This is a genomic window from Stenotrophomonas sp. INTA L402-1, from assembly GCF_059295135.1.
The window spans coordinates 57,672-114,538 of sequence record NZ_JCAFWP010000004.1 but is presented as its reverse complement, the minus strand read 5'-3'; the positions used below and the strand labels follow the sequence as shown (position 1 = coordinate 114,538).

The window sequence follows — 56,867 nt, the reverse complement described above, 5'->3', positions numbered from 1 at the left end:
GGTGAAGCCGTGTTCGGGGCCCTCGATCACGTACATCAGCGCACCGGCGATGATGGTGATGGTGATCACCGTGAACAGGAACACCAGCACCTTGCGCCGGCTGCGCCACAGTGACGTCATCAGGATGCCGCTTTCCTCGATGTAGCGGGTCAGCTTGAGGATGCGGAACACGCGCAGGATGCGCAGCGCGCGCACCACCAGCAGGCTCTGCGCGCCGGGGATGAACATCGACAGGTAGGCGGGCAGGATCGACAGCAGGTCGATGATGCCCCAGATGCTCACCGCGTAGCGCAGCGGGCGCTTGACCACCGCCAGCCGCAGCAGGTACTCGGCGGTGAAGATGATCGTGAAGCCCCATTCCAGGATGTACAGGCCGGTGGACCATTCGGCATGCAGGTGCTGCACGCTGTCGATCATCACCACCAGGATGCTGGCGATGATCGCCACCACCAGGATCAGGTCGAAATTGCGCGAAGGCCGGGTGTCGTGGCGGTAGATGATGTCGAACCACCGACGGCGCCAGCCGGTCTCGGTGGCGGGGTTCAGCTGGGGGGCGGAAAACGGTCGCATGGGCGCATTGTGCCGCAGGGGTTCCGGCGCGAGAATGGGGATTCCTGAACCCTGCCGACTGCCATGACCGCCGCTACCGATCCGCTGATCTCCCTTTCGCACTATTACCTGCCGGTCTACAAGCCCCGCCAGGTGGTACTGGAACGAGGCCAGGGCGCCCGCGTGTGGGACAGCCAGGGCCGCGAGTTCATCGACCTGGCCGCCGGCATCGCCGTGTGTGGCCTGGGCCACAACGACCCGGACCTGGTCGCCGCGCTGGTCGAGCAGGCCGGCAAGCTCTGGCACACCAGCAACGTGTTCTACAGCGCGCCGCCATTGCACCTGGCCGAGGAGCTGGTGAAGGCCAGCCGCTTCGCCGAGCGCGTGTTCCTGTGCAACTCCGGCGCCGAAGCCAACGAAGTGGCGATCAAGATGGTCCGCAAGTGGGCCTCCAGCCAGGGTCGCCCGGCCGACAAGCGGGTGATCATCACCTTCCGTGGCAGCTTCCACGGCCGCACCATGGGCGCGGTGACCGCCACCGCCCAGCCGAAGTACCAGGAAGGCTACGAGCCGCTGCCCGGTGGCTTCCGCTACATCGATTTCAACGATGAGGTGCAGCTGGAAACCGCGATGGCCGCCGGCGACGTGGCTGCAGTGATGCTGGAGCCGATCCAGGGCGAGGGCGGCGTGATGCCGGCCAAGTCCGGCTTCCTCAAGCGCGTGCGCGAACTGTGCGACCAGCACAACGCGCTGCTGGTGCTGGACGAGATCCAGGCCGGCATGGGCCGCACCGGCACGCTGTTCGCGCACTGGCAGGACGATGTGGTGCCGGACATGGTCACCCTGGCCAAAGCGCTGGGTGGTGGCTTCCCGATCGGTGCGATGCTGGCCGGCCCGAAGGTGGCCGAAACCATGCAGTTCGGCGCACACGGCACTACCTTCGGCGGCAACCCGCTGGCTGCTGCGGTGGCCCGCGTGGCACTGCGCAAGCTGGCCTCGGCGGAGATCGCCGCCAACGTCAGCCGCCAGTCGAAGGCGCTGCGCGATGGCTTCGCCCGCATCAACGACGAGTTCGGTGTGTTCAGCGACGTGCGTGGCCGTGGCCTGATGCTGGGCGCGGTGCTGAGCAAGGACTTCGCCGGCCAGGCCGGTGCGATCCTCGACCACGCCGCCGAGCAGGGCCTGCTGACCCTGCAGGCCGGCCCGGACGTGCTGCGCTTCGTGCCGTCGCTGAACATCACCGACGAAGAAGTGGCCGAAGGCCTCAAGCGCCTGCGCGCAGCGATTGCTGCGTTCATCGCCGCGCGCTGACGCCGCGGCGCTGGGGTCGGATCCCTCTCCTGCGGAGAGGGCTCTGACCCCGATCAGCTCACCGCGTAACGCTTCAACACCTTGCCCAATCCCCGGCCATCGCGCACGGTTTCCGCGTGCAGGCCGGCGGCGCGTGCGCCGCGCACGTTGGCGAACAGGTCATCGACGAACAGCGTGCGCGCAGGTGCCACGCCGAGTACCTCAAGCGTGCGCAGGAAGACTTCCGGCGCCGGTTTGCGCAGGCCGAAATCGGCGCTGCAGAACACGCGGTCCTGCAGGGCAGGGAACAGTTCCGGTAGCAGGGTGGGCAAGGCCTGTTGCATCAGCGCGCCGTTGTTGGTCAGCACTGCCATCGGCAACTTCAGGGCCTGCAGCCGCTGCAACACGGCAGCCTGCGGATGGCTGGCTGCCCGCCGCGCCGCGGTCCAAGCAGTCACATCGACCGTCGTGCCTAGAAGCTCTCCCAGCTGCGCCAGATAGGCCGGGCCATCGAGCGTGCCATCGTCATGTGCCGCTTCCAGCCCGCTGTCGTACAGCGCGGCCTGCACGGTTTCCGGCGCGACGTCCAGCGCCTGCGCAAGGTGCAGCACGCGCTGCGCGCGCTGGTACTGCACCAGCACGCCATCCACATCCAGCAGCAACAGGTCGATCCGCATTGGTCGAGCATGCCATTGCAGTGAACACGCGGGAAACCCTGGAGCAGCCATGCGACAGACGGTCGCAGACGCGGCCGCAGGGGCCTGCCTAGAATGGCGCTTGAATCCGCAGGAGATGCAACGATGAAGGCTTGGATGGTGGCAGTGGGACTGGGCGCGCTGATGCTGGCGCCGTCAGCGATGGCGCGGGTGTGTGCGGTGAGCATCGACAGCACCGACCAGATGAGCTTCAGCAGCCGCGAGATCAAGGTGGCCGCTGATTGCACCGCCGTGGATCTGACCCTGCGCCACACCGGCAAGCTGGCCGCTACCGCGATGGGCCACAACTGGGTGCTGACCCGCAGCGCGGATTACCAGCCGGTGGCGATGGCCGGCATGCGCATGACCCTGGCCGACAGCTACCTGCCGAAGGCCGACAAGCGCGTGCTGGCGCACACCAAGGTGATCGGCGGTGGTGAAACCGCGCGCGTGCGCTTCTCTACCCAGGGCCTGCAGAAGGGCGGTGACTACACCTTCTTCTGCTCGTTCCCCGGCCACTTCGCGATGATGAAGGGCAAGTTCGTCTTCGGTTGAGCAGCCACGCATGGCGTGGCTCTACCAGCAAAAAAGGGGACGGAGGGGATTAAGTCGTTTGTGCACAAACGACTTAATCCCCTCCGTCCCCTTTTTCGTGCAGAGCGGGCTCAGCCCTTGGCGGCCTTGAACGCCACGCGTGCGGCGGCCAGCGTGGCCTCGATCACGGCATCGTCGTGCGCGCTGGACAGGAAGCCGGCCTCGTACGCCGACGGTGCCAGGAACACGCCCTGCTCCAGCATCGCGTGGAAGAAGCGGTTGAACGCCGGGATGTCACAGGCAGTGGCCTGCGCATAGGTCTCCACTTTTTCACTGGTGAAGAACAGCCCGAACATCGCGCCCACGCAGGTGGTGGTCACGACCACGCCGGCGTTGGCGGCGGCCGCTTCCAGGCCGGCACACAGGCGCGCGGTGCGCTCGGCCAGGTCGGCGTGGAAGCCCGGCTGCTGGATCAGCTCCAGCATCGCCAGGCCGGCGGCCATCGCCACCGGATTGCCGCTCAGCGTGCCGGCCTGGTAGATCGGGCCGGCCGGGGCGATCTGCTGCATCAGTTCGCGGCGGCCGCCGTAGGCACCCACCGGCATGCCGCCGCCGATGATCTTGCCGAAGGTGGTCAGGTCCGGGGTGATGCCGTAGTGCGCCTGCGCGCCGCCGAGGGCGACGCGGAAGCCGGTCATCACTTCGTCGAAGATCAGCAGCGCGCCGTGCTTCGTGCACAGTTCGCGCAGGTGCTGCAGGTAGCCGTCGCGCGGCGGGATGCAGTTGGCATTGCCAACCACCGGTTCGATGATCAGGCCGGCGATGTCGTCGCCCTGCTGCTCGAACAGTGCAGTGGCCGCTTCGAAATCATTGTAGGGCAGGGTCAGGGTCAGTTCGCTCAGGCCGGCCGGCACGCCGGGCGAGGTCGGCACGCCCAGGGTCAGCATGCCGCTGCCGGCCTTGACCAGGAACGAGTCGCCGTGGCCGTGGTAGCAGCCTTCGAACTTGACGATGCGGTTGCGGCCGGTGGCACCGCGCGCCAGGCGGATGGCCGACAACGTAGCCTCGGTGCCGGAGTTGACCATGCGCACCATCTCGCACGACGGCACCAGGCGGGTGATGGTCTCGGCCATGGTCACTTCGGCAGCGCAGGGCGCACCGAAGGACAGGCCATTGTCGATCGCCTTCTTCACCGCCTGGCGCACCGCCGTGTGGTTGTGGCCAACGATCATCGGGCCCCAGGAGCCGACGTAGTCGATGTAGCGGTTGCCGTCGACGTCGTAAAGGTAGGCACCGTCGGCGCGCTCGACGAAGAACGGCTCGCCGCCGACCGACTTGAACGCGCGCACCGGCGAATTGACGCCGCCCGGCAACAGTTGCTGGGCGCGGGAGAACAGGGCGTGGGACTGGTCGTGGTTCATGCGGATTTCCTGGGCGTTACGCGAACTGGGCGAGGTAGGCGCGCTGGACCGCAACCGGGTCTTCGGCGGCGAACACGCTGCTGACCACGGCGACCAGATCGGCGCCGGCGTCGATGATGGGACCGACATTGTCCGGCGTCAGGCCGCCGATCGCCACCCGCGGCACGCCCAGTGCGGCGCTTTGCCGCAGCAGGTCGGTGTGGGCGCGGCTGTTGGTGACCTTGGTGGTGGTCGGGAAGAACGCACCGAAGGCCACGTAGCTGGCGCCGGCCGCCACGGCCTGCTCGGCATTGGCCAGCTGGTCGTAGCAGGACGCGCCGATGATTGCGTCGGTGCCGAGCAGGGCACGCGCGCTGGGGATGTCGCCATCGGTGCCGCCCAGATGCACGCCGGCGGCGCCGACCGCCTTGGCCAGCGCCGGGTCGTCGTTGACGATCAGCGGCACGCCGTGTTCCTCGCACAGCGCCTGCAGGGCGGTGGCCTGCTCCCGCCGCAGCGCGCCGCTGGCGGTCTTGTTGCGGTACTGCAGCCAGGTGGCGCCGGCGGCCAGCAGCGGCGCGGTGCGGTCCAGCAGGCGCGCGGTATCGGGCTCGTCCGGGGTGATCAGGTAGACGCCGCGGGGCGCCGGGGAAGCAGAAGTCATCGATGGCTACCGGTGAGTGGACCGCGATGGGACAATGGCGGCCCGTGAATCCAGCCTTGATTATCCGATGAGCGATGCCACCCCCACCACCTTGCGTACCTGGATGTGCGTGGTCTGCGGCTTTCTTTACAGCGAAGCGGAAGGCTTGCCGGAGGAGGGCATCGCGCCGGGGACGCGCTGGGAAGACATTCCCGAGACCTGGACCTGCCCGGATTGCGGCGTGACCAAGGCCGATTTCGAGATGGTCGAGGTCGATTGATGGCGGGGCCTGCAGGCCCTTCTGTGGGTGCGGACCGTTGGTCCGCACACCGGACACCCTCAATGCAGCCGCGGCACTGGCCCACCGAGGTCGATCAGCTTCTCGCGCAGCCACTGCGCATCGCTGGCCTCGGGATTGCGCTTCAGATACTGCCCCAGGTCATGGCGGGCACCGGCCAGATACTCCAGCTGCAGGTAGGCCAGGCCACGGTCGCGCAGGGCGTCGTCCTGCTCCGGGGCCAGTTTCAGCAGGCGGTCGGCACTGCGCGCGGCGCGGTCCCATTCGCCGGCCTCGGCATACACGCCGTGCAGGTTGCGCAGCATGCGCATCAGGATCGCACGCGCTGGCGCCGGGTCGAGGATCTGCGCCAGCACCTGGTCGTCGGGCATCTGCCCGCCCAGGTGTGACTTGGCCCGCTCGCGTAGTTCGTCCACGTCCAGCGGGCGGCCGCCATTGAACGGATCCATCACCAGCACGCCGTCGTCCACCGGCAGGCGCACCAGGAAGTGCCCGGGGAAGGATACGCCGTCGAGCGGAATGCCCAGCCGGCGCGCGACTTCCATCTGCACCAGTGCCAGCGAGATCGGGTTGCCAAGGCGGCGCTCGAACACCTGGTTGAGGTAGCTGTTGCGCGGGTCGTAGTACTCGTCGTGGTCGCCGCTGTAGCCCAGCTCGTCGAACAGGTGGCGGTTGATCGCCGCCATCTTCAACGGGCTGTTGTCGATGCTGTCCACTTCCGAACGGAGGTGGTCGACATGGCTCTGGATCAGCGCGTCGTAGGTGGACGGCTGCAGATCGGGGTATTCATCGCGCGCGATCAGCAGCGCGGTCGGCAACAGTGGCAGCGCCTCGTCTTCGAGGTCGGCCAGTGCATCCCAGTCGGGGAGTGTGATCCGGTCCTGCATGGCCACAGACTGGCGTCATTCGCAGGCGGTTTCAAGCGGTGCCGCGTGAAAAATTCAGGGGTCAGATCCCTTTCGCGTGCGAAAGGGATCTGACCCCTGCAGGGTTGCTGGCCAGCGGCCGGCACTACCGCTGGCAGGACCCTTGTTACTCGATGCCCGGGCCGAAGGTCAGCTGGGTGCCGTCCTTCAGCTGCAGCTTCTCGGCCTGGCCGGCGTTGAGCTCCAGCACGTAGCGCGCCGGGCCGCCGCTGGGATAGGGCGGGCACATGTCGCCGGCCGAGCACGGCGGCACATCGCGCTGCTGGCTGACCAGCTTGCGCTGGCTGTCGAAGTACAGGATGTCCAGCGCAAGCTTGGTGTTCTTCATCCAGTACGCCTGCATTTCCTCGCGGTCGTGGATGAACAGCATGCCGTGATCGGCGGCCATCTGGTCGCGGAACATCAACCCGCGCGCGCGGGTTTCATCGTTGGTGGCCAACTCGACCTGGTAGCGGGCGCCATCGAGCTCGACCCAGTGGCGGGCCGCGTCGGTAGCACAGCCGGCCAGGGCCAGCAGCGGAAGCATCAGCAGCGAACGCAACAGCGACATCGTCAGGATCCTTCGAAAGGGTCAGAGCACGACCGGCGGCTCACCACCGACGATCACCACATCGGCGCGGCGGCGTGCGAACAGGCCGACACAGACCACGCCGGGCAGCTGGTTGAGCTCGCGCTCCAGCTTTTCCGGGTCGGTGATCTGCAGGTTGTGGATGTCCAGGATCTGGTTGCCGTTGTCGGTGACCACGCCTTCGCGCCAGGTCGGCTGGCCGCCGGTCATGTCGCGGATCTGGCGGGCGACCAGGCTGCGCGCCATCGGGATCACTTCCACCGGCAGCGGGAACTTGCCCAGCACCGGCACCTGCTTGCTCGGGTCGACGATGCAGATGAAGCGCTCGCTGGCCTCGGCGATGATCTTCTCGCGGGTCAGTGCGGCGCCGCCACCCTTGATCAGGCACTTGTTGGCATCGCACTCATCGGCGCCGTCCACGTACAGCGACAGGTTGCCGCTGTGGTTCAGCTCGATCACCTCGATGCCGTGCTGCTTCAGGCGCGCGGTGCTCTGTTCGGAGCTGGACACGGCGCCCTTGATACGGTGCTGGATGCGGGCCAGGGCATCGATGAAATAGGCCACGGTGGAACCGGTGCCGACACCGACGATCATGCCGTCTTCTACGTACTCGATGGCTTTCTCGGCGGCCAGGCGCTTGGCTTCGGACATGGGAGAACTCTCAGGCAGGGAATCAGGATTTCTTTTCCAGCGACAGCAGCAGCTTCCACTGCGCAGCGGTCACCGGGAACACCGACAGGCGGTTGCCCTTGGCAACCAGCGGGAAGCCCTCGCCGAGTTCTTCGGCGTGCAGCTTGATCTCGTCCAGCGCGATCACCTGCTTGAGCTTGCGGTCGAAGGCCACGTCCACCAGCATCCAGCGCGGGTTCTCGCGCGTGCTCTTGGGGTCGTGATAGTCGGATTTCGGGTCGAACTGGGTGTCGTCCGGGTAGGCCGTGCTGGCCACCGTGGCCAGGCCGACGATGCCCGGCACCTTGGTATTGGAGTGGTAGAACAGGATGCCGTCGCCGACCTGCATGCCATCGCGCATGAAGTTGCGCGCCTGGTAGTTGCGCACCCCGTTCCAGGGTTCGACCTTGACCTTGGCCAGGTCATCGATGGAGAAGGCGTCCGGTTCGGACTTCATCAGCCAGTAGCGCTTGCGGGCGGTCATGGGTTCACGGGGGCAGCGGAGGGGAACAGGGGGCCGTCTTCGGTGCAGATCGCATCCACCGGCACGTCCCACGACGCCACCGGCAAGGACTCGACCTGCTGCACCGCGAATGCAGCGCCGACCAGCCAGGGCGGCGCCGGCCGATCGTGGCGGAAGGCGAAGCTGCGATCATACCAGCCGCCCCCCATGCCCAGCCGCCGGCACTGTGTGTCGAAGCCCACCAGCGGGGTCACCACCAGCGCCATCTGCGCCGGTTCCAGGGTGTCTTCCACGGCCACATCCGGCTCGGGGATCCCGTAACGGTTGCTGGTCAGTGGTTGCCCGGGCCGCCATGGCGCGAAGCGCAGCGTGTCGCCGGCCAGCACTGGCAGGCAGTAGGTGAGTCCTTCGGGCAGCTGCAGCTGCCAGCGGTGCAGGGCGATTTCGCCATCCAGCGCCCAGTAGCCGGCCACGGCGCCTTCGCGCGGGGCGAACGGCAGGGCCAGCAGGGCATCGGCAAGCGATTCGGCGGCGGCGATGCGCTCAGCGGCGGAAAGGTCGCGGCGGCGTTGCCGCAGGTCGTGGCGCAGGGCCTGGCGCGGGTCGGTCATGGCAGCGTGCGGCAAGGATCAGCCGTCATTGTGCCGGAAAGAACAAGGGCGACGCCCGAAGACGCCGCCCTTGCTGGAATATTGCATTCTCCGCAATGTCGATGCATGCGAAACGACCTTGAACCCGGGGGCTCAAGTGGGAACGCTGGAGAACCATCGGGCTTCCCGCTACAAGGCGGACCTGCACTCCCGGCGCTGTCGCGCTCCCGGTGTCGTTCTTAAGGGACAAGGCGAATGTTTGCACATGCCGTCGAGTACCGCAGAGAACGCGTGGCCATTATAGCCAGCACGCAGGATCTGGATAGGCCGTTCGTCGGCAACAGTCCGTGCCAATTCAGATATGAGAAAAGGGGACGGAGGGGATTAAGACGTTTCCAGCACAGAAGGGGCGAATGCGCCTTAATCCCCTCCGTCCCCTTTTTCTACGGGGTGCCGTCGATCGCGCGGTCCAGGCGCCGGTTCAGGTCGGCCAGCGTCTGCTGCAGGGCCACTGCCTGGCGGGCGTTCTCGTCGCGCAGCAGTTGCAGTTCATGGGCCAGGTTCAACGCCGCCAGCACGGCGACGCGGTCGACCGCGGCCATGCGGTTGCTGCCGCGGATTTCGCGCATGCGCGCATCGAGCAGGCGCGCGGCCGCCATCAGGCTGTCGCGTTCATCGCCGCCGACACCCACGGTGTATTCACGATCGAGGATGCGGACACTGACCGGTTCGGCGCTCATGTGTGCTGCTCCAGGGATTTGAGCCGGCTGATCATTGCTTCCACCCGCGAGCGTGCCTGCTCGTTCTTGGCCAGCAGCGTGGAACGCTCGGCCACCAGCTGTTCCTGCTGGTGGCGCAGGCTGCGGTTCTCCTCGGCCAGGCGCTGGTTGCGTTCAAGCAACGCTTCGACGCGGGCAGCGAAGTCCTGCAGCTGGGCAAGGGGATCGGCGGGTTCCATACGGGCACGATAGGCAAGCCGGGTAAGGGCGGTCAAGCGTTGTCGCAGCAAGGCCTGACGGTCGCAGAGAGGATGCCGTCGGGTTGCTACACTACGGGGTCTCACGGGCGCGCGCGTGCGCGCCCCGGGTTTCCTTTCCGAACGAGCCGCACGATGACCGAACTTCCCTCCGTCGACGACGTTACCCGCGCCAGCCAGGAACTGGGCCTGGGCGCCACCGCTGCCGAGCTGCACGGCGCACTGTGCGGCTGGCTGGCCGCCGGTGGTGCCCCCGGCAATGATTGGCCGGCGCGTGTGCTGGCCGACGACAACCTGCCGCCGGTGGCCGCCGACAGCGTGCTGGGGCAGCTGCTGCAGGTCACCATCAAGCAACTGGAAGACCGCGATTTCGCCTTCGAACTGCTGCTGACCGATGGCGACGACGTGTCCGCGCAGGCTGATGCCATGTTCAGCTGGACCCGTTCCTTCCTGGGCGGCTTCGGCCTGGGCAGCGGCGGCCGCCGCCCGACCCTGTCCGAAGAGGGCGAAGAAGCGCTGACCGACATGGCCAGCCTGGCGCGTGCCTCCAGCGAGGATTTCGAGGCCGGCGGCGATGACGATGACGAAGCCCTGTCCGAGATCGAGGAATTCATCCGCGTGGCGGTACTGCTGCTGCACGGTGACGTGGTGCTGGCCTCGCGCCATCGGCAGCGCCTGAACTGATGGACATCAAGCAGCGCACCGGCATCGCGGCCGGCGAATACAAGCGTCGGCGCCGCCAGCTGATGGACATGGCCGGCGAGGATGCGATCCTGGTGCTTCCCGCCGCCGCCGAGAAGGTGCGCAGCCTCGATACCCATTACCCGTTCCGGCAGGATTCGGACTTCCAGTACTTGAGCGGCTTCCCGGAGCCGGAAGCGGTGCTGGTGTTGATCCCGGGCCGCCGCCACGGCGAGGCCATCCTGTTCTGCCGCGAGCGCGATGCCGAGCGCGAGGCCTGGGACGGCAGCCGCGCCGGCCAGGAAGGTGCGGTGGCGCAGTACGGCATGGACGATGCGTACCCGATCGACGATCTGGACGACATCCTGCCGGGCCTGCTGGAAGGGCGTTCGCGCGTCTACTACCACTTCGGCCGCGACGCCGATTTCGACCTGAAGCTGATCGGCTGGGTCAACCGTGTTCGCTCGCAGGTGCGCCACGGCGCGCAGCCGCCGCATGAGTTCCTGGAGCTGGGCCACCTGCTGCACGAGCAGCGCCTGTTCAAGTCCGGTGCCGAAGTGGCGCTGATGCACCACGCCGCGCAGATCAGCGTGCGCGCACATCTGGCGGCGATGAAAGCGGCGAAGGCCGGCATCCACGAATACGAACTGCAGGCCGAACTGGAACGCGTGTTCCGCGCCAACGATGCCGTGCCGGCCTACTGCAGCATCGTCGGTGCGGGCCGCAACGGCTGCATCCTGCATTACCGCGACAACAACGCACGTTCGCGCGATGGTGAGCTGGTGCTGATCGACGCCGGTGCCGAATACCGCGGCTATGCCAGCGACATCACCCGCACGTTCCCGGTGAACGGCCGCTTCAGCGCCGAGCAGCGCGCGCTGCACGACCTGGTCGGTGACGCGCAGGCCGCGGCACTGGCCCAGGCCAAGCCGGGCGTGGCCTACGAGATGGGTCACCTGGCGGCGGTGCAGACCCTGACCGAAGGCCTGCTGCGGCTGGGCCTGCTGAAGGGCACGCTGGAAAAGAACCTGTCCGAGGGCCTGTACCAGCGTTTCTACCGGCACAAGACCGGGCACTGGATCGGCATGGACGTGCACGACGTGGGTGACTATCGCCTGGCCGGCGATTCGCGGCTGCTGGAGCCGGGCATGGCGTTCACCATCGAGCCGGGGCTGTACATCGGTGTGGACGATACGACGGTGGAGCCGCGCTGGCGCGGTATCGGCATCCGTACCGAGGATGACGTGCTGATCACCGATGACGGGCATCGCGTGCTGACCGAAGGCCTGGCGCGCAGCGCCGACGAGATTGAAGCGGTGATGGCGGGGTAAGGGGTTTCGGCAGGGCTTGCAGCCCCGCACCTGCTGCAATCAACGGCAACGTCAAAAGCCGAAGCGGCATTCCGTGGGAGGGCGGGGCACTGTGGGTTTGCGGGGACGCCGCAAGTACGTCCCTGTAGGCTTGGTCGCCGCATCCATGCGGCTCACACCCCGCAAACCCACAGTGCCCCGCCTTTGACAGGTTCAGGCGGCTGTTGGTGGGTGCCGACCGTTGGTCGGCACATCTGTCAGATATCGAATGAATCATCCACGCATGGCGTGGATCTACTGGCCACTGCGGCCGTTGGAACGCGCGGCTGTTGGTAGATGTCGACCTTGGTCGACACAGAGCGAGCGCAGCGAGCGACCCGCTTTTGCTTTTCTTTTTTCTTTTCCGTGGTTGGACGCGGCAGGAAACTGTCAAAGGCCGGGCGGGGTGGGTTTGCAGGACCGTTGGCGCCATGGATGGCGCCATCGAGCCCCCATGGATGGGTTTACGGCGTGTCCTGCAAACCCACCCCGCCCGGCCAAGCGCGGCTTTAGCTCCAAGCGTCAAACCACGAGGGGCTCAGCCGTTGGCCGCCGCAAACACCGGTCGCGTCAGGTTGTCCGCCTCGCCTTCAGTGCACAGCACTTCGTCTTCAATGCGGATGCCGCCATACGGACGGAAGAAATCCACGCGGTCCCAGTTGATCGCATCGCCATGGCCGGCATCCTTCACTTCATTCAACAGCATGTCGATGAAGTACAGGCCCGGTTCGATGGTCACCACCATGCCCGGTTCCAGCACGCGGGTCAGGCGCAGGTACGGATGGCCGGCCGGGCGCTCGATGCGGCCGCCTTCATCGCTGGCCGCGAAGCCGGCCACGTCGTGCACCTGCAGGCCGATCAGGTGACCGATGCCGTGCGGGAAGAACGCGGCGCTGACGCCGGTTTCCACTGCGGTCTGCGGCGAGACCTTGATCACGCCGAAGTCCTTCAGCACGCCCATCAGCGAAAGATGTGCGTCCACGTGCAGCTGCTTGTAGTCGAAGCCCGGGCGCACCGCTGCGCACATCTGCTGCTGGGCAGCGTCGACGGCGGCGATCATCGCCGCGAATTCGTCGTGGCCCTGTGCGGCGTAGGTGCGGGTGATGTCGCTGGCGTAGCCGTGCGCGCTGGCACCAGCATCGATCAGGAAGCTGCGCAGCGGCTGCGGCGCCTTGCGGCCCAGCTCGGTGTAATGCAGCACAGCGGCGTGTTCGTTCAACGCCACGATGTTGCCGTAGGGCAGCTCGTTGGCATCCTGGCCGACGGCCTGGCAGTACGCCATGTGGATGCTGAACTCGTCGGCGCCGTTGCGGAACGCGGCTTCGGCGGCACGGTGGCCGCGCACGCCCAGCACCTGCGCCTGGCGCATCAGCGCGATTTCATACGGCGTCTTGTTGCCGCGGTGCCATTCCAGGTAGTTCACCACCGGCGCCGGGTTGTTCGGCACGTAGTTGCCCAGCGTGCTCTGCGGCTCGCCGAGGATCGCGCAGCGCGACGGGTCGGCCGGCAGCAGGGCCAGTGCCTCTTCGGGTTTGCGGATGATGTGGATGTCGAAGTGCTCCACCCACCAGCCGCTGGGGGCGTCCGGTACCACGTGCCAGTAATCGAACGGCTGGTGGAAGATCACCGCCGGGCGCTTGCCGGGGGTGAACACGATCCAGCTGTTGGGCACGCGGGTCAGCGGCAGCCAGGCCTTGAACTGCGGATTCACCGCATACGGGTAGTCGCGGTCGTCGAACACCTGGTAGTGCAGGGTGCCGCTGGGCACCACCAGATGATCGAAGCCGCCGCGGGCCAGCGCCTGTTCGGCGCGTCGGCACAGCACGGCCAGGTGGTCGGAATACAGGGCGCCGGGGTCTTGCTGGATCATTGCGGTGGCTCGACACGGAAAACGGCCCTAGATTCTGCCGCATACCGCGAAAAACCGCTGTGCCGGAACCGGCACTCAGACCGTCGAAACCGGTCCCTCGTCGCTGTCCTCGCCCACCCACTGGCGCAGCAGCTGCCGATGTTCGCGTGACAGGGTCAGGAAGCGGAAGCCGGTCCAGCTCTGGCCGGGAACGTGTGCGGGCTCGCTCCACAGCAGGTGCACGCCCACGTCGATGGCCTGCTGGCGGCCATCACCCAGCGGCAACGGGAAGCGCAGCTGGTACAGCGCATCCTCGCGCAGCGGCACGCTGGCCAGCATCAGCATGCCGGTTTCGGAGACATTGCCGAGGCGCCCGACCACGCACTCGCGCATCTGGTCGGTGACCGGCACCAGGTCCGAGACCTGGCGGCGCGGCGCGCGGCGGGTGTCCTGCGGCGGTACGGCTTTCATGCGGGGGTCTCCTGTGCGCGGCCCGTGGCCAGTGCGCGCAGCGCACCAAGGCTGGCTTCCCAGGCACGGTCGACCAGCCGGCCCTTGTCTTCGGTGACCAGTTGCGCGCGCCCGGCACTGATCTGCCGTGCCAGCGTATCCAGGTCGGTATCGGTGATCTTCTGCCCGCGTGGATTGACGAACAGGGCGTGGCCGGTCAGCAGGCTGTACCAGGACAGGCGCTGGCGGCGCAGCGTGCCATCACCGGTATCGATGTCGAACCAGCTGCCGAACGGCAGCGTGGACAGCTGCTGGTAGGCGGCTTCTTCGGCACTGCTGCGGGGCGTTGCAGGCGCCGTGCCGGTGGGCGCGCCGGCGTGTTCGCCCAGGCGCGCACGTGCCTTCAGGCGGGCACTGAGTTCGGTACGCGAGGTGCTTTCATCCTCGCCGCCGGGCGTGGCCAGCCTGCGCGCGACGGCGGCGGCTTCCTCGGCGTGGTAGCCGACCTGCAGCAGTGCGGCCTCCACGTCCGCTGCCAACGCGGTATCGGTGCCGCCGGGGGCGTCGATGGCCTGTGCGGTGATGGCAGCGATACGCTCGGTCTGTTGCAGTCGTTCCTGCCACTGTGGCGAATCATCGCCATGGCGCAGGCGGGTGAGGGTCAGTGCATCGGCCCAGGCCTGGCGCAACAGGGTCTGCACGAAGCGCGGTGGCGACTGCGTGTCGCAGCACTGGTCGATCTGTGCGGTGGCCTGGCGACGGGCCAGTTCCAATCGTTCCTTGCCGCGCGCGGCTTCCACGTGGCGGCGCTCGGCCAGTTCGGCACGATGGGCCGCCGCGCGCTGGTGCTGCTGCACGTCTTCGTTGGCGGCGGCAAAGGCCTCCGGTGCGCGCGCATCCTGCCCCAGCAGGCCCTGCACGCTCTGCGCCATGCGCTGCAGCAGCTGCGGGTCGACATCGTCGTCGCCCAGCCAGTTGGCGCCGACTTCGGCGATCTGGTTGAGCAGCTCACGCGCGGGATGTTCGTCGCGTACGAAGAAGCCCGGGTCGGCCATGGCCGCGCGTGCCAGGGGCACCTGCAGGCGGGCCAGCAGGGCGGCCGGCACCGGATCGGGACGTTGCTGCTGTTGCACCTGCTGCATCAGCATGCGCAGCAGGTCCAGGTTGTCCCGGTCGTGACTGCCCAGCTGGGCCTGCGCACCATGCTCGCTGCGCAGCTGCGCGACCACGGCCGCCTGCAGGTCGGCCACGCCGGTTGCCGCGCTGGACTGAGCCTGCAGACGCGCGAGTACCGCGTCGACTGCCGCACTGGGCACTGCGCCGCTGTCCGCCGGGGCAGGGCTGGCGTGCCGGGCCTGCTGCAGCAGCTCATGCAAAGCACTGCCGGTGGATGTGGTCACGCCCGGCGTGGCGGGGCCGGCTGCACCACCCTCGTGGAAGGCGTCCTGTACCAGGCTGGACCAGGAGCCGGCCGGTGCCGAACCGTTCCAGCCGGTCAGTGGGGCCGCGCTGCGCTTGGCCGGCTGCGTGGTGCGGCCGCCACCCACCGACTGGGTGATGATCCGACGCGTGCTCGACGAGCGTGCCAGGTAGGGGGTGTAGACCAGCCCCGGCAGTACGCCGGACTGGGCCAGCAGCGCATTGGCACGGTCAAGGATATCGCCCAGCCGTTCCAGCACCTGTCGTTCGAAACTGCGATACAGCGCCAGCTGTACCTCGACGCTCAGCGCGTCCTGTTCGGCAATCCGGCGCACCATCGCGCACAGTGCCTGCGGCGCCAGCGGCAGGGTGTCGGCCTCGAAGGCCGGCGCCGCCGCCAGTACCCCCAGGCGTTGGCCCAGCAGGTTCAGTGTGTTGGTTGAACGCAGGGTCTCGCGCCGCACCATCTCGGTCAGCAGCAGGTCGCGATCCACTTCGTGCTCATCAACCAGCGACAGCCCGAGCATGCCCGGCAGCGCTGGCGGCGTAGCACTGGTGCTGACACCGTTGGCCGGTTCGCGCAACCGTGCGAGGGCGTCGGCAACGGCATCGAGCATGCGGTCGGCGAAGTGGCCAGCGAAGGCGTGCAGCTGTCCACGCTGGGCCATCAGTTCGGCCTGCTGCTGCGGATTGCGTGCGCGATCGGCGTCGTGCAGCAGGGTCTGCTCCAGCGCTTCGACAGTCAGGATCAGGGGCGCGACCAGCGTCTGCCGGCACAGGCCGATCAGCGCGCCCAGCAGCTCACGTACCCGCGGTGGCAGGTCGCTGGCGGCCAGGCGGTTCTTGTCGGCAGGAGTGATGGAAAAGACAGCTGACATCGGCAGGCGGTATCCGGATTCCCGCGGATCGATCTGGTGAATCTACCGTGTCGGCCGCTGTCGGCGCTACTTTAGGGCGAATGTGCATCCCATTCGCCAGGCATGGCCCGACCGATGAACGGTAGTGCCGGCCGCTGGCCGGCAATCCGCGCCGATCGAGCTGTCGGCCAGCGGCCGGCACTACCCCCGTCAGGCGAGGATCACTCCTCCAGGAACAGGCTCACCACATCGTTGGTGAAACGGCGGCCCAGTTCGGTCGGCTGCACATGGCCATCGGTCACGTCCAGCCAGCCGCGCTGCACGGCCTCGGCCAGCGGTGCATCCAGCACGCTGCGCGACAGCCCGGTACGCGACTCGAAATCGCGCAGGCCGAAGCCTTCGTGCAGGCGCAGCAGATTCAGCATGTACTCGAAGGGCAGGCGCTCAGGCGCGATCACATCGTCACCCCCGAACGAGGCCGGGGTGCCCGCGCTGTCCAGATAAGCCTGCGGATGCTTCAGCTTCCAGCGTCGCAGTACGTGCTCTTCAGCCCCGGAGCTGATCTTCCCGTGCGCACCGGCGCCGATGCCGAGGTAATCGCCGAAGCGCCAGTAGTTCAGGTTGTGCGCGCTCTGCCGACCGGGGCGCGCGTAGGCGCTCACCTCGTACTGGGCGAAACCGGCCTGCGCCAGCAGCGCCTGGCAGTGTTCCTGCATGTCCCAGGCGTTGTCTTCATCGGGAATGCCCTGCGGCGGCCGCGCGAAGAACACCGTGTTCGGTTCCAGGGTCAGCTGGTAGTGCGAGATATGCGCCGGCTGCAGCGCGAACGCACGTTCCAGATCGGCCTCGGCACCGGCCAGGGTCTGTTCCGGCAGCGCGTACATCAGGTCGATGTTGAAGTTGTCGTAACCCGCGTCCTGCGCCATCTTCACCGCGCGCTCGGCTTCGCCACTGTCGTGGATGCGGCCCAGGCGCTTGAGCATCGCATCGTCGAAACTCTGGATACCGAAGCTGAGGCGATTGACGCCGGCCGCGCGATAGCGGTCGAAGCGGCCATGCTCGGCGGTGCCCGGGTTGGTTTCCAGGGTGATTTCGGCATTGGGCGCGAAACGCAGGCGTGCGCTGGCCTGTTGCAGGAAACGGTCGATTGCTTCCGGCGGGAACAGGCTGGGCGTGCCGCCACCGAAGAACACGCTGTGCACCACCCGGCCCCAGACCAGCGGCAGGTCCTGGTCGAGGTCGCGCAGCAGCGCATCGATGTAGGCATCGAACGGCAGCTCACCCTTGGCCTGGTGCGAATTGAAATCGCAGTACGGGCACTTGCGCACGCACCACGGCAGGTGCACGTACAGCGACAGCGGCGGCGGCACCAGTCGTACCGAAGTGTCGTGGTCCGCCGAACAGGCTTCGCCGGGCAGGTGGTTGCAGTGGTCGTGGGCGTGCGGCATGGGCTTCTTCGGTAGTGCCGGCCGCTGGCCGGCTTCCCTGGTTCGATCGGGTGGCGTCAGTACAGCGTCGCCAGCTGCTGCTTGAGCTGCTGCAGGGCAATGGCACGGTGGCTGATGGCGTTCTTCAGGGCCGGCTCCATCTCCGCGGCGGTCAGGCCGTGGGTGGTGTCCAGGAACACCGGGTTGTAGCCGAAACCATTCGTGCCGCGCAGTTCACGGATGATCTGGCCCTCCCAGCGACCTTCGCAGATCAGCGGCTGCGGATCGGTGGCGTGACGCAGCAGCACGATCACCGCATAGAAGCGGGCGCCGCGCTGGCCATCGGGAACGTCGGCCATCGCCTCCAGCAGCTTGGCGTTGTTGGCCGCGGCATTGGTCGGGTGGCCGGCATAGCGCGCGCTGTAAAGGCCCGGCGCACCGCCGAGGGCATCGACGATCAGGCCCGAATCATCGGCCAGCGCCGGCAGGCCGGTCGCTTCGCAGGCCGCGCGCGCCTTCAGCAGCGCGTTCTCTACGAAGGTCAGGCCGGTTTCTTCCACGTCGCCCAGGCCCAGCTCGGCGGCCGAGGTGATCTGCAGCGGCAGGTCGGCGAGGATCTCCTGCATCTCCACCAGCTTGCCGGCGTTGTGGCTGGCCAGTACCAGTTTCTTCATTGACGGGGCTCCAGCAGGTCCCAGGTGTTGCCATACAGATCGCGGAACACCGCGACCGTTGCATAGGGTTCTTCGCGCGGCGCTTCCAGGAACTCGACCCCGGCGGCCAGCATCGCCGCGTGGTCGCGGTGGAAGTCATCGGTGTTGAGGAAGAAGGCGACGCGGCCACCGGTCTGGTTGCCGATGCGGCTGCGCTGTTCCTCGTCGCTGGCGCGGGCCAGCAGCAGGGCGGCAGCGCTGCCGTCGGTCGGCCCCACCACCACCCAGCGCTTGTGGCCCTGGTCGATGTCCTCCAGCAGCGCGAAGCCGAGCTTGCCGGTGTACCAGGCAATGGCTTCGTCGTAGTCGGCCACCACCAGGGTGGTCAGGGCGATGCGGCGGTTCATGCCGACAGCGCCGCCTGCTGTGCGTCCAGCAGCTCGCGCACGCCCTTCTCGGCCAGGCCCAGCAGCGCGTCCAGTTCATCGCGGCGGAAGGCATGGCCTTCGGCGGTGCCCTGCAGCTCGATGAAGCCACCGCCGTCGTTCATCACCACGTTCATGTCGGTGTCGCAGTCGCTGTCTTCGGCGTAGTCCAGGTCCAGCACCGGGGTGCCGCGGTAGACGCCCACCGACACCGCGGCCACTGCGCCCAGGATCGGGTTGCGCTTGATGTCGCCACGCTTCATCAGCACGTTCACCGCATCGACCAGGGCCACGTAGGCGCCGGTGATGGCGGCGGTGCGGGTGCCGCCGTCGGCCTGCAGCACGTCGCAGTCGAGGGTGATGGTGCGCTCGCCCAGCGCGTTGCGGTCCACGCAGGCACGCAGGCTGCGGCCGATCAGGCGCTGGATCTCCAGCGTGCGGCCGCCCTGCTTGCCACGGGCGGCTTCACGGTCGCTGCGGGTGTGGGTGGCGCGCGGCAGCATGCCGTACTCGGCGGTCACCCAGCCTTCGCCCTTGCCGCGCAGGAAGCCCGGCACGCGGTTCTCGACGCTGGCGGTGCACAGCACACGGGTTTCACCGAAGCAGACCAGCACCGAACCTTCGGCGTGGCGGGTGAAGCCGCGTTGGATGACGACCGGACGGAGCTGGTCGGGCTGGCGGCCGCTGGGGCGGGAATCGGACATGGTGCGGGTTCCGTAATGGCGAGGGAGTACGCCGCCACGCCCGCGGCCTTCACGGGGCGGGCAAGGGGGCTCTGGTGAGGGCGCTAGGGTACCATTCCCCCTTTGCACGCACCGGACACATTCCATGATTCGAAGCATGACCGCCTATGCCGGCGGCGAGCGGGTCACCCCGTGGGGCACGCTGGGCTGCGAGCTGCGCTCGGTCAACCACCGCTTCCTGGAGGTCGGCACCCGCCTGCCCGAGGAACTGCGGGCGCTCGAGCCGCAGCTGCGCGAGCGCATTGCCGCGCGCCTGAGCCGTGGCAAGCTGGATCTGGTGATGCGCCTGCGCGCGCCGGAAGCCGCCGCCAACCTGCAGGTGGACGAGGCCCTGCTGGGCCAGCTGGGTCGCCTGGCGCACCGCCTGACCTCCGATTTCCCCAACCTGCAGGTCAGCTTCACCGATCTGCTGCAGCTGCCGGGCGTCACCCGCGGCGAGGCCACCGATGCCGCCGCCCTGCAGGCCGAGGCCCTTACGCTGCTGGACCAGGTGCTGGACGGTTTCGTCGAAGCCCGTGAACGTGAAGGCGGCAAGTTGTCCGCTGCCATCAGCGAGCGCGTGGACGGCATCGAACGCATCGCCACCGAAGTGCGCACGCTGATTCCGGCCATTCGCGACGGCCAGCGCGCCAAGCTGGCCGCCCGCCTGGCTGACCTGCCGCACCCGGTCGACCCCGGTCGCGCCGAGCAGGAACTGGTGCTGTGGCTGCAGAAGCTGGACGTGGATGAAGAGCTGGACCGCCTCGGCAGCCACATCGTCGAGATCCGCCGCGTGCTCAAGCAGCGCGAGCCGGTCGGCCGCCGCCTGGACTTCCTGCTGCAGGAGTTCAACCGCGAAGCCAACACGCTGGGCTCGAAGTCGGTGGACAGCCGCACGTCCAATGCCGCGGTGGAGCTGAAGGTGCTGATCGACCAGATCCGCGAACAGGTGCAGAACATCGAGTGATAGGGCGTGGCCGGGCGTGCCGTCAGGTCATCGAAGATGCGTGCCCTGGCGGTTGGGACGAGCGTGTGATGGGGGATCGTTGATCCGCCTGGGTACGCATTAGGGGGAAATTCAACGTCTTCACTTCGATGCGCGGGCTGCGCCTACCTCCCTAGCGCTGCAGCAGTTCGGTGTATTGCTTGTAGCTGAACTGCTGGTTCCGTTTCTGATTCCCGGTACCGACAAGGACGTCAACGCTTTGCAGGACTTTGACAGCCGCGCTGGCGGTGGGAAATGTCACCCCCAGCCTTTCAGCTGCAAATGTAATGGTGAAGCGCGGCATCGTAGGCAGCATTTCGAACAAGCGGATCGCCTGCACCGTGCCGTCTTTCGCAGCCATGACCTTTCTCCGGTCGGCTGCGATGAGTGAGGCGATGTCGATGATGTTTCTTTGGGCGTTCTCGGCGGCTTCGGTCGTGCAGTCGAGGAAGAAGCGGATCCAACTCTCCCAGTCGCCATCGGCGCGGATGGCTGACAGAAGCCGGTAGTACTCGTCTTGATGTTTCTTGAGTTCGCCAGAGACATAGAGCAGTGGCTCCGGCAGCAGCTTCCAGTCTTCCAGCAATGCTGCAATCAGCAAGCGGCCTATGCGCCCATTGCCATCAAGGAACGGGTGGATCGTTTCGAACTGTGCATGGATCAAGGCAATGCGGACCAGAGGAGGAAGGTCTGTCGTAGTCTCGTGGATATAGTGCTCCATCTCACCCAGCAACCGTCCGACTTCCATGTGAGGAGGGGGGACGCAAAGAGCATTGCCTGGCCGGGTACCTGCGATCCAGTTCTGGGAGCGGCGCACTTCACCAGGTAGCTTCTGCTCGCCGCGCGCACTGTTCAAAAGGATGCTATGTGCTTCGCACAGCAGGCGCGTTGAGATCGGCAGGCCCCGATCGTGCTTCAGCTGGTCTCGCACATACGCGAACGCTTGCAGGTAATTCGTCACGTCGCTGACGTCTGTGGTACTAGCCACGTCGATTCCGGATTCTTGATCCAGCAGATCCGTCAGTGTCGCCTGAGTGCCTTCCATCTGGGAGGTCAACAAGGCCTCCTTGCGGATGGAGCTGTAGATCAGCCATTCAGCAGAAGCGACCAAACCTGACATGGCGGAGAGCCGTCCCAGCGCCGCCTCGGCTGCCGCATTGGCCATGTAGCAAGCAGGATCAAGGGGCGGCATCGTGGGCGGCAATGGATGGGGCACGAAGGCCTTGACAAGCTCGCCGCCCGAATCGGTGGTGGTGTAAGTGCCGGTGGTCCTGGGCATTTGCGCTCCTGGCGAGGCGTTGTTAAAGGGATCTTTAAGAATCCCGGCCGCTATTAAAGCATGCTTTAATAGTGCTGAGGTTGCTCCCAGTGGCACGTTATCCGAGCAAACCGATGAAGTGGTGCCACCGCCATGGCTGCGGATCTCAACGGCGGGGGATGCGCGCCCGAGGCAAGAACATCTCAAACCACCCTGACGCCCGGCGCTCCCTCGCTCAAGCGCCCCACCACGGCCGCCTGGCCGAACCCCGCATTGTGGAAGCAGGCCAGCACCGCATCCAAGGCTTCCGGGGCACAGGACACCAGCAGACCGCCGCTGGTCTGCGGGTCGGTCAGCAGTGGCTGCCAGTGGGTGGCCAAGCCCTCGGCGAAGCGCACCTCGGCGCCATACGAGGCCCAGTTGCGGTTGGAGGCGCCGGTCACGCAGCCGCGTTGCAGCAGGTCCAGCGTCTGCGGCAGCAACGGGATCTGCGCGCTGTCCACCTCGGCGGCCACGCCACTGGCGCGGCACACTTCCAGCAGGTGGCCGAGCAGGCCGAAACCGGTGACGTCGGTCATGGCATGCACGCCGTCAAGCGCAGCCAGCGGCACGCCCACGGTGTTCAGGCGGGTGGTCGACGCGATCATCTGCTGGTAGCCGTCGGCGTCCAGCACTTCCTTCTTCAGTGCTGACGAGTACACGCCCACGCCCAACGGCTTGCCCAGCACCAGCACGTCGCCGGCGCGGGCATCGGCATTGCGCTTGAGTCGTTGCGGGTCGAGCACGCCGATCGCGGCCAGGCCGTAGATGGGTTCCACCGAATCGATGCTGTGGCCACCAGCGACCACGATGCCAGCATCGGCGCAGGCGCGTTCGCCACCCTGCAGGATGCCGCGGATCGTGTCCTGCGGCAGCGTGTTGATCGGCATGCCGACGATGGCCAGTGCGAACAACGGCCGGGCGCCCATCGCGTACAGGTCCGACAGCGCGTTGGTGGCGGCGATGCGGCCGAAGTCGAACGGGTCGTCGACGATGGGCATGAAGAAATCAGTGGTGGCGACGATTGCCTGGCGATCATCGAGGCGGTACACCGCGGCGTCGTCGCTGGTCTCGCGCCCGACGAGAAGCTCAGCCGGAGCGGGAAGCGCTGGAACGCAACGCAGCAGTTCGCTCAGCACGCCCGGCGCGATCTTGCAGCCACAGCCGCCGCCATGCGCGAGAGAGGTCAGTCGTTGCGGGGCATCGGCCGTTGAAGGGGCGGGGGACTGCGCGTGCGTGGCCATGCCGACATCTCCTGCGGGAACGCGAATGGCGGAAGGCAGCAGGAGTCGAACCTACCAGGGAACGATCGACGCCCCCTACTGGGTTTGAAGCCCAGCCGCATGCCCGGATGCGCATGCCTTCCGAAAGTACGGCGGTACCGGTGGGCTCAGTCGCGGGCTGCGTTCCACTGCAGGTCGCCGCGCGGCCGATGCTGGTCACCGACGCGTCGAGTGTAGCCAACGCGATTGAAGAACTCCAAGATCTGGATGCTGCGTTTGCGGCCCAGGCCGATGGCATCGCGGAACGTGGCCGCATCCACCGTGCCGGTGGCCTGTGACAGCTGCGCGACGATCGTGGCCAGCTCGGCGATGCGGGCCGGTGCATAGAACAGGTCCGGTACCACCTGGAACAGATCGCCACGCGCGGCGGCCCGGCGCAGGACCGCGCGGATATCCTCCTCGGCCAGACCGATATCGGCGGCCAGGGTGCGCACCCACGGCGGATCGAAGCCACCGGCGTGCAGTTGCGGCAGCACGCGTTCCAGCAGGAGACGTTCGCGTTCCGGTGGCGCATGGTCATGGCCGGGCAGGCGCCACCATGCGCCCACGCGCTGCAGCGTGCCATCGGCCAGCAGGTCCTGCAGCAGGGCATTCCACAGGCTGCTCGCCAGCATGGGCAGGGTGCTGCGCTGCAGGCGCCCGCTGTCGACACCGGGTTCGTCCGGGCGTCGCTCGTGCCAGCCGCGAAGTGAGGTGATCACCTGCTCGCGCAGTGCTTGCCAGTGCGGTGCGAGGATGATCACCGTGTCATCGCGGGTCGCGATGCGTCGCGCGTCCTCGGGCAGGTCGATGCGGTCGGCAGCGCGTCGGCAATAGCGTTGCAACGCGGTGAGGGGAATGCCGGCAGGTGCCTGCTGCAGCAGCGGGACAACACCGGCACCGGCCGCCAGCTGCTCCAGTGCCCCCAGCCAGGCCAGCCGCGCAGGACTGCGCCGACGCCGCTGCGGAGGATCCGGATCGAGCACGACGCCACCGCCCAGTGTGTGGGTGGCTGCTGAATCACGGGCGATGAAACGATCGCCACACATCGCGCAGACTGGTGCATCGAACACCAGCTGCACCAACTGACCATCGCCGTGGTCGTGGTCTTCCAGCAGCACCACATGGGCCTGCCGGTGCATCGTGCCCCAGTGGATGTGCAGCGGTGACCAGTCGCGCAACGGTGCGGCCAACGCGGACAGCCGCAGTCGCACATCAACGCGGGTAGTGGCCAGCAGTGCGCGCGCGTCGGCAATCCAGTCGCCACGGCGGATGTCGTCGCGGGCGATAGCGGCCAGGTTCAGTGCGCAGCGTTGCCCAGCCATCGCGTGCTCGCTGGCCTGGTTCTGCGCATGGATGCTGCGTACGCGCACGTCGGTGGCGGCTGGCATCAGCTGCAGATGCTCACCCACCGCGGCGATGCCGCCATGCACCGCGCCGGTTACCAGTGTGCCGTGGCCGGCCAGCGAGAACACGCGATCCACCGGCATGCGGAACAGTTCGCTGCGCAGTTCGGCCTGGCGTGTGCTGGCATCGTCCGCCGCCCATGCGTGCAGCTGGGTACGCAGTGCGCTGATGCCGGCATCGTCGGGTGCGGTGCTGTTGCAGGCGAACAGAGGAGAATCCTGCAGCGGTGTCGCGGCCAGCAGCGCGGCAATCTCGATCTCGACCCGGGAGAGGCGTGCCGCATCCACACGGTCGATCTTGGTCAGCGCCACCGCGCCGCGATCCACGCCCAGCAGCTGCAGGATGGCCAGATGCTCGCGGGTCTGTGGCATCACGCCGTCGTCGGCAGCGATCACCAGCAGGGCGACATCGATACCCGTGGCGCCGGCCACCATCGTATGCACGAAGCGCTCATGGCCTGGCACGTCGACGAAACCCAGCGTCGCAGCCGGGCCTTCGGCGTCCCTGCTTTCCACCGGGACATAGGCGTAGCCCAGTTCGATCGATATACCGCGCGTTCGCTCTTCCTGCAGGCGATCGGTTTCGATGCCGGTCAGCGCGCGTACCAGGCTGGTTTTGCCATGGTCGATATGCCCGGCGGTGCCGACGATCATGCCTGCAGCGTGCTCCACTGGGCGAGGAAGTCGGCTTCGTCGGCCGGTTCCAGGCAGCGCAGGTCCAGCCACAGCGCGTCATCGGCAATGCGGCCCAACACGGGCCGCGGCAGCTGACGCAAGCGCTTGGCCAGGCGATCCAGTCCGCCACGGCGCGCGCTGGTAATGCGCAGTCCGGCGCTGGCCAGCTGCGCCTGTGGCTGGGCGCCGCTGCCGATCTGGCTCTGCATTGGTGACCGTTCAAGATCGTAGTCGGCCGCCAGCACGGAACGCATCGGCTGCAGCAGGCGCTGAGCCTGAACATCGATGTCCTCCTGCGTGCGTGACAGGGTGCGCAGGGTCGGCAGCCGCTGTGCCAGCAGCTCCGGCTCGCGGTACAGGGCCAGCACCGCTTCCAGTGCGGCCAGGCCCATCTTGTCCATGCGCAGTGCCCGCTTCAGCGGGTTGCGGTTGATCCGCGCGATCAGGTCGGCGCGGCCGGCGATGATGCCGGCCTGCGGACCACCCAGCAGCTTGTCGCCGCTGAACGACACCAGGTCGGCGCCGGCCGCCAGCGTTTCCTGCACGGTGGCTTCGTGCGGGAGGCCGAACGTGGCCAGATCGCACAGGCTGCCGCTGCCCAGGTCCACCACCAGCGGCAGGCCGTGCTCGTGCGCGATCGCGGCCATCGCCGCGGTGTCGACCTTGGCGGTGAAGCCGCTGATCGCGTAGTTGCTGGCGTGCACCTCCATCAGCAGCGCGGTGCGCGTGCCGATGGCGCTGGCGAAGTCGGCCGGATGAGTGCGGTTGGTGGTACCCACTTCCAGCAACCGCGCGCCGGCGCTGCGCATCACATCGGGAATGCGGAAGGCGCCACCGATCTCCACCAGCTCGCCGCGTGACACCACCACGTCGCGGCGGTTGGCCAGGCTGTTGAGCAGCAGCAGGACCGCCGCCGCATTGTTGTTGACCACAGTGGCGGCTTCAGCGCCGGTCAGTTCGCAGATCAATGCCTGCACCCGTGCATCGCGGTCGCCGCGACGGCCGCGGCTGATGTCGAATTCAAGATCCACCGGCGCGGTCATCGCGCGGGTGACCGCGTGCACGGCGGCATCCGGCAGCAATGCGCGGCCGAGATTGGTGTGCAGCACGGTGCCGGTCAGATTGAACATCGGCTGCAGATCCTGCCGTGCGTCAGCGGCCAGTGCGGCCTCGACTGCTGCCACCAGCGCCGGGCCGTCAACCGCTTCCTGCAGCTGCGTGGCCGAGAGCTGGCCGGCGCTGATACGGTCGCGCAGCACCTGCAGGTGCGAACGCAGCAGCTGGGTGATACGGCTGCGGCCGTGGCCCTCGATCAGTGCTGCCAAGGCAGGCAGACGCAGCAACCGGTCCAGCGAGGGCAGGGCGGAAACCGATGCCGGGGTGGGGGGCGTGGCTGTCATCGCCTCACTCGCCGTCGGATTGCCACAGCAGCGGATTCTGGCTGGCACGCGCATAGCCCTCCTCTGCCAGCAGCAGGTCCAGCGCCAGCGTGCCGAGGTCATCGGCCACCGGCTCCAGCGACGGGTCTTTCTCCAGATACAGGATCTTGCGGTAGCTGTGGCAGTGGTCGCAGGTCTCGGCCCGGACCGCGTTCTCGCGAACCGCCTCGCCGCTGTCGCCGTCCACATCGGCCAGGGCGCGATAGGCGATGTCCTTGCCGGCGGCACCACACTGGCTGCACTGCACGCGTACGTAGTGCCACTGGCAGGCACACAGCGAGCACGACAGGTAGCGGTAGGAGGCATAGGGCGGCCGCGCCTGCACCACGCTGACCACCGGCAGGGTGCCGCACAGCGGGCACAGCCCCGGTGCATCGGCCAGCGGCTTCAGCTCGGTGGGGCGGAAGCTGTCCGCCAGCACCGCCCAGTAGACCTGCAGCGCGTTCATCACCAGCAGCGCAGCCACCGCATCCACCGACGGCGCGTCATCACGCTCCAGCACCGCATGCGCCTGCGCATCCAGCCAGGCGTCGTCGGCCGCGGCGACGCGCTGCAGCTCCTGACGGGTTTCCATCGGCAGCCCGGCCTCGTCGGCACAGTGCTGGCACAGCGTGCGCAGCCAGTCGCGCCAACGGCCATCCAGCTGAAGTGTGTTGGCCGGCCGCAACGGCATGCCGGCGCCGGCCGCCGCACTCGACTGCTGTGCACGCGCCTGTGCCTGAAGTTCCTCGCGTTGCTGCGGTGTCAGATCCTCCAGCAGCGCCTGCTGCGCATCGGCCAACGCCGCCAGCAGCTGCAGGTAACCACCGATGGCACTGTGTGCAGCCAGACTGCGCAGGCGGTCCGCACGTCCGGCAAACAGCGACGCGGTATCGGGCAGGATGATGCGCGGAACATCGCGCGAGGCCAGCGTCTCGATCTCACCGGGTTCAAGGATGCGTTGCGCCATGCAGGGCCAGCCAGAAGAACCAGGCTCCATCCTCGCCGTTGTCGTCGCTCGCGTCCAGCGTGTCGAGGCAAAGCAGTCGAGCATCGCTCGACTCTACAAAAGTGGATCCCGACCGTTGGTCGGGATTCGATCAGTGCCGACCAACGGTCGGCACCCACCATCAGATCGCAGAAGTCTGTCGAAGGCGGGGTGGGTCCGGTTGCGGGGGCGTGAGCCGCATGGGCCCGAGGCATGCCTCGGGCGGGTTGGGCAGGACGCCCAACCCCGGTCTTGCCGTGTGCGCAGGACTGCGCACACGAGCAAGCGGCGACCGAGCTTACATGGACGTACTTGCAGCGGCCCCCGCGACCGGACCCACCCCGCCATCCCTCAGGAAACCCGCTCTTGACGTTGATGTTGACGTTGATCCAGCGGGTGCAGGGCCGCAGGCCCTGCCGCTACCCCTCTTCCCGCTGTCCGCGCAGGATGTCCCGGAACCACTGCCGGTGATGCTTGTACGCCCACCCATAGGTCACCTTGCCCTGGGTCATCGCCCGCACCGAGCCCTTGATCCAGATCGCGGCATAGATGTGCACCACGATCGCGCACACCAGCACCCAGCCGAACAGCGCATGGGCCAGCACCGAGAAGCGGATCAGCCCGATCGGGAAGAAGTGGCTGAAGTACTGCCGCCAGATCACGAAGCCGGTCAGCAGCAGCGCCGAAAGGCAGCCGATGATGGCCCAGAACAGCAGCTTCTGGCCGGCATTGAAGCGGCCCACCGGGGGCAGTTTCTCATCCTCGTTGCGCAGCACATCACGCATGCCGCGCATCCACATGCCATCGTCAGCGGTCGGCAGGTTGTCACGCCACATGCGGATCGCCAGCAGCGCAAAACCCACCACCATGGCCAGGCCGATGAATGGATGCAGGATGCGCGTCCATGGTCCGCCACCGAACAGCTGGGTCAACGGGAACAGGGCAGGGTGGAACAACGCCAGCCCGGACAGCGCGGTCAACACGAAGCAGATCGCCACAATCCAGTGATTGATGCGGGTCGGCGCGCGGTAGCGGATGATCTGCCGCGGGTTCGGGGCGTACTTCATGGCCGCTGCTCCTCTTCGATCTTCTTCGCCTCGTGCTCGGCTTCCTCTTCTTCCTCGTCATTGACCGTGTTGCGGCCGATGCCGATGTAATGCAGGAAGCCGGCGAAGGCGGTAGCGGCAATCGCCAGCATGCCCAGCGGCTTGGCCACGCCCTTCCACACCTCCACCATCGGGCTGATGCGCGGGTCCTTCGGCAGGTCGGCATACAGTTCCGGCTTGTCCACGTGCTGCAGCACGTACATCACATGGGTGCCGCCCACACCCTGCGGGTCGTACAGGCCGGCGTTCTCGTAGCCGCGCGATTTCAGGTCTTCCACGCGTCCCGCCGCGTGCTCGGTCATCGCCTGCTTGCTGCCGAAGGTGATCGCGCCGGTCGGGCAGGTCTTCACGCAGGCCGGTTCCTGGCCCACCGCCACCCGGTCCGAGCACAGCGTGCACTTGTAGGCCTTGTGGTCCTTCTTGGAGATGCGCGGCACGTCGAACGGGCAACCGGTCACGCAGTAGCCGCAGCCGATGCAGTTCTCTTCCTGGAAGTCGACGATGCCGTTGGCGTACTGGATGATCGCGCCCGGCGACGGGCAGGCCTTCAGGCAGCCCGGATCGCTGCAGTGCATGCAGCCTTCCTTGCGGATCAGCCACTCCAGCTTGCCCTTCTCGTCCTCGTACTCGCGGAACTTCATCACCGTCCACGACTGTTCGCTCAGGTCGGGCGGGTTGTCGTAGCTGCCAACGCAGCTGCCGACCTCGTCGCGCAGATCATTCCACTCCATGCAGGCGACCTGGCAGGCCTTGCAGCCGATGCACTTGCTCACATCGATCAGCTTGGCGACCTGGCCGGTGTGCGCGCCACGCGCCTCCGGCGAGGGCGTGGTGGTGGCCGAGCGGCGGATGATGTCCAGGGATTGCAGTGACATGGCGTGTCTCCTACACCTTCTCGACCTTGACCAGGATGCACTTCGATTCGGGCGTCTGCGAGTTGCCGTCACCGATGGCGTTGGTCAGCGTATTGGCGATGTATCCGGGCTTGGCCGCACCGAGGAAGCCCCAGTGGATCGGCACGCCCACCTGGTGCACGGTTTTGCCATCAATCTGCAGGGCCTTGATGCGCTTGGTCACCATCGCCACCGCTTCGATATGCCCGCGCTTGGAACTGACCCGCACGCGGCTGCCGTTGTTGATGCCCAGCTCATCGGCCAACGCCGCGCCGATCTCGACGAACTGCTCGGGCTGGATGATGGCGTTCAACTTGCCGTGCTTGGTCCAGAAGTGGAAATGCTCGGTCAGGCGGTAGGTTGTGGCTACATGCGGGAACTCGTCCGGCGAACCGATCTGTGCGCGATCGCTGGCGAACACGCGCGCCGCCGGGTTGTTCAACGTCAGTGCCTGACCGGGGCTGAGCGGGTTGCTGCGCAGCGGTGTATCGAACGGTTCGTAGTGCTCCGGGAACGGGCCCTCGGCCATGCCGGCCTTGGCGAAGAAGCGGGCGATGCCTTCCGGATTCATGATGAACGGGCCCATGCCCCCGGCGGGATCTTCATCGGCCTTGAAGTCCGGCACGTCCACGCTGCCCCAGTTCTTGCCGTTCCAGGCCAGCAGCGTGCGCCGCGGATCGAACGGCTGGCCGGCCACGTCACACGAGGCGCGGTTGTACATCACCCGGCGATTGGCCGGCCACGCCCAGGCCCAGCCCAGCGTGTTGCCGATGCCGGTGGGGTCGCTGTTGTCACGTCGCGCCATCATGTTGCCGGTCGGGCCCCAGGCGCCGATGTAGATCCAGCAGCCGGAGGCGGTGCTGCCGTCGTCGCGCAGGTCGCCGAATGCCGCCAGCTGCTCGCCGGCCTTGCGCACCAGCTTGGTCGGGTCCTTCGGATCGAACACGTCGGCCAGTGCCTTGCCGTTGTATTCCATCGCCAGTTCTTCCGGCGTCGGCAGTTCCGGGTTGGAGTACTTCCAGGCCAGGTCGCGCACCGGCTCCCACCACGCACCGCCGTCCTTCTCGTACATCGCTTTGATGCGATGGAACAGCTCGGACATGATCTCGATGTCGCTGCGCGCTTCGCCCGGCGGATTGGCCCCCTTCCAGTGCCATTGCAGCCAGCGCGAGGAGTTCACCACCGCGCCGTTTTCCTCGGCGAAGGAAGTGGTCGGCAGGCGGAATACTTCGGTCTGGATCGTGCTCGGGTCGACGTCGTTCAACGCACCGTGGTTCTGCCAGAAGGCAATGGTCTCCGTCTCCAGCGGGTCCATGCTGACCATGAACTTCAGCTTGGAGAACGCACTGATCAGCTTGCCCTTGTTCGGCGCCGAAGCCAGGGGGTTGAAGCCCTGGCAGATGTAGCCGTGGATCTTGCCCTCGTTCATCAGCTCGTACGCCTGCAGCATGTCGTACGGCTTGTCGAGCTTGGGCAGATGGTCGAAGCACCAGTTGTTGTCGGCGGTAGCGGCGTCGCCCCACCACGACTTCATCAGGCTGACATGGAACTTCGGGTAGTTCTGCCAGAACGACATCTGGTTGGCGCGCAGCGGCTTCTGCGTGCGCTTGGCGATGTAGGCGTCGTAGTCCTGCTCGTCCTGTTTCGGCAGCGTCAGGTAGCCGGGCAGCAGGTCGGACATCAGGCCGATGTCGGTCAGGCCCTGGATGTTGGAATGCCCGCGCAAGGCGTTCATGCCACCGCCGGCCACGCCGATGTTGCCCAGCAGCAGCTGCACCATGGTGCCGGCACGCACGTTCTGCGCACCGATCGAATGCTGCGTCCAGCCCAGCGCGTACAGGATGGTCATCGCCTTGTCCTTGCCGGCGGTGGACGCGATCATCTCCCAGACCTGGCGGATGCTGTCCGCCGGCGTCCCGCAGATGCGTTCGACCATCTCCACGGTGTAGCGCGCGTAGTGCTGCTTGAGCAGGTTGTAGACGCAGCGCGGGTCCTTCAGCGTCGGGTCGCTGCGCACGAAGCCATCGTCACCGTAGGCGTAGTCCCAGCTGGAACGGTCGTAGCTGCGCTTCTCCTCGTTGTAGCCCGAATACAGGCCGTCCTTGAAGGCGAATTCGTCCTTCACCAGGAACGACATGTCGGTGTAATTCAGCACGTACTCGTGCTGGATGCGGTCCTCGGTCAACAGGTAGTTGATCAGACCGCCCAGGAACACGATGTCGGTGCCGGTACGGATCGGCGCATACACGTCGGCCACCGCGGCCGAGCGGTTGAAGCGCGGATCGACCACGATCAGCCGGGCCTTGTTGTGTGCCTTGGCCTCGGTCACCCATTTGAACCCGCACGGGTGTGCCTCGGCGGCATTGCCACCCATGATCAGGATCAGGTCGGCATTCTTGATGTCGACCCAGTGATTCGTCATCGCACCACGGCCTAGCGTCGGGGCAAGACCTGCCACCGTCGGGCCGTGTCAGACACGTGCCTGGTTGTCGAATGCCAGCATGCCAAGGGAGCGCACGACCTTGTGGGTCAGCACCGCGGTTTCATTGCTGGTCGCCGAGGCGGCGAGCATGCCGGTGGTCAGCCAGCGGTTAACCGTCTGCCCGGCCTCGTTCTTCTGCACGAAGTTCGCATCGCGGTCTTCCTTCATCAGCCGCGCGATGCGATCCAGCGCATCGTCCCAGCTCAGCCGCTTCCACTCGTTCGAGCCCGGTGCGCGGTACTCGGGGTAGAGCAGGCGCGACTTGCTGTGGATGATGTCGGCCAGGCCGGCACCCTTCGGGCACAGCGTGCCGCGGTTGACCGGATGGTCCGGGTCGCCCTCGATATGGAAGATGCTCGGCTCGGCGTTCTTGGCGCCATCGCCGAGGCTGTACATCAGGATGCCGCAGGCCACCGAACAGTATGTACAGGTGTTGCGGGTCTCGGTCGCGCGGGTCAGCTTGTATTGCCGGACCTCCGCGAGCGCGATGCCGGGCGCGAAGCCCATCAGTGCCAGGCTGGAGCCGACCAGGGTTGTCCCGGTCACTTTCAGGAACTGGCGGCGGCTCATCGATGGCATGCCGTTCTCCTGGGATGGCGGGGAGGCGCAGGCCTCCGGGCTGTCGTTGGGTACGGCCCGGTTATAGCACAGGCCCCCGCACGCCCATGTGGCACAAGGCCCGGCGCCTGCCGGACGGGCGCGCAAAGGGGCCGCTCTGGTAAAGTTGCGTGCCCGCACCCCGGGGAAGCGTCTGCCGGGCCTGGTTCCAGGATGTTCCGCGCAGCCCCCGCCGTCCTGGCGCGATCCTCCGCGCCGGATCTGGAACACCGAGGAAAAATTTTGCGAAATCAACCCGTTGGACTCCCCGCATGAGCGCCCCGTCGAAGCCGTCGGACGCCGTTGCGCGCGGCACGCTGTACATCGTTGCCGCCCCGTCCGGCGCCGGCAAGAGCAGCATCGTCAATGCCACCCTGGCGCGTGACCCGCAGATCGCCCTGTCGATCTCCTTCACCTCGCGCGCGATGCGCCCGGGTGAAGTGAATGGCCAGCACTACCATTTCGTCTCTGCGGAGAAGTTCGAGGAAATGATCGCCGCCGGCGACTTCTTCGAGCATGCCTGGGTACACGGCGACTGGAAGGGCACCGCCCGCCAGTCGGTGGAGCCGCAGCTGGCCGCCGGCCAGGACGTGTTGCTGGAAATCGACTGGCAGGGCGCGCAGCAGGTACGCCAGCTGGTGCCGGGCACGGTCACCGTGTTCATCCTGCCGCCGTCCAAGCAGGCCCTGCAGGACCGCATGCGCAAGCGCGGCCAGGACAGCGAGGCGGTCATCGCCCAGCGCCTGGGCGCCGCCCGTGACGAGATGCTGCACTTCAACGAGTTCGACTACGTGATCGTCAACGAGGTGTTCGACACCGCCGTGGACGAACTGTGCGCCATCTTCACCGCCAGCCGCCTGCGCCGGGAGGCCCAGAAGGTCCGCCACGCTGGGCTGATCCAGGCCTTGTTGACCCCCGATCCGGGCGCAACTGACTGATTCCAAAAGAATCGGGTAGGGGTTGGCTTGATTTTGTCCAGCCCCTGCCAGTACACTCCGTCCCCTTTCCCTCATTCGACTGAGCGGCCGACCGGTCGCCGGGAGCCCGTATGGCCCGCATCACCGTAGAAGATTGCCTGGAAGTCGTTAACAACCGTTTCGAACTGGTCATGATGGCTTCCAAGCGTGCCCGCCAGCTCGCCAACGGCGTGCAGGCCACGCTGGACAACAGCGAGACCGAGGACAAGCCGACCGTGCTGGCGCTGCGCGAAATCGCCGCCCGCAAGATCGACAACGCGCTGATCGACGAAGTCGAGAAGGCCGAGCGTGAGCGCGCCGAGCGCGAAGCGCTGGAGTGGGCTGCCGCGGAAGTGGTCGCCGACGAAGACATGTCCAAGAACGACGATTGATCGCATCGATCAACGTAATCGTTGGATGTGCCGAACAGCCCGCCCCGTGCGGGCTGTTTCGCATTCAGGATTTGCCGTAAACGTCGCGCTGGAATAGGCTTCGGGCATGAACCCAGGCCCCACTGCCAAGGTCGCCGCAGCCCCCGCTGCCGCCGTACCCGACTACGTCCTCCAGCTTGAACGCGCCGCCCATTACCTGCCGCCGGAACAGCTGCCGCTGTTGCGCCGTGCCTGGGAAGTCGGAGCCGCCGCACACGCCGGGCAGACGCGCAAGTCGGGCGAGCCCTATATCACCCATCCGGTGGCCGTGGCCCAGGTGCTGGCCGAGCTCGGCCTGGACGTGGAAGCGCTGATCGCCGCGATCCTGCACGACACCATCGAAGACACCCCGCTGACCCGTGAAGCGCTGGCTGCCGAGTTCGGCGAAGCCGTGGCCGAACTGGTCGACGGCGTGACCAAGCTGGACAAGCTGAAGTTCCGCGATCGCCAGGAAGCGGCCGCCGAGAGCTTCCGCAAGATGCTGCTGGCGATGTCGCGCGACCTGCGCGTGATCATGATCAAGCTGGCCGACCGCCTGCACAACATGCGCACGCTGGGCGCGCAGAGCCGCGAAGCGCGCGGCCGCATCGCCCGCGAGACGCTGGAGATCTATGCGCCCATCGCCCAGCGCCTGGGCATGAGCCTGGTCAAGAGCGAGCTGCAGAACCTCGGCTTCAAGGCGCTGTATCCGTGGCGCCACGCGATCCTGGAAAAGCACATCCGCAGCCAGCCGGTGGTCCGCCGTGAAGCGCTGGCGCAGGTGGAAGTGCAGCTGTCGCAGCGGTTGGCGAAGGAAGGCATCGAGCACCGCCTGGTCAGCCGCATCAAGACCCCGTGGAGCATCTACAACAAGATGCGCGACGAGAACAAAACCTTCGACCAGGTGATGGACGTGTTCGGCTTCCGCCTGGTGGTGCGCAGCGTGCCCAGCTGCTACCACGCGCTGGGTTCGGTGCATGCCACGTTCAAGCCGCTGGATGGGCGTTTCCGCGATTTCATCGCCATTCCCAAGGCCAACGGTTACCAGTCGCTGCATACGGTGCTGTTCGGGCCGTATGGTTCGCCCATCGAAGTGCAGATCCGCACCGAAGAGATGGACCTGATCGCCGAACGTGGCGTGGCCGCGCACTGGACCTACAAGTTCGGCGGCGATTCACCGAACAGCGCGCAGAGCCGCGCACACGCCTGGATCGTTGAACTGATCGACTCGCAGCGTGCCGCCGGTTCCTCGCTGGAGTTCCTCGACAACGTCAAGGTCGACCTGTTCCCGGACGAGGTCTACCTGTTCACCCCGAAGGGCAAGATCCTGGCCCTGCCGCGCAATTCCACCGCGCTGGACTTCGCCTACGCCGTGCATACCGACGTCGGCAACATGGCCGTGGCCTCGCGCGTGGACAAGAAGCTGGTGCCGTTGCGCACCAAGCTGGTGTCGGGCCAGTCGGTGGAGATCATCACCGCGCGCTCGGCCACGCCGAAACCGCAGTGGCTGGAATTCGTGGTCACCAGCAAGGCACGCACCGCCATCCGCCACCAGCTCAAGCAGCTGGAGCACGAAGACGCCGTGCAGCTGGGGCATCGCATGCTCGACCGCGCGCTGGAAGCGATGGACAGCTCGCTGGAGCGGCTGCCGAAGGGACGCCTGGATGCGTTCCTGGCCGAGCACCGATTCCCGCGCCTGGAGGCGCTGCTGGCCGAGGTCGCACTGGGCAACTGGATGCCGACGCAGGCTGCACAGGCGCTGATGGCCTACGCCGAACTGCGTGGCGGCCCGCATTCGCGCCACCACTCGCAGGAAAAGATCCTGATCAACGGCAGCGAGCGCGGCGTGGTCACCTTCGCGGGCTGCTGCCAGCCGATTCCCGGCGACGAGATCATGGGCTACCACACCGCCGGTAAGGGCATCGTGGTGCACCGCATGGACTGCCCGAACCTGGCCGAGCTGCGCAAGTCGCCCGAGCGCTGGGTGCCGATCGGCTGGGACACCACTGTTTCCGGCGACTACGACACCTCGCTGGTGGTGGAAGTGGAGAACGGCACCGGCGTGCTGGCGCAGCTGGCCGCCGCCATCGCTCAGAGCCATTCCAACATCGAGCGTGTGGACTACCTGGACCGTGATTTCAACGCCGCCGTGCTGGCGTTCAACATCCAGGTGCGCGACCGCAACCACCTGGCCGAAGTGATGCGCCGCCTGCGCCGCCTGTCGGTCGTGCAGTCGGTACGCCGCCAGTAACGCGAACCCGGTAGTGCCGGCCGCTGGCCGGCAACTTCGCGATGCTTCCGACGCTCATGGGTTTGCCGGCCAGCGGCCGGCACTACCAAAGCGGCGCGGTAGATCCACGCCATGCGTGGATGCGCCCCCACCCGGTACAATCACCGCTCTGTTTTCCCCCAAGCACCGGAGCGACCCATGTCCCGCCAGATCATCAACACCGAAAAGGCTCCCGCCGCCATCGGCCCGTACTCGCAGGCCGTGCGCGCCGGCAACACCGTGTATTTCTCCGGCCAGATCCCGCTCGACCCCGCTACCGGCGACATCGTCGGCGCTGGTGACGTCGAAGCACAGGCCCGCCGCGCCTTCGACAACCTCAAGGCCGTGGCCGAAGCCGCTGGCGGCTCGCTGGACAAGGTCGTGCGCCTGGGCCTGTACCTGACCGACCTGGGCGAGTTCGCCAAGGTCAACGCCGTCATGCAGGACTACTTCCAGGCCCCATACCCGGCCCGTTCCACCATCGAAGTTTCCGGCCTGCCGAAGGGCGCCAACTTCGAGGTCGACGCGGTGATGGTCATCGACTGACCGCCACGTGGCACGCAAGGCGGCGGTCACCCCGGTCCTGTCACCGTCCGGCGAAGCATCGCTTGCGATGCTCGCCGGCGTCGGTCCGGCCGTGGCCGCCAAACTGCAGGCGCGTGGCCTCGCCACCCTGCAGGACCTCTGGCTTCATCTGCCGCTGCGCTATGAAGACCGGACCCGGCTGACCCGCATCGAAGACCTGCGCAACGGCGTACCGGCGCAGGTGGAAGGGCGGGTGGTCGCGGTCGAGCGCGGCATGCGCTACCGGCCGATGCTGAAAGTGGCGGTGGAAGACGAAGGGCAGGGCACCCTTGTGCTGCGCTTCTTCCACTTCCGCCAGCAGCAGGTCGGCCAGTTCGCGGTCGGCAACCGGCTGCGCTGCTTCGGCACGCCCAAGCCGGGCCACCTCGGCCTGGAAATCGTCCACCCCAGCTACCAGGTGCTGGGCCGCAATGACGATCCCGAACTCGGCGACCGCCTCGACCCGGTGTATCCCACCGTCGAAGGCGTCGGCCCGATGACCATGCGCAAGCTGATCGGCCAGGCGCTGGACCGCCTGCCCGAGGAAAGCACGCTGGAACTGCTGCCCAGTGGCTGGCTGGATGGCCTCGGCCTGCCGTCACTGCGCAGCGCGCTGCTGACCGTGCACCGGCCGCCGCCGGATGCCGATCTGGCCGCGCTGGCCGCAGGCACCCATCCGGCGCAGCGTCGTCTGGCAATGGAAGAGCTGCTGGCCCATCACCTTAGCCTGCGCCGCCAGCGCATCGCCTTGCAGGCGCACCATGCGCCGCCGCTGGCCGGCCCCGGCAAGCTGGCCAAGGCGCTGCTGAAACAGCTGCCGTTCGCGCTGACGGGTGCACAGGCGCGTGTGTTCAAGCAGATTCGCGAAGACCTCGCACGGCCCAGCCCGATGCTGCGGCTTGTGCAGGGCGACGTCGGCTCCGGCAAGACCGTGGTCGCCGCACTGGCCGCGATGCTGGCAGTCGAGCAGGGTAAGCAGGTCGCATTGGCAGCGCCCACCGAACTGCTGGCCGAGCAGCATCTCAACAACCTGCGCGGCTGGCTGGAACCGCTCGGCGTGCGTATCGCCTGGCTGGCCGGCAAGGTCACCGGCAAGGCGCGCGCCAAGGTGATGGAGCAGGTCGCCAACGGCGAAGCGCAGGTGGTGGTCGGCACCCACGCGCTGATGCAGGAGGCGGTGGTGTTCCAGGATTTGGCCCTGGCCATCGTCGACGAACAGCACCGCTTCGGCGTGCACCAGCGGCTGGCCCTGCGCGACAAGGGCGCGGGTGGCAACAGCGTGCCGCACCAGCTGGTGATGACCGCCACGCCGATTCCACGCACGCTGGCGATGTCCGAATACGCGGATCTGGATGTCTCGGCCATCGACGAACTGCCGCCGGGCCGCACCCCGGTGCAGACCGTGGCACTCAACAACGACCGCCGTCCCGAACTGATCGAGCGCATCGCGCTGGCCTGCCAGGAAGGGCGGCAGGTGTACTGGGTGTGCACGCTCATCGAGGAAAGCGAAGAGCTCGACGCCACGCCGGCGCAGGCCACTTACGAATCGCTGCAGGCGCTGCTGCCGGGCGTGCGCGTGGGGCTGGTGCATGGCCGCCTGAAGGCCGCCGAGAAGCTGGCGACGATGGTGGCGTTCAAGGCGGGCGAGATCGATCTGCTGGTGGCGACCACGGTCATCGAAGTGGGCGTGGACGTACCGAACGCTTCGCTGATGGTGATCGAGAATGCCGAGCGCCTCGGCCTGGCCCAGCTGCACCAGTTGCGCGGCCGCGTGGGCCGCGGTTCGGCGGTGTCGCGCTGCGTGCTGCTGTACCAGGCGCCGCTTTCGCAGATGGCGCGCGAGCGTTTGCAGACCATGCGCGAAACCAACGATGGCTTCGTCATCGCCGAGAAGGATCTGGAGCTGCGTGGCCCGGGCGAACTGCTGGGCACCCGCCAGACCGGCCTGGCTGGCTTCCGCATCGCCGATCTCGCGCGTGATGCCGGCCTGCTGCCCGGCGTGCATGACCTGGCCGAACGCCTGCTGGCCCAGCAACCCGCGCTGGCCGATCGCGTGGTGCAGCGCTGGATCGGCACCGCCGTGCGTTACGCCTCGGCGTAATGCCGCATTGGTGGGTGTGGACCCTGGTCCACACATCCACGCATGGCGTGGATCTACTGCGCGCCGCGCGCGTGAGTCGAGCATGGCTCGACTCTACAGACAGCGCTTTCGATCACCTTCCCGTCATCCCCGCATGGCGTAGATCTACAGCGCCAAACGTTCCGACAGACCGGGTAGCACTAGATACTCGGACGCCTTCCCGACGCGCTCTTTGCTGACAAGCCCGGAAGCCACCAATCCGTTCAGATCCTTCAACGCGGTCGGATAGGTAATGGTGTGTGCCGCCTGGTGGCTGGCGACGGTGTAGGTCCGGTCAGGATCCTTCAGCGCGTTGGCCAGCAACGCGCGCTGACGATGATTGAGAGGCACACCGCCAAGCCGGGCGGTTCGCAGCACGCGTCGCGCTGCCTGATCCTCCGCATGCTTCCTGGCGATGTAGGCATGCAAACCCTGGATCGATTGCTCAATCGCCTCCAGTTGTTGCGCCACGAAGTAGCCAAGATCCCGGTTGTCGCTTTCGGTGTAGAGGTAGGCCCGCATGTACTTGCCTGGGGACTCCTTCAACACGCTGGAAATGGAGAAGTACTCGGTCATCCAATATCCGGCATTCATCATCGCCCAGTAGAACAGTGCGCGTGCCGTACGGCCATTGCCATCCACGAAAGGATGGTCATAGCCAATCTGGAAATGCAGTGCGATGGCTTTGGCGACAGGATGGATGAACGGTGTGCTTTCCTCATTGATGAACGTGCACAGCCGCTCGATCCGTGCGGGCACTTCCTCGGCCGGAGGAGGGATGTGCAGCAGCGTAGGTGGTGAGCCGCGATCGAAGATCGCAACGTTGTCTTCGGCGGTTCTGAAACGCCCGCTGTCGGTTGGAAGCTCCAGCGTGCCGTCGGTGAGGATGCTGTGCAGCTCCAGAATCTCGCCGGGAGTGATCGGGCGTATGCCGCGCTCGCGGATCACGTTCATTGCCACGTAGTTGTTGTAGATCATGCGCTCGGACTGGTCGCGCGGCGCACGGCCTGTGCTCAGCATTTCCTTTGCCACCGCCCGCGTGGTCGAGGCGCCCTCCAGCTGCGATGAGGTCATCGCTTCCTCGATCAGCGAGCGGATCAGGAACCGTCCTTGGCCGCTGGCAGCATCCACACCCTTCACCGAGCCTGCGGCCTCCCGATCAATGTAGTGCAGGTGCCGCTGCATTGAATCGGTAAGTGCCAGCTTGAAGGGTTGCTGCGTCTTGTCCAGCAACAGCGGTAGCGGCTTCAGCAATGCTGCGCGCGTCCACGTGATGCCCAGCCACCACTGCTCCGCGTTCAGGCCCGCCGGTGGCGCTCTGTGGCGGACTTTGTCCCAGTGCTCATAGGCGCCGTTCACCTCGGGCCCGATCCGGGCGTCCAGGATGGTACCGAGGGTCTCCATGTACTTCCGGGTGAGGGTTGCCAGATCGGGAGCTGGCGCGGGCAGCTTCATGGTTGTTTTCTATAAAATGTTCAACACTTTTTATAGCAAATGATGTTGGGCGCTCCAAGCGACCCGAACTAAAATCTGTTCATGTTCGTGAGTGCGTTGGGCGGGGGCGTTGGTGGGGGCAACGGATCCAACCCTCTCCACTACATCTTTGCCGCCGGGGCAGACCGGTATTGCAACGGTCATCATCCCGGTCCACACTTCGTTGCCGATCTGAAGACGGCAACGATGACCCACAAGATCCCCCTGTTGATCGACACCGACCCCGGTGTGGACGACGCCCTGGCCCTGCTGATGGCCTTTGCCGATGAACGGCATGACGTGGTCGCCCTGACCATCGCCGCTGGCAATGTCGGCCTGCAGTACACCGTCCGCAACGCCCTCAAGCTCTGCGACATCGTCGGCCGCGCCGACGTACCGGTGTTTGCCGGCAGCCCGGATCCCCTGCTGCATCCCTCCGTTGACGCCGCCCACGTGCATGGCCGTGACGGCTACGGCGACGTGGACCTGCCGCCGCCGAGCCGCCAGGCTGAAGCCGAGCACGCCGCACTGGCCATCCTGCGCCTGTCGCACGAGCACGCCGGTGAACTGATGCTGGTGATGCTTGGCCCGCTGACCAACCTGGCCCTGGCACTGAAGCTGGACCCGACCCTTCCCGAGCGCATCAAGCGCATCGTGGTGATGGGCGGTGCAGTCACCTGCCACGGCAACATCACCCCTGCGGCCGAATTCAACATCGCGTTCGATCCGGAAGCGGCGCACGTGGTGTTCACTTCGTTCAAGCACCTGCTGGTGTCGGACTGGGAGGCCACCGTCGCCCATGGCCTGCCGCTGCAGGATGCTGAAAAGTGGCTGCAGGCTGATTCCGATCGCGCCCGTTTCTACGAGCTGATCTCGCGCAAGACCCGTGGCCTGTCCGAGGACAGCAAGGGTGGCCGCTGGTATACCGCCGATGCGGTCGCCATGGCCTGGGCGCTGAACCCGGAAGGGCAGCTGCAGGTCGAATCGCGGCCGCTGAACGTGGAGCTGAACGGTACGTTCAGCCGCGGCGCCACCATCGTCGACTGGAACCGCCAGACCGGCCAGCCGGACAACTGCGATCTGCTGATGGCCTACGACCAGCAGCGTTTCGAGGCCCTGGTGCGCCAGGCCCTGGGCGCGGACTGAAGTCTGTTGACCCGCACCGGTTGCCCCGAGCGGCAACCGGTGCTTATAATGCCGCTCTTGACCACCAGCCCATTTACGGTGTGAGCCCATGAAGGCCGATATCCATCCGAACTACCGCGACGTCGTCTTCCATGACGTCACCTCCGATTTCAAGTTCCTGACCCGCTCGACCATGGGCACGAAGGAAACCATCCAGTGGGAAGACGGCAACGAATACCCGCTGGTCAAGGTTGAAATTTCCTCTGCTTCGCACCCGTTCTACACGGGCAAGCACAAGGTCATCGACACCTCGGGCCGTATCGACAAGTTCCAGAAGCGCTACGCGCGCTGATCTGTCGATCCAGCTTCGAACCGACGGCCGCGCACTGCGCGGCCGTTTGTTTTTCCCCAACGCCTACCCAACGGGCGTTTGGATGGACGGAACACTGCGTTCGGATGACAACGCTTTTGCCGATCCGGGCCGCTCAACGGCCGGCGTCTGGCCGCCTGTCGTATACGACTTCTGTCTAGCGCCGGGCAAATGCTGCTGTGCGATAATGGCGTGATCCCCGGCACAGGCCGAGGACGTCATTCACGTGCCTGACCAATGCGCTTGGGCAGGCGCCTTCCCATGAAGGAGCGCACACAGTGTCCGATCTTGATCAGGTCACGCTCAACGCCGGCGATAAGTCGGTCGTTCTGCCCGTCATCAAACCCACCCTTGGCAACGACTGCGTCGACATCGCGAAGCTGACCAAGGAAACGGGGTATTTCACCTACGATTCCGGCTTCACCGCGACGGCCAGCTGCAAGTCCGCCATCACCTACATCGACGGCGACAAGGGCGTGCTGCTGTACCGCGGCTACCCGATCGAACAGCTGTCGGAAAAGTCGAGCTACGTCGAAGTGGCCTACCTGCTGATCAACGGCGAGCGCCCGAGCGCCGAGCAGCTGAAGGCCTTCACCGACGAGCTGGCGGCTGAAGCCAACGTCGATGAGTCGATCAACACCCTGATCGGCAGCTTCGCCAAGGATGCACATCCGATGGCCATCCTGACCGCCGCCATCGCGCAGCTGTCGGGCATCTACCACGCCTCGCTGGACCTGTCCGACGCCGAACAGCGCCGCCAGGCCGCTGTGCGCCTGATCGCCAAGGTGCCGACCCTGTCGGCGCTGATCTACCGCCACGGCAAGGGCCTGCCGGCCAACAAGCCGGACACCTCGCTGGACTACGTCAGCCGCTTCCTGAAGCAGACCTTCGAGTCGGCTGAAGGCCAGTACGATCTGAACCCGGACGTGGTCAAGGCGCTGGACCTGCTGTTCATCCTGCACGCCGACCACGAGCAGAACGCCTCGACCTCGACCGTGCGCCTGGTCGGTTCGACCGGTGCCAACCCGTACGCGTCGGTCGCCGCTGGCGTCACCGCGCTGTGGGGTCCGGCCCACGGCGGTGCCAACGAAGCCGTGCTGAAGATGCTGGAAGAGATCGGCAGCGCTGACAACGTCGAGTCCGCCGTGGTCAAGGCCAAGGACAAGACCTCCGGCTTCCGCCTGATGGGCTTCGGCCACCGCGTCTACAAGAACTTCGACCCGCGCGCCAAGGTCATCGGCGAGATGACCAGCAAGGTGCTCAAGCAGCTGGGCGTGCAGGATCCGCTGCTGGACGTGGCCGTGAAGCTGGAACAGGCCGCGCTGCAGGACGAGTACTTCGTCGCCCGCAAGCTGTACCCGAACGTCGATTTCTACAGCGGCATCATCTACAAGGCGCTGCAGATCCCGACCGAAATGTTCACCGTCATGTTCGCCCTGGGCCGTACTTCCGGCTGGGTCTCGCATTGGCTGGAACAGCAGGTTGATCCGGAAATGAAGATCGGCCGTCCGCGCCAGGTCTACACCGGCAGCGACGTGCGCGACTACCAGGGCTGATCGCCCGCGTAGATTGTGCCGAGAACGCCCCGCATCCGCGGGGCGTTTTTTTTTGGAGCGGACCTGGTAGGTGCGGACCGTTGGTCCGCACGATTTCGGCGCCCGCGAAAAATCATCCACGCATGGCGTGGATCTACCACCGCATCCGCCTTCGGTAGGTGCCAACCTTGGTTGGCACGCTCTTCACCGCGCCAAGACCGCGTGATTCAAGGGTCTCGCCAGCTTCACAAGCGCTCGCGCAGCCTCAGGACGCCAGCTGCATCCGCAGCATCTGATCCGGAGCGTCCGTCCCATGAGTACCCGATTCGACCCACCCGAGCGCGGCCCGCTCGGTCCTGATGTCGCCACTGTCGTCACCGCCCCCATCGTCGCCCCTCCAAGCGAAAGCGCCGTGTCCTGGGGCGCGATCTTCGCCGGTGCCGCCGCTGCCGCTGCACTCTCCCTCATCCTGCTGATTCTCGGCGTGGGCCTTGGGCTGTCCTCGGTGTCGCCGTGGTCGTTCGAAGGCGTCAGCAAGGAAACCTTCGGTTGGTCCAGCATCATCTGGCTCACCTTCACCGCGCTGGCGGCTTCGGGTCTGGGTGGCTATCTGGCCGGACGCCTGCGTACCAAGTGGACGCAGATCCACGGCGATGAAACCTACTTCCGCGATACCGCACATGGCTTCGTGTCGTGGGCGGTGGCCACGCTGCTCACCGCTGGTCTGCTCACGTCGGCCATCGGTGGGGTGCTGGGCACGGGCGCGAAGGTGGCAGGTGCCACGGCTGGTGCCGCAGTATCCACCGCCGGCGTTGCCGCAGCGGGCGCCGGTAGCGCCGCCGCGGCTGCGCCGGAAGGCGACCTCAACTACTGGGTGGACTCGCTGTTTCGCAGCGCCACCAGCGCAGGGCCGTCTGATCCTGCAGCGCCGCCTCCGCCGGGTGCGCCGATGGATCCGAATGCGGCACCGCCGCCGCCGGCCGCAAGCGTCGGCCCGCGCGACGCGCGCATGGCCGCACTGCCGCGTCCGACGCCAGGCAATGGCCCGATGGGTGATCGCCGTGAAGTGCGTGCCGAGGTGAATCGCATCATCGTCAACAGTCTGCAGGGAGATGGCCTGGATCCGGCCGACACCCAGTACCTGTCCCAGCTGATCGCGCGCGAGACCGGCATGAGTCAGGCCGAAGCGCAGACGCGCGTGACCGATGTGCAGACGCGCATGCGTGCTGCGCTGGAGAAGGCCAAGAACACTGCCAAGCAGGCGGCCGACGACGCCCGCAAGGCAGCAGCGTATGCCGCGCTGTGGCTGTTCATCACGCTGCTGATCGGCGCGTTCTTCGCCAGCCTCAGCGCTACCTGGGGCGGCCGCCGTCGCGACCTGTAACCCCCGTTCCATGCAAGGAGACCTGCCATGAAAATGATTCTGCTCTGGTTGTTGGGCGTACCGATTCCGCTGCTGATCCTGTACGCGATCTTCTTCTGATCGCGCGCCAATGCGAGGTCCACGCATGCGTGGATGGGTATTTGTAGGGTCGAGCCGTGCTCGACTCTACAAAACCTTGCTTCAGGATCTGAACGAATTCTGACACTGAGTGTCGCTTTCACATCTTTTCGGATCTATTGCATAGGCATCACATCCGGGGCGATAGAACCTGAGGGCACTTACTCAGCCACGGAGACCACCATGAACCGACTGCTTGCCATTGCCCTCATCGCCACGCCGCTGGCTCTGCTGAGCCCGCACGCATTTGCCCAGTACACCGGCCCAGGCGCAGGAACCGCTGCCAGCACCGTGGCCGATGCGCGCGCCCAGCGCGACGACCAGCCGGTGGTGCTGCGTGGCAACCTCGTCGCCAAGCTTGGCCACGAGCGTTACCAGTTCCGCGATGCCAGTGGCCAGATCGAAGTGGAGATCGATGACGAAGACCTGCCGCAGCAGGCCATTGGTGCGGACACCGTGGTGGAACTGCATGGCAAGGTCGATACGCATCGGTTCAAGCCGACCGACATCGATGTTGATCGCGTGACCGTGGTGCCCGCAGGCTGAGGCTCGCGCGGGTTGCAATATGTAGAGTCGAGCCGCGCCGAAGGATCCGTGGGCGCCCTCTTGATGAACGCATCGCCATGCGCGCGGAACCTGCCGCCAGGCCGAGGACATGATTCATGCTCGACTCGCACGCACAGCGCGCACAGCGCGCACAGCGCGAACAGCGCGAACAGCAGTCGAGCATGGCTCGACTCTACAAAGGCGAAGCAATGAGATTCGTTGCATTTACCGAATGAGGGAAATTGCGTAAGCCTGGAACGTTGAACTAATTCAAAGATTCTTCTTAACGTTCAACGTTTTAGGAATGCTTGAATGGCCGGCAGGACAATGGGTTCCTAACATTCTCTCCGTCGCCCGCAACCACCTCTGCGGGCGGCGCCTCCCTCCCTTTCTCCTTAGGGGAGGGGGGCTTTCTCATTCCCCCCTTGTCCGAGAGAGACAACCCATGCACGCCACTATCAAGAAGGCCGCGCTCGCTGCAGCGCTGGCCACGGCTTCGCTGTCCGCGCACGCCGTGGAAACCAGGATCTCCGTCTACGCCGACGTCGACCCGACCTTGGCCCTGCTGCGCGACGATGGCAGCCCGCTGCCGGACCTGGTCACCCTGACCCATGACCCGCTGCGCGGCCTGGTGCCGAGCACCCAGCATGTGCGCATCCACTCCAATGATGAAGCCGCCGATATCGAGGCCAAGATTGGTAGCGCCTTCGTGCTCGCCAACGGTGATGGCAAGGTTACTGTGCCGATGACGGTCAGCCTCAACAACCGCGCGCTGGCAGTGACTCCGATTGAGTTCAAGGCCGCCGATCTGTTCACCGGTGCCGGTTCCACCCCGGGCGCGTCGATCTCGATGCCGCTGGTCATCGCGCAGACCACGCCGGCCCCGATTGCCACCAAGGGTGCCTACACCGGCATCGTCAACATCGTGCTGAACCAGAAGGCCACCACGCCGTAATCCCCGCGCCGGCCCGCACGCCGGGCCGGCTGCTTTTCCAGCGGTACCCCCATGACCCCACACGCCCCCGCCATCACCCGGCTGGCGGTCGCGCTCGCCCTGGCGCTGGCAACGCCGCTGGCGGCGGCGCGCGGCGTCCCGCCCGGCTTCGAGGATCTGGTCGAAGGCCAGACCGAACAACTCGACATCCAGCTGTTCGGCCGCTCGGCCGGGCTGTCGCCGGTGCGCGTGACCCTGGAACACGTACAGCTGGAAGATCCAGCAAGCGTGCTGCAGGCGCTCGACCTGCCCGCCGAGGCGCAGGCCGCGCTGCTGCCCGCGCTGTCACAGTCCATGCCGCACAACAGCCATCTGGCCTGCCGCTTCGGTGGCGCGACTGCCGGCTGCGGTTATCTCGATCCACCGGATGACCCCGCCGCCGTGCGCGCGTTGTACGACGAAGGCGAGGGCGCGGTGCGCCTGTTCGTTGCCCGCCAGTGGATTCCCGGCAAGCCGGCCGCCGAACGCTTCCACACCGTCAGCGCCAACGCCGAGAACGCCTTCCTGCACCAGCAGGTGATCAATGTGAGTGGCAGCCGCGATTACCAGACGCTGTCCGCGCGTGGCACCGGCGTGCTGGGCTTGTTCGATCGCGGGCATGTCTCCGCCGAATGGAACTTCAACCAGCAGCGCTACCGCAGCCGCGGCAGTGACAGCGCGTTCCAGTTCGACAACGTCTACTACCGCCATGACCTGGGGCAGGCGCATTACCTGCAGGCCGGGCGCATGGACCGCCGCAACCTGTCCAGCCCGCAGGGGGGCACCTTCAGTTTCAGCATGCTGCCGCTGGATCGCCTGCAGGGCCTGCGCGTGGGCACCACCCAGGCCTATGTGGACGCCGATGCCGCCGTGCAGGCCACGCCGCTGACCGTGCTGCTGGCGCGCGATGCACGCGTCGATGCCTACGACGGCACGCGGCTGCTGCAGACCTCCTACCTGCAGGCCGGCATCAACCAGATCGACACCCGTAACTTCCCGTTCGGCAACTACAACGTCACCCTGCGCATCTACGAAGACGGCGTGCTGGTGCGCAGCGAAGACGCGCCGTTCGACAAGGGCGGCGACTGGACCAACAGCCAGTGGCAGTGGTTCGTGCAGGGCGGCCAGCGCAACGAGCGCCGCAGTGACCGCTTCGATGGCGAACGCGTGGCCGTGGCCGGGATGCGCGTGCCGCTGGGCCGCGACGTGGCGATGGTGGCCGGCGCCGCCGACCTCGGCGGATTCCGCTATGGCGAACTGCGCGTGGACCTGCGCCGCCTGTACGCCACCCAGGAACTGCGCGCCAGCATCGGCGGCATGCGCGGCAACGATGGCAGCACCGGCCAGCAGCACCAGCTGTCGTACCGCCGCACCGCATCCTGGAACATCTACCAGCAGCGCATGCGCGGCAAGGCCTGCCAGTTCGAGGCCGACGCCCGCGACCAGCTGGGCTGCACCAACTCGCTCAGCGCCTCGATGGCGCTGCCGCTGGCCGGTGGCAGTGCCTATGTGGGCTACACGCGGCGCCAGACCTGGCGCGCAGGACGGATCCTGCCGGGCGCAGAAGACGATCCGCTGGCCGGGCTGGACCCGTTGCTGCCGCCGCCGGCGCCATGGCAGCCACGACGCGAGCCGCAGCTCAGCCGCACCTGGCAGGCCAGCTTCAGCCGCAGCCATCGCTGGCAGGATTTCAGCGTCTCCACCCGCGTGGGCGTGTGGCAGCAGCGCGCCAGCGACAGCCTGCGCGGCAGTGACCAACGCGACCGCGGCATCTACTTCAACCTGAGCCTGACCCGCCTGCTGCGCGGTACCGCCGGCAGCGGCCAGCGCCGCTACAGCGTGGACGTGCGCCAGCCGCAGCACCAGCGCCCGGACATCAACTACAGCGTCGGCCACAGCCTGCGCCAGGAAGTGGACGCGCAGTACCGCGAGCTGTCGGCCGAACTGCGTGCCAACAACAGTGATCGCTACAGCGCCACGCTCAGCGGCCAGCTGCAGAACAGCCTGGGCCAGAGCGGCGCCACGCTGGCGCACTACCAGCAGCGCGGCCGCAGCGAGACCGCCTACAGCGGCATGCACAGCTCCGGCTTCGCGCTGGGCAAGCGCGGCTTCTACTGGAGCGGCAGCAACGGTGCAGACGCCGGCCTGGCCGTACAGGTGGCCGACACCGACGACGTCGACCTGCGTGGCGTGGCGGCCGAACTGCAGGTGGGCGGCCTGCGCCGGCAACGCCTGCAGATTGGCGAGCGCCGGTTGCTGCCGCTGTCGTCGTACCAATCGCACCGTGCCGAAGTACAGGACGCCAGCACGCTGGACAGCATCGCCGCCATCCGCGTGACCGGCGTCGGTGGCGCACGGCCGATGTTCCTCAGCCCCGGGCGGCTGATGCGCATGCCGGTGCCGATCGAGGTGACCTACACCTTCATCGGCAACGCCAAGGATCTCGCCGGCGCGCCGCTGGGTGGCGCCCGCATCCTCAACGCGCCGGTGCCCGGCACCAGCGCCAACGGTGGCTTCGTTGCCGACTTCCCGCGTCGCGAGACAACGCTGTACCTGCTGCAGGACGACCGCCTGCTGCACTGCCCGCTGCAGGTGCGCGAGCGCCGCCAGGTGGTGCTGCTGGTGGGCGCCGTGCACTGCGAGCCGCTGGCCGTGGCCCAGCTGCCGGCAGAGATCCGCCAGCAGGCCCGTGTGACGCGCCTGCTGCAGGAACGCGCGTTGATTGCCGCCACGCCCCAGACCGCTGCTGCAGGAGGAACGCCATGAACCGGCGTGTGTTGTTGGTGTTGATGCTGGTGTGTGCGCTGGTGGTGCTGGCGCCGAGGGCGTGGGCGCAGTGGCCGCCGGAAACGCACCCGACGGATCAGAGTCGGGACATCGTGATGACCTGGGATCGCTCGGCGGTGCCGGGCGATGTGGAGTTGTGGGCGCCGCGGACGGTGCTCGGGTTCAGTCACGACCTGGCGATGAAGTATGGGCAGATCCATGTGGTTTGTGGATCTGCTTCTGATAGCGAATTTGGGAGATGCCCGACGGAAGGCGTTCCGTCTGGTGCAGATGGAATCAGCGAGGTGTTGCTGGCTTTAGCTGATCAGCGGACCGGTCTGCGCATCGAGATTCGCGCGCTCGGAAGCCTGCAGAGAGTCATGTCTGACTGGGGGTGCGGAACCGACTACTGGGACACCTTGCAGAGGGTTCTGCATTCGGCATCTTGGTACACATGTGGCGCTGATCAGCCAATTGGAACTGGGGTGAGGCTCTCAGTTCCAGCAGAAGAACTTGCGAGGCTCGTCGCCGGCCACTGGAAGGCCACGATGCGCCTGAACATCAGAGCCGACCCTGCCGCAGCACCAGTAGCCACAGCCACCTTCAACTTCGACTTCACCGTCACCGACTACGACGCGATTTCGATCTACTTTCCCGGGTTCGATGGCGTTGCCCCCCTGGTCAACATGGACCTGCGCTACGACCCCATCCGCAAGGTCGTCGCTGGGCGCAAGGAAGTGGACATGTGCCTGTACGACGGTGTGGGTTCGCAGAGCGAATTCCTCGGCGTCACCGTGCGCGACAGTGGCCCACGCCCACCGCCTGGGCGTGACTTTGCGGTCTGGCATCAGGATGGTGGCAGCGACGACACCCAGCGCCTCGACTACCAGGTCGGCCTGAACTACGGCGGAAATCTGCTGGCGATGAAGCACGGCGAAGAACAGCTGCTGCGTGGCATCGACAGCGCGCAACTGCGCATGGTGCTGCTGCCGGGCATCAGTCAACCCGTGTACTGCGTGCCCACGCCACTGACGCTGGAAACACCACCCACGCCCATCGCCAGCAAACGCCCCGGTCTCTACGACGGCGAGCTGACGGTAGAGCTGCGCGTGCCGACTGCCAAACCCTGATCCCCACGGAGGCTCATCATGAAGAAGCTGCTGTTCTGCCTGTTGCCGTTGAGTGCACTGCTGGCCCCACCGGCACAGGCCAATCTGTCCATTCATCCGATGCGTGCAGCGGTGGACGCCAGGCACGGAACGAAGATCCGCGTGTACTCGCAATCCACCCAGCCGCAGTACGTGCAGGCGCGGCTGCTGCGCATCACCAACCCGGCGCAGGTGGGTGAGGAAGAGATCGAAGTGGACGCCGCCGATGCGGCGATTGCCATTACCCCCGGCAAGTTCGCACTCAGCGGCGGTAGCAATCGCCTGATCCGGGTGATTCCGCTGCAGACCGTCGAAAAAGAGGCGGCCTATCGCATCTACTTCGAGGGCGTGAATGGCCCCGACGGCACGATCCTGGAGGGCGACGAGCAGGCGGCGCAGGCCAACGTCGGCGTCAGCCTGGTCTGGGGCGCGCTGGTGAACGTGGTGCCTGCCAAGGGTAGCGTGGATCTGCAACTGCAGGGCAACACCCTGCGCAATACCGGCACGCTGCGTGTGGGTATCACCGGTGCGTCCGAGTGCAATGCCAGTGGCGTATGTACGCCGCGTGAGCTGTCGAAAAGCCTCTACCCCGATGCTGCGCTGACCTTGCCGTTCCAGCTTCAGCCGGGCAACACCCTGCAGTTGCAGTACCGCCTGTCGAACGACGGCTATCGCGATCACGTAACGACCTTGGCGCCGAGCGCCTGACCCTTTATCGCCCCGCGCAAGCGCGGGGCTTCATTTCCCTTTGTTGTTAAGGAGAACAAGCATGAATCGAATCTATCGACGTATCTGGAGTGTGGCCAAGCAGTGCTGGGTGGTGGGCAGTGAGTTGAGTAGTCCACGTGGGAAATCCTCCCGGACCAAGCCGCGGTTGCTGGTGTTGGTGGCTGCTGCATCGGTGGGAATCTCTGCATCAGCACAAGAGCGCCCGAAGGATGAGTATGAGAGCGGAGAGCCTCAGGAAGAGGTGACCAGGTTCTTGGCCAGCTCTCCCATGATCTCTTCGCTGTTCGCTGCGCAACCACGCAAGATCGTGGTGCAAGGCGCCATCGTGAATGATGCCTACTACAAAGACTCAACCCTCAACGGTGACATGCAGATGATTCTGGGCTCCAGATCCAGCATCAACGGTTGGGGTTCCGTGGTCGTCGGTACCGCGTCGGCGCTGGCAGGGAGGGGAAGCGTGCTTGTCGGAAATGAGGCGATTGCAAAGGGGGACCGAGCTGTGGCGGTTGGGTACAAGGCGGAAGCCGCGGGCGGCTACTCCACAGTGCTCGGTGCGAGTTCGGTTGCGTCGGGTGTTGGTACCACTGCTGTCGGTCACGATGCTCGTGCTTATTCTCAGAACTCCATAGCAGTAGGTAGTGGCGCCCGCACAGTTGAGAGCACGGCTGGTGTTTCACGCATCGCGATTGGCGGGAACGCCTTTGCCGGAACCACCGGGTACTCCGGAGCCATTGCAGTTGGTGGTAACGCGCGTGCGGAGTACAGCGGCGTCGCTCTTGGTCATCATGCGAAGGCGTTGGCCAATGGCTCGGTCGCCATCGGCGCCAATTCCGAAGCAACCGAGGCGAATTCATTTTCAGTGGGGAATACCTCAACCAAGCGACGGATTGTCAACGTGGCGGACGGGCGCTTGAATGCCACCAGCACGGATGCGGTGACCGGAAAGCAGCTGAATTCAACTAACAGTAATGTAACAGCCGCGCGATCGGTCGCTGATTCCGCGAAGGCGAATGCCGATAATGCGTCGGCGAAAGCCAATACGCTCTCTGGACTGCTGAGCCAGACATCCGCCTCGGGCAACGTCCGCGTAGGCGGGAGCAATAGCGGCATCGCGCTGGATGTCCGCAATAGCGGGAACGCCAATCGCAAGATCACGGGGGTGGCAGACGCTACGCTCAGTACGACAAGTACTGAAGCCGTGTCGGGCAAGCAGCTCAATGCCACCAACAGCAATGTCACGGCTGCGCGATCCGTCGCCGATTCCGCGAAGACCAATGCCGACAGTGCGTTGTCGAAAGCCAACACGCTCTCTGGACTGCTGAGCCAGACGTCCGCCTCAGGTAACGTCCGTGTAGGCGGAAGCAACAGCGGCGTCGTACTGGACGTGCGAAATAGCGCAAATGCCAACCGCAAGATCACGGGTGTGGCAGACGCTACGATCAGTGCCACAAGCACTGAGGCTGTGTCAGGCAAGCAGCTGAATGTGACCAACAGCAATGTCACGGCCGCGCGATCTGTCGCTGATTCCGCGAAGTCCAATGCAGACAGTGCGCTGACCAAGGCCAACACTCTCTCCGGGCTTCTGAGCCAAACATCTGCCTCGGGCAATGTCCGTCTGGGTGAAACCAACAGCGGCACCGTACTGGACGTGCGGAACAGCGCCAATGTGAACCGCAAGATCACTGGTGTTGCGGATGCAGTGCTGTCTTCTACCAGCACCGATGCGGTGACTGGCCGGCAGCTCAACACCACCAACAGCAACGTCAGCACCGCGCTGAGTGACGCCAGCGCGGCCAAGACCACCGCGAACACCGCCTTGACCCAGGTGGGAACGCTCAATGGGCTGCTGAGCCAGGCCAGTGCCAGCGGCAATGTCCGGATCGGTGAGAAGAACAGCGGCGCCGTTTTGGATGTGCGCAACAGCGCGAACGCGAATCGGAAGCTGACCGGCGTGGCCGATGGTGTGGTTAGCGCCAGCAGCTATGAGGCCGTCAATGGCAAGCAGCTCAATGCCACCAATGACAAGGTGGCGACGGTGGAGGGCATTGCCAGGTCTGCGGGCACGGACGCTGTCGTGGCAAAGACGGATGCAGCCAAGGCGCTGGCCGAGACAGCAGCGCTGGGTGGGTTGGTGGCGCAGGTATCCGCGACTGGCAGCATACGGCTTGGTGAGAAGAACAGTGGAACTGTGCTGGATGTTCGCAACAGTACCAATGAAAGCCGCAAGATCAGTGGCGTTGCAGACGGGCTGGTGAGTGGCGACAGTGCTGAGGCAATTTCGGGCCGCCAGCTTCATGAGACCAATAGTCGTGTATCGAATCTAGAGAGCTCTGGCCAGTTCCTGAGCATCGGCACAGCACCCATCATCGAGCGCGCTGAAGCAGGCTTGGCTGGTGTAGCACTGGGCAATGCCGCTAAGGCTGGCGCTGATGGCGGAACCGCGGTGGGGACTCGTGCAGTAGCAATGGGAAGAAATTCGGTTGCCGTCGGGCGCGGGTCTACCGTCTTCGAAGGGTCCGACAATGGCTTCGCACTGGGTGCCGGGGCCGAAGTTGGATCGATTGGTGGAGCTGCAAATGGGAGCGTGGCGCTTGGGGCCGGTGCAAAGGTTGGCAGTGGCGCTGATAGCTCGCTGGCATTGGGTCAGGGTGCTGAAGCTAGCGAAGGAGGTGTTGCATCGTTTGGCAATGCGATTCTCCAGCGGCGTTTGGTGAATATCGCTCGCGGCACTGCCGACCACAACGCCACCACTGTCTCCCAGCTCAAGGATTCCCTCGCCACCCTCGGCGGCAGCGCAGGCATGGATGCCAATGGCAACATCATTGCGCCGACCTACACGGTGCAGGGCGGAACGCAGAGCACCGTCGAGGATGCGCTGACGGCACTCGATGGCGCCGTCATCACTGTCGGCCGACGCACGGACAAGGTGGAAGGCCAGCTCAGCTCGATCTTCCAGGATTCACCCTCCGCCCGTGCTGATGGCATGAGCCAGATCGCGCTGAATGGCGTAAACGGCATGGTGCTGACCAATCTTTCCGACGGCCGAGTGGCGCCGGGAAGCCGTGATGCCGTTACGGGCAACCAGCTGTATGCCGCAGAGCAGAAGATCTCGCAGAATCGGAATGATCTGGAGGCGATGCGCAAGGAGCGGGAGATGAGGCAGCAGGCAGTGCGAGAGATGGATGCAAACGGCCCGATCGACTTCGGTGGTGCGCGTTTGACTGGCGTGGCCGATGGCTCCATTTCGGCAGATAGTCGAGATGTAGTTACTGGGCGCCAGTTGTTTGGCGTCAGTGATCGGGTATCCAATATTGAGCATCAAGGACGCTTCCTGAAGATCAATACAGATGAGCTGAGTGAAGATGCCTTTGCTGGCTTCTTGGGCGTGGCAATCGGCGATTCTGCAAAGACTGGGGCTGACGGTGGTACGGCGCTTGGAGCCTATGCAGCGGCGCTTGGCGTTAATTCTGTGGCGCTGGGAAGAGGTTCATATGTTGAGGGACGAGCAGTTGGCGGCTTTGCCGTGGGCGCGGGATCTCAAGTGAGCGCACAGCACGGAATCGCTATGGGCTCCGGTGCCAAGGTGGGTGCTGGCGCGGCTTGGTCAGTGGCAGTGGGTGCAGGTTCTGAGGCAACCGAGGCGAACACTGTGTCGTTCGGTAGTCTGGCCGCAGGGCGGCGCTTGGTGAATGTCGCCAACGGCACGGCCAACGACAACGCCGCCACCGTCGGTCAGCTGCGCGGTGCGCTTTCTGCCCTTGGTGGTGAGGTGGATGCCAACGGCAACATCGTCGCCCCGCGCTTCAACGTCCAGGGCCAGACACAGTCCACCTTGAATGGCGCACTTGAAGCACTGGATGGCGCGGTCGTCACCACCACCTCGCGCGTGGACAAGGTCGAAACCCAGCTCCGCTCCGTTTTCCAGGACACCCCCTCGGTCCGCGCCGACGGCGTCAACCAGCTCACCCTTGCCGGTGCCAACGGCATGGTCATCTCCAATGTGGCCAACGGCCTGATCGCGGCCGGCAGTCGCGATGCGGTCAACGGTGGCCAGCTGCATTCGATGCAGCAGCAGCTCAACGGCCGCATGGATGGGCTGGAGCAGCGCATCGACGATGCCCCAGCACCGCGTGCACTGGCGTCGTCCTCGGTGCCCAAGCCGCAGGCCGAGGAAACTCCTGTGGTACCGGAAGGCAAGGATTCCCAGCAGGTCGCTTCGCTGGGCGAGGGTGACAAGCCCACGCCGCAGCCGAAGGCCAACAAGGACGAATCGCCGAAGCCGCAGGTGGACACCGCTGAGCTGGAGAAGATGCTGGCCCGCGCCAACGAGTACACCGATGGGGCGATCAGCAACTTCGAGCGCCGCCTGGACAAGATGGACAAGCGCTTCAACCGCATGGCCGCGATGAGCAGCGCGCAGACGGCGATGGCGATGAACACCGCCGGCCTGGCCACCTACAACCGCCTCGGTGCGGGCGTGGGCTACAGCGAGGGTGAGTCGGCCATGGCGGTGGGCTACCAGCGTGTGCTCAACGAGAAGGGCTCGGCCACCTTCAGCCTCAATGGTGCGTTCACCAACAGCGGTGAGCGCAGCATGGGCGTCGGTGTGGGCATCGGCTGGTAAGCCATGGAGCCCCGGCGTGACGCGCGTAATCCACCCCGCCGCGCCGGGGTCCTCGCCCAGGAGATGGCGATGTACAGATGGGTAAAGGGAATCATCAGCTATCGCACGTTCTATATCTGGCGGGCGCGCTATCGCTACTACACGCGGAACCTGGATCTGTGGACGCTGATGAGCGGGCTGTGCATCGCCGGTCTGTTGCTGGTGCTGTGGTACATGTGGCGGATGCTGAGCGTGCCGACGCCGCGCGTGCACCCGGAGACCGCGGCGCTGCGCATCGAGGGTGTCACCAGGGAGGCGATCCATCGCATCGTGCTGGTACGCCACGCGGGCAGCACGCCGGGTGCCCCGTTCACTACGCCGGAGGAGGTGCGGGCAAGCACGCTGCGCACGATGCGGGTACGGCAGGTGATGGACAGCGAAGTGGTGTGGCGGCTGAAAGCCGACATGCTGGCGGACATTGCTGACTACATCACGGCCACAGGCGGGTGCTTCCCCTACGATTGTCGGCGGGTGCTGGATCGGCTGGACTACGTGCGCCAGGCCGGTGTGGAGAATGCGCAGATCAACGCGGCGCTGGCGACGATCCTGGAGGTGTCGTTGGACCAGATGCCGTCGTTGGAGGCAGACGAGCATGAGCGGGTGAAGAGTGGTTGGTCGGATGGGTTCAACGACATCTACTACCAGTCCTGGGTGTTGCGGGACCTGCAGGCCATGCACGCACAGATGATGCGGGAATATCCGCAGCGTGCCCCCGCACCGTGGTTGCCGCGGCTGCTCAGCGACCCGCTGCGCGATACCCGTTTTGTCTGGTAGCGGGAGCAAGATGGGCATCATCTGCCAGAGCAGGTAACACCGCTTTTAGTAGAGTCGAGCTTGCTCGACTGTTCTCCGCTCAGCCATCGAAATGCCCGAAGCACAGTGCGGACCAGCGGTCCGCACCTACCAAACACGGGTGCAGCGCCCCTGTAGAGTCGAGCCATGCTCGACTGCTCTCCGGTCAGCCATCGAAATGCCCGAAGCACAGTGCGGACCAACGGTCCGCACCCACCCAAGGCAGGCACCGCTGCGCTCGCCAGCCATGGACCGGCGCTACCGTCATCCGCCGATGTACGCAGTGATCTCCGCTTCGGCCAGCACCTGCCGCAACTGTGCCACCGACGCGCGTCGCATCGGCTTCTCATCCACCGGTGACAGTGGTGCCTGGCGCAGGGCGTCAT

Annotated in this window: 50 protein-coding genes, 1 tRNA gene and 1 other RNA gene (2 of these 52 cut by a window edge); 22 read left to right on the top strand and 30 right to left on the bottom strand. The window is 66.1% G+C overall.

Annotated elements, in window-relative coordinates; genetic code table 11:
- Nucleotides 1-570 carry the 5' portion of an ion transporter gene (locus tag AC5O77_RS05200; RefSeq protein WP_279912592.1) on the bottom strand. Its footprint begins 303 nt before the window's first position, so 570 of the gene's 873 nt are visible here — the first part of the coding sequence; its start codon is at nt 568-570; its stop codon lies off the left edge, out of view.
- A 63-nt stretch (nt 571-633) separates the two neighbouring features.
- Between AC5O77_RS05200 and AC5O77_RS05195 the strand changes: the two genes are divergently transcribed.
- A complete protein-coding gene (locus AC5O77_RS05195; RefSeq protein ID WP_006467246.1) occupies nt 634-1,860 on the top strand; it encodes an acetylornithine transaminase in 1,227 nt (408 codons plus the stop codon).
- Between the two features lie 53 nt (nt 1,861-1,913).
- Here AC5O77_RS05195 and AC5O77_RS05190 read toward each other — a convergent pair whose 3' ends face one another.
- Entirely contained in the window at nt 1,914-2,516 is a 603-nt protein-coding gene (locus AC5O77_RS05190) for an HAD-IA family hydrolase (protein ID WP_494506548.1), read from the bottom strand.
- A gap of 123 nt (nt 2,517-2,639) precedes the next feature.
- Between AC5O77_RS05190 and azu the strand changes: the two genes are divergently transcribed.
- Complete coding sequence (azu, locus tag AC5O77_RS05185) at nt 2,640-3,089, top strand: azurin (RefSeq protein ID WP_049460658.1); 450 nt, start codon at nt 2,640-2,642, stop codon at nt 3,087-3,089.
- A gap of 110 nt (nt 3,090-3,199) precedes the next feature.
- On the opposite strand, the gene hemL is transcribed toward azu, so the two are convergent.
- Nucleotides 3,200-4,489 carry a glutamate-1-semialdehyde 2,1-aminomutase gene (gene hemL, locus AC5O77_RS05180; protein ID WP_478057751.1) on the bottom strand — a complete coding sequence of 430 codons (1,290 nt, stop codon included), beginning with the start codon at nt 4,487-4,489 and terminating at the stop codon, nt 3,200-3,202.
- A 16-nt stretch (nt 4,490-4,505) separates the two neighbouring features.
- Complete coding sequence (thiE, locus tag AC5O77_RS05175; protein WP_478057750.1) at nt 4,506-5,132, bottom strand: thiamine phosphate synthase; 627 nt, start codon at nt 5,130-5,132, stop codon at nt 4,506-4,508.
- 34 nt (nt 5,133-5,166) lie between these two features.
- Here thiE and AC5O77_RS05170 point away from each other — a divergent pair, with 34 nt between their 5' ends.
- Complete coding sequence (locus AC5O77_RS05170; RefSeq protein WP_080291769.1) at nt 5,167-5,391, top strand: rubredoxin; 225 nt, start codon at nt 5,167-5,169, stop codon at nt 5,389-5,391.
- Between the two features lie 59 nt (nt 5,392-5,450).
- Here the strand turns inward: AC5O77_RS05170 and AC5O77_RS05165 are convergent, their stop codons facing one another.
- The 8 genes from AC5O77_RS05165 to AC5O77_RS05130 all read right to left on the bottom strand — a co-directional run bounded on the left by AC5O77_RS05165 (nt 5,451) and on the right by AC5O77_RS05130 (nt 9,583).
- The gene (locus tag AC5O77_RS05165; RefSeq protein WP_100473812.1) at nt 5,451-6,296 is read right to left on the bottom strand and encodes a SirB1 family protein; all 846 of its coding nucleotides are present in this window, start codon (nt 6,294-6,296) and stop codon (nt 5,451-5,453) included.
- A 145-nt stretch (nt 6,297-6,441) separates the two neighbouring features.
- Nucleotides 6,442-6,885: a DUF192 domain-containing protein gene (locus tag AC5O77_RS05160; RefSeq protein WP_049437177.1), complete on the bottom strand. Its 444-nt coding sequence runs from the start codon at nt 6,883-6,885 to the stop codon at nt 6,442-6,444.
- 21 nt (nt 6,886-6,906) lie between these two features.
- Complete coding sequence (rpiA, locus tag AC5O77_RS05155) at nt 6,907-7,554, bottom strand: ribose-5-phosphate isomerase RpiA (protein WP_006389802.1); 648 nt, start codon at nt 7,552-7,554, stop codon at nt 6,907-6,909.
- Nucleotides 7,555-7,576: 22 nt separating this feature from the next.
- Nucleotides 7,577-8,056, bottom strand: coding sequence for an EVE domain-containing protein (locus AC5O77_RS05150; protein WP_005410901.1), 480 nt, complete (start codon nt 8,054-8,056; stop codon nt 7,577-7,579).
- Nucleotides 8,053-8,646 carry a 5-formyltetrahydrofolate cyclo-ligase gene (locus AC5O77_RS05145; protein WP_478057749.1) on the bottom strand — a complete coding sequence of 198 codons (594 nt, stop codon included), beginning with the start codon at nt 8,644-8,646 and terminating at the stop codon, nt 8,053-8,055. The genes AC5O77_RS05150 and AC5O77_RS05145 overlap by 4 nt, the downstream gene beginning before the upstream one ends.
- A gap of 83 nt (nt 8,647-8,729) precedes the next feature.
- Nucleotides 8,730-8,915, bottom strand: a non-coding RNA gene (gene ssrS, locus AC5O77_RS05140) — 6S RNA.
- Between the two features lie 153 nt (nt 8,916-9,068).
- Entirely contained in the window at nt 9,069-9,365 is a 297-nt protein-coding gene (locus AC5O77_RS05135; RefSeq protein ID WP_005410899.1) for a cell division protein ZapA, read from the bottom strand.
- Complete coding sequence (locus AC5O77_RS05130; RefSeq protein ID WP_005410898.1) at nt 9,362-9,583, bottom strand: TIGR02449 family protein; 222 nt, start codon at nt 9,581-9,583, stop codon at nt 9,362-9,364. The genes AC5O77_RS05135 and AC5O77_RS05130 overlap by 4 nt, the downstream gene beginning before the upstream one ends.
- A gap of 153 nt (nt 9,584-9,736) precedes the next feature.
- On the opposite strand from AC5O77_RS05130, the gene AC5O77_RS05125 reads away from it, so the two are divergent.
- Nucleotides 9,737-10,285 (top strand): YecA/YgfB family protein, encoded by a 549-nt coding sequence (locus AC5O77_RS05125; protein WP_032128368.1) that lies wholly within the window; start codon nt 9,737-9,739, stop codon nt 10,283-10,285.
- A gap of 5 nt (nt 10,286-10,290) precedes the next feature.
- The gene (locus tag AC5O77_RS05120) at nt 10,291-11,613 is read left to right on the top strand and encodes an aminopeptidase P N-terminal domain-containing protein (protein ID WP_100437673.1); all 1,323 of its coding nucleotides are present in this window, start codon (nt 10,291-10,293) and stop codon (nt 11,611-11,613) included.
- A 556-nt stretch (nt 11,614-12,169) separates the two neighbouring features.
- Here AC5O77_RS05120 and pepQ read toward each other — a convergent pair.
- The 7 genes from pepQ to rph all read right to left on the bottom strand — a co-directional run bounded on the left by pepQ (nt 12,170) and on the right by rph (nt 19,415).
- Entirely contained in the window at nt 12,170-13,501 is a 1,332-nt protein-coding gene (pepQ, locus tag AC5O77_RS05115) for a Xaa-Pro dipeptidase (RefSeq protein WP_478057748.1), read from the bottom strand.
- Between the two features lie 75 nt (nt 13,502-13,576).
- Nucleotides 13,577-13,951 carry a PilZ domain-containing protein gene (locus AC5O77_RS05110; RefSeq protein WP_180838787.1) on the bottom strand — a complete coding sequence of 125 codons (375 nt, stop codon included), beginning with the start codon at nt 13,949-13,951 and terminating at the stop codon, nt 13,577-13,579.
- On the bottom strand, nt 13,948-16,227 hold the full coding sequence (locus tag AC5O77_RS05105; protein ID WP_478057747.1) for a DUF1631 family protein: 2,280 nt from the start codon (nt 16,225-16,227) through the stop codon (nt 13,948-13,950). The genes AC5O77_RS05110 and AC5O77_RS05105 overlap by 4 nt, the downstream gene beginning before the upstream one ends.
- A gap of 200 nt (nt 16,228-16,427) precedes the next feature.
- The gene (gene hemW / locus AC5O77_RS05100) at nt 16,428-17,654 is read right to left on the bottom strand and encodes a radical SAM family heme chaperone HemW (protein ID WP_478057746.1); all 1,227 of its coding nucleotides are present in this window, start codon (nt 17,652-17,654) and stop codon (nt 16,428-16,430) included.
- Between the two features lie 56 nt (nt 17,655-17,710).
- Nucleotides 17,711-18,307 (bottom strand): RdgB/HAM1 family non-canonical purine NTP pyrophosphatase, encoded by a 597-nt coding sequence (gene rdgB / locus AC5O77_RS05095; protein WP_014038346.1) that lies wholly within the window; start codon nt 18,305-18,307, stop codon nt 17,711-17,713.
- The gene (locus AC5O77_RS05090) at nt 18,304-18,693 is read right to left on the bottom strand and encodes a VOC family protein (RefSeq protein WP_032956062.1); all 390 of its coding nucleotides are present in this window, start codon (nt 18,691-18,693) and stop codon (nt 18,304-18,306) included. Before AC5O77_RS05090 ends, rdgB begins: the two co-directional genes overlap by 4 nt.
- Nucleotides 18,690-19,415, bottom strand: coding sequence for a ribonuclease PH (rph, locus tag AC5O77_RS05085; RefSeq protein ID WP_012512000.1), 726 nt, complete (start codon nt 19,413-19,415; stop codon nt 18,690-18,692). The genes AC5O77_RS05090 and rph overlap by 4 nt, the downstream gene beginning before the upstream one ends.
- 124 nt (nt 19,416-19,539) lie before the next feature.
- Between rph and AC5O77_RS05080 the strand changes: the two genes are divergently transcribed.
- The gene (locus tag AC5O77_RS05080) at nt 19,540-20,400 is read left to right on the top strand and encodes a YicC/YloC family endoribonuclease (RefSeq protein ID WP_478057745.1); all 861 of its coding nucleotides are present in this window, start codon (nt 19,540-19,542) and stop codon (nt 20,398-20,400) included.
- A 151-nt stretch (nt 20,401-20,551) separates the two neighbouring features.
- On the opposite strand, the gene AC5O77_RS05075 is transcribed toward AC5O77_RS05080, so the two are convergent.
- The 9 genes from AC5O77_RS05075 to fdnG form a co-directional block, all read right to left on the bottom strand.
- Nucleotides 20,552-21,697: a Fic family protein gene (locus AC5O77_RS05075; protein ID WP_478057744.1), complete on the bottom strand. Its 1,146-nt coding sequence runs from the start codon at nt 21,695-21,697 to the stop codon at nt 20,552-20,554.
- Between the two features lie 182 nt (nt 21,698-21,879).
- Entirely contained in the window at nt 21,880-22,959 is a 1,080-nt protein-coding gene (selD, locus tag AC5O77_RS05070; RefSeq protein WP_478057743.1) for a selenide, water dikinase SelD, read from the bottom strand.
- A 26-nt stretch (nt 22,960-22,985) separates the two neighbouring features.
- Nucleotides 22,986-23,081: transfer RNA gene (locus tag AC5O77_RS05065), tRNA-Sec, on the bottom strand.
- Between the two features lie 24 nt (nt 23,082-23,105).
- Complete coding sequence (selB, locus tag AC5O77_RS05060) at nt 23,106-25,037, bottom strand: selenocysteine-specific translation elongation factor (protein ID WP_478057742.1); 1,932 nt, start codon at nt 25,035-25,037, stop codon at nt 23,106-23,108.
- Nucleotides 25,034-26,458 carry an L-seryl-tRNA(Sec) selenium transferase gene (gene selA, locus AC5O77_RS05055; protein ID WP_478057741.1) on the bottom strand — a complete coding sequence of 475 codons (1,425 nt, stop codon included), beginning with the start codon at nt 26,456-26,458 and terminating at the stop codon, nt 25,034-25,036. Before selA ends, selB begins: the two co-directional genes overlap by 4 nt.
- 4 nt (nt 26,459-26,462) lie before the next feature.
- Nucleotides 26,463-27,446 (bottom strand): formate dehydrogenase accessory protein FdhE, encoded by a 984-nt coding sequence (fdhE, locus tag AC5O77_RS05050; protein ID WP_478057740.1) that lies wholly within the window; start codon nt 27,444-27,446, stop codon nt 26,463-26,465.
- Nucleotides 27,447-27,883: 437 nt separating this feature from the next.
- Nucleotides 27,884-28,531: a formate dehydrogenase subunit gamma gene (locus AC5O77_RS05045; protein ID WP_478057672.1), complete on the bottom strand. Its 648-nt coding sequence runs from the start codon at nt 28,529-28,531 to the stop codon at nt 27,884-27,886.
- Nucleotides 28,528-29,445 (bottom strand): formate dehydrogenase subunit beta, encoded by a 918-nt coding sequence (gene fdxH, locus AC5O77_RS05040; protein WP_478057673.1) that lies wholly within the window; start codon nt 29,443-29,445, stop codon nt 28,528-28,530. The genes AC5O77_RS05045 and fdxH overlap by 4 nt, the downstream gene beginning before the upstream one ends.
- 10 nt (nt 29,446-29,455) lie before the next feature.
- Nucleotides 29,456-32,524 (bottom strand): formate dehydrogenase-N subunit alpha, encoded by a 3,069-nt coding sequence (fdnG, locus tag AC5O77_RS05035; protein ID WP_478057674.1) that lies wholly within the window; start codon nt 32,522-32,524, stop codon nt 29,456-29,458.
- 290 nt (nt 32,525-32,814) lie between these two features.
- On the opposite strand from fdnG, the gene gmk reads away from it, so the two are divergent.
- The 5 genes from gmk to recG all read left to right on the top strand — a co-directional run bounded on the left by gmk (nt 32,815) and on the right by recG (nt 38,842).
- Entirely contained in the window at nt 32,815-33,480 is a 666-nt protein-coding gene (gmk, locus tag AC5O77_RS05030; RefSeq protein WP_014038334.1) for a guanylate kinase, read from the top strand.
- 110 nt (nt 33,481-33,590) lie between these two features.
- Complete coding sequence (gene rpoZ, locus AC5O77_RS05025) at nt 33,591-33,890, top strand: DNA-directed RNA polymerase subunit omega (protein ID WP_005410877.1); 300 nt, start codon at nt 33,591-33,593, stop codon at nt 33,888-33,890.
- A gap of 106 nt (nt 33,891-33,996) precedes the next feature.
- Complete coding sequence (locus AC5O77_RS05020) at nt 33,997-36,159, top strand: RelA/SpoT family protein (RefSeq protein WP_019661980.1); 2,163 nt, start codon at nt 33,997-33,999, stop codon at nt 36,157-36,159.
- A gap of 177 nt (nt 36,160-36,336) precedes the next feature.
- Complete coding sequence (locus AC5O77_RS05015) at nt 36,337-36,723, top strand: RidA family protein (protein WP_005410875.1); 387 nt, start codon at nt 36,337-36,339, stop codon at nt 36,721-36,723.
- 7 nt (nt 36,724-36,730) lie between these two features.
- Nucleotides 36,731-38,842 (top strand): ATP-dependent DNA helicase RecG, encoded by a 2,112-nt coding sequence (gene recG, locus AC5O77_RS05010; protein WP_049422642.1) that lies wholly within the window; start codon nt 36,731-36,733, stop codon nt 38,840-38,842.
- Between the two features lie 144 nt (nt 38,843-38,986).
- On the opposite strand, the gene AC5O77_RS05005 is transcribed toward recG, so the two are convergent.
- Nucleotides 38,987-40,315 (bottom strand): Fic family protein, encoded by a 1,329-nt coding sequence (locus tag AC5O77_RS05005; protein ID WP_197617239.1) that lies wholly within the window; start codon nt 40,313-40,315, stop codon nt 38,987-38,989.
- Nucleotides 40,316-40,540: 225 nt separating this feature from the next.
- Between AC5O77_RS05005 and AC5O77_RS05000 the strand changes: the two genes are divergently transcribed.
- The 11 genes from AC5O77_RS05000 to AC5O77_RS04950 all read left to right on the top strand — a co-directional run bounded on the left by AC5O77_RS05000 (nt 40,541) and on the right by AC5O77_RS04950 (nt 56,463).
- Entirely contained in the window at nt 40,541-41,479 is a 939-nt protein-coding gene (locus AC5O77_RS05000) for a nucleoside hydrolase (protein WP_032127836.1), read from the top strand.
- An 88-nt stretch (nt 41,480-41,567) separates the two neighbouring features.
- Nucleotides 41,568-41,810 carry a type B 50S ribosomal protein L31 gene (locus AC5O77_RS04995; RefSeq protein WP_005418951.1) on the top strand — a complete coding sequence of 81 codons (243 nt, stop codon included), beginning with the start codon at nt 41,568-41,570 and terminating at the stop codon, nt 41,808-41,810.
- Between the two features lie 296 nt (nt 41,811-42,106).
- Complete coding sequence (locus AC5O77_RS04990; protein ID WP_478057676.1) at nt 42,107-43,384, top strand: citrate synthase; 1,278 nt, start codon at nt 42,107-42,109, stop codon at nt 43,382-43,384.
- A 292-nt stretch (nt 43,385-43,676) separates the two neighbouring features.
- Nucleotides 43,677-44,747 carry a hypothetical protein gene (locus AC5O77_RS04985; protein ID WP_478057677.1) on the top strand — a complete coding sequence of 357 codons (1,071 nt, stop codon included), beginning with the start codon at nt 43,677-43,679 and terminating at the stop codon, nt 44,745-44,747.
- Between the two features lie 300 nt (nt 44,748-45,047).
- Nucleotides 45,048-45,410 (top strand): NirD/YgiW/YdeI family stress tolerance protein, encoded by a 363-nt coding sequence (locus AC5O77_RS04980; RefSeq protein WP_197617237.1) that lies wholly within the window; start codon nt 45,048-45,050, stop codon nt 45,408-45,410.
- Nucleotides 45,411-45,855: 445 nt separating this feature from the next.
- Nucleotides 45,856-46,365: a CS1 type fimbrial major subunit gene (locus AC5O77_RS04975; protein WP_478057678.1), complete on the top strand. Its 510-nt coding sequence runs from the start codon at nt 45,856-45,858 to the stop codon at nt 46,363-46,365.
- Nucleotides 46,366-46,416: 51 nt separating this feature from the next.
- Nucleotides 46,417-49,149, top strand: a complete 2,733-nt coding sequence (locus tag AC5O77_RS04970) for a TcfC E-set like domain-containing protein (protein ID WP_478057679.1) — start codon at nt 46,417-46,419, stop codon at nt 49,147-49,149.
- Nucleotides 49,146-50,279, top strand: a complete 1,134-nt coding sequence (locus AC5O77_RS04965) for a CblD like pilus biogenesis initiator family protein (protein ID WP_180838478.1) — start codon at nt 49,146-49,148, stop codon at nt 50,277-50,279. Before AC5O77_RS04970 ends, AC5O77_RS04965 begins: the two co-directional genes overlap by 4 nt.
- Before the next feature lie 18 nt (nt 50,280-50,297).
- Nucleotides 50,298-51,005, top strand: a complete 708-nt coding sequence (locus AC5O77_RS04960; protein ID WP_180838479.1) for a pilus assembly protein — start codon at nt 50,298-50,300, stop codon at nt 51,003-51,005.
- A 61-nt stretch (nt 51,006-51,066) separates the two neighbouring features.
- Nucleotides 51,067-55,650, top strand: coding sequence for an ESPR-type extended signal peptide-containing protein (locus tag AC5O77_RS04955; RefSeq protein WP_478057680.1), 4,584 nt, complete (start codon nt 51,067-51,069; stop codon nt 55,648-55,650).
- 69 nt (nt 55,651-55,719) lie between these two features.
- A complete protein-coding gene (locus AC5O77_RS04950; RefSeq protein ID WP_107432127.1) occupies nt 55,720-56,463 on the top strand; it encodes a hypothetical protein in 744 nt (247 codons plus the stop codon).
- 282 nt (nt 56,464-56,745) lie between these two features.
- Here AC5O77_RS04950 and AC5O77_RS04945 read toward each other — a convergent pair whose 3' ends face one another.
- Nucleotides 56,746-56,867, bottom strand: the 3' portion of a protein-coding gene (locus AC5O77_RS04945) for a hypothetical protein (RefSeq protein WP_010484059.1). 523 nt of this gene lie beyond the right edge of the window; the window shows 122 of its 645 coding nt (coding positions 524-645); its start codon lies beyond the right edge, outside the window; it ends in the stop codon at nt 56,746-56,748.

Bases quoted from the DNA above. Each gene is read 5' to 3' on its own strand.
- AC5O77_RS05080 (WP_478057745.1), top strand. From the start codon at position 19,540: ATGATTCGAAGCATGACCGCCTATGCCGGCGGCGAGCGGGTCACCCCG.
- thiE (WP_478057750.1), bottom strand. From the start codon at position 5,132: ATGACTTCTGCTTCCCCGGCGCCCCGCGGCGTCTACCTGATCACCCCG.
- AC5O77_RS04950 (WP_107432127.1), top strand. From the start codon at position 55,720: ATGTACAGATGGGTAAAGGGAATCATCAGCTATCGCACGTTCTATATC.
- AC5O77_RS04985 (WP_478057677.1), top strand. From the start codon at position 43,677: ATGAGTACCCGATTCGACCCACCCGAGCGCGGCCCGCTCGGTCCTGAT.
- AC5O77_RS05160 (WP_049437177.1), bottom strand. From the start codon at position 6,885: ATGTCGCTGTTGCGTTCGCTGCTGATGCTTCCGCTGCTGGCCCTGGCC.
- selD (WP_478057743.1), bottom strand. From the start codon at position 22,959: ATGGCCACGCACGCGCAGTCCCCCGCCCCTTCAACGGCCGATGCCCCG.
- selB (WP_478057742.1), bottom strand. From the start codon at position 25,037: ATGATCGTCGGCACCGCCGGGCATATCGACCATGGCAAAACCAGCCTG.
- AC5O77_RS04965 (WP_180838478.1), top strand. From the start codon at position 49,146: ATGAACCGGCGTGTGTTGTTGGTGTTGATGCTGGTGTGTGCGCTGGTG.
- hemL (WP_478057751.1), bottom strand. From the start codon at position 4,489: ATGAACCACGACCAGTCCCACGCCCTGTTCTCCCGCGCCCAGCAACTG.
- selA (WP_478057741.1), bottom strand. From the start codon at position 26,458: ATGACAGCCACGCCCCCCACCCCGGCATCGGTTTCCGCCCTGCCCTCG.
- AC5O77_RS05015 (WP_005410875.1), top strand. From the start codon at position 36,337: ATGTCCCGCCAGATCATCAACACCGAAAAGGCTCCCGCCGCCATCGGC.
- AC5O77_RS05150 (WP_005410901.1), bottom strand. From the start codon at position 8,056: ATGACCGCCCGCAAGCGCTACTGGCTGATGAAGTCCGAACCGGACGCC.
- AC5O77_RS04955 (WP_478057680.1), top strand. From the start codon at position 51,067: ATGAATCGAATCTATCGACGTATCTGGAGTGTGGCCAAGCAGTGCTGG.
- rpoZ (WP_005410877.1), top strand. From the start codon at position 33,591: ATGGCCCGCATCACCGTAGAAGATTGCCTGGAAGTCGTTAACAACCGT.
- AC5O77_RS05020 (WP_019661980.1), top strand. From the start codon at position 33,997: ATGAACCCAGGCCCCACTGCCAAGGTCGCCGCAGCCCCCGCTGCCGCC.
- rpiA (WP_006389802.1), bottom strand. From the start codon at position 7,554: ATGTCCGAAGCCAAGCGCCTGGCCGCCGAGAAAGCCATCGAGTACGTA.
- AC5O77_RS05045 (WP_478057672.1), bottom strand. From the start codon at position 28,531: ATGAAGTACGCCCCGAACCCGCGGCAGATCATCCGCTACCGCGCGCCG.
- AC5O77_RS04980 (WP_197617237.1), top strand. From the start codon at position 45,048: ATGAACCGACTGCTTGCCATTGCCCTCATCGCCACGCCGCTGGCTCTG.
- AC5O77_RS04960 (WP_180838479.1), top strand. From the start codon at position 50,298: ATGAAGAAGCTGCTGTTCTGCCTGTTGCCGTTGAGTGCACTGCTGGCC.
- AC5O77_RS04975 (WP_478057678.1), top strand. From the start codon at position 45,856: ATGCACGCCACTATCAAGAAGGCCGCGCTCGCTGCAGCGCTGGCCACG.
- AC5O77_RS05105 (WP_478057747.1), bottom strand. From the start codon at position 16,227: ATGTCAGCTGTCTTTTCCATCACTCCTGCCGACAAGAACCGCCTGGCC.
- AC5O77_RS05000 (WP_032127836.1), top strand. From the start codon at position 40,541: ATGACCCACAAGATCCCCCTGTTGATCGACACCGACCCCGGTGTGGAC.
- AC5O77_RS05170 (WP_080291769.1), top strand. From the start codon at position 5,167: ATGGCGGCCCGTGAATCCAGCCTTGATTATCCGATGAGCGATGCCACC.
- AC5O77_RS05125 (WP_032128368.1), top strand. From the start codon at position 9,737: ATGACCGAACTTCCCTCCGTCGACGACGTTACCCGCGCCAGCCAGGAA.
- fdxH (WP_478057673.1), bottom strand. From the start codon at position 29,445: ATGTCACTGCAATCCCTGGACATCATCCGCCGCTCGGCCACCACCACG.
- AC5O77_RS05165 (WP_100473812.1), bottom strand. From the start codon at position 6,296: ATGCAGGACCGGATCACACTCCCCGACTGGGATGCACTGGCCGACCTC.
- AC5O77_RS05190 (WP_494506548.1), bottom strand. From the start codon at position 2,516: ATGCGGATCGACCTGTTGCTGCTGGATGTGGATGGCGTGCTGGTGCAG.
- pepQ (WP_478057748.1), bottom strand. From the start codon at position 13,501: ATGATCCAGCAAGACCCCGGCGCCCTGTATTCCGACCACCTGGCCGTG.
- AC5O77_RS04995 (WP_005418951.1), top strand. From the start codon at position 41,568: ATGAAGGCCGATATCCATCCGAACTACCGCGACGTCGTCTTCCATGAC.
- fdhE (WP_478057740.1), bottom strand. From the start codon at position 27,446: ATGGCGCAACGCATCCTTGAACCCGGTGAGATCGAGACGCTGGCCTCG.
- AC5O77_RS05075 (WP_478057744.1), bottom strand. From the start codon at position 21,697: ATGCCCAGGACCACCGGCACTTACACCACCACCGATTCGGGCGGCGAG.
- rdgB (WP_014038346.1), bottom strand. From the start codon at position 18,307: ATGAAGAAACTGGTACTGGCCAGCCACAACGCCGGCAAGCTGGTGGAG.
- AC5O77_RS05005 (WP_197617239.1), bottom strand. From the start codon at position 40,315: ATGAAGCTGCCCGCGCCAGCTCCCGATCTGGCAACCCTCACCCGGAAG.
- AC5O77_RS05195 (WP_006467246.1), top strand. From the start codon at position 634: ATGACCGCCGCTACCGATCCGCTGATCTCCCTTTCGCACTATTACCTG.
- AC5O77_RS04970 (WP_478057679.1), top strand. From the start codon at position 46,417: ATGACCCCACACGCCCCCGCCATCACCCGGCTGGCGGTCGCGCTCGCC.
- hemW (WP_478057746.1), bottom strand. From the start codon at position 17,654: ATGCCGCACGCCCACGACCACTGCAACCACCTGCCCGGCGAAGCCTGT.
- azu (WP_049460658.1), top strand. From the start codon at position 2,640: ATGAAGGCTTGGATGGTGGCAGTGGGACTGGGCGCGCTGATGCTGGCG.
- AC5O77_RS05130 (WP_005410898.1), bottom strand. From the start codon at position 9,583: ATGGAACCCGCCGATCCCCTTGCCCAGCTGCAGGACTTCGCTGCCCGC.
- AC5O77_RS05145 (WP_478057749.1), bottom strand. From the start codon at position 8,646: ATGACCGACCCGCGCCAGGCCCTGCGCCACGACCTGCGGCAACGCCGC.
- rph (WP_012512000.1), bottom strand. From the start codon at position 19,415: ATGTCCGATTCCCGCCCCAGCGGCCGCCAGCCCGACCAGCTCCGTCCG.
- AC5O77_RS05135 (WP_005410899.1), bottom strand. From the start codon at position 9,365: ATGAGCGCCGAACCGGTCAGTGTCCGCATCCTCGATCGTGAATACACC.
- AC5O77_RS05110 (WP_180838787.1), bottom strand. From the start codon at position 13,951: ATGAAAGCCGTACCGCCGCAGGACACCCGCCGCGCGCCGCGCCGCCAG.
- gmk (WP_014038334.1), top strand. From the start codon at position 32,815: ATGAGCGCCCCGTCGAAGCCGTCGGACGCCGTTGCGCGCGGCACGCTG.
- AC5O77_RS05090 (WP_032956062.1), bottom strand. From the start codon at position 18,693: ATGAACCGCCGCATCGCCCTGACCACCCTGGTGGTGGCCGACTACGAC.